The organism is Autumnicola edwardsiae, assembly GCF_031846505.1.
In the GTDB taxonomy this organism is placed as follows: Bacteria; Bacteroidota; Bacteroidia; order Flavobacteriales; family Flavobacteriaceae; genus Autumnicola; species Autumnicola edwardsiae.
In genome coordinates, this window is record NZ_JAVRHP010000001.1 from 57672 (window position 1) to 115342 (window position 57671).

The 57671-nt window shown below is 39.2% G+C and carries 47 protein-coding genes and 1 tRNA gene (2 of these 48 cut by a window edge); 17 read left to right on the forward strand and 31 right to left on the reverse strand.

Features of this window, described 5'->3' with window-relative positions:
* From RM529_RS00285 to RM529_RS00325, 9 genes are all read right to left on the reverse strand, one after another.
* Positions 1-174 carry the 5' end (the start) of a porin family protein gene (locus RM529_RS00285; protein ID WP_311482739.1) on the reverse strand. It extends 549 nt beyond the left edge of the window, so the window shows 174 of its 723 coding nt (coding positions 1-174); the start codon lies at positions 172-174; the stop codon falls past the left edge of the window.
* A 95-nt stretch (positions 175-269) separates the two neighbouring features.
* Positions 270-749, reverse strand: coding sequence for an ExbD/TolR family protein (locus RM529_RS00290; RefSeq protein WP_311482740.1), 480 nt, complete (start codon positions 747-749; stop codon positions 270-272).
* A 35-nt stretch (positions 750-784) separates the two neighbouring features.
* Positions 785-1396 carry an ExbD/TolR family protein gene (locus RM529_RS00295; protein WP_311482741.1) on the reverse strand — a complete coding sequence of 204 codons (612 nt, stop codon included), beginning with the start codon at positions 1394-1396 and terminating at the stop codon, positions 785-787.
* Positions 1397-1399: 3 nt separating this feature from the next.
* Positions 1400-1837: a hypothetical protein gene (locus RM529_RS00300; RefSeq protein WP_311482742.1), complete on the reverse strand. Its 438-nt coding sequence runs from the start codon at positions 1835-1837 to the stop codon at positions 1400-1402.
* A 14-nt stretch (positions 1838-1851) separates the two neighbouring features.
* Entirely contained in the window at positions 1852-2652 is an 801-nt protein-coding gene (locus tag RM529_RS00305) for a MotA/TolQ/ExbB proton channel family protein (protein WP_311482743.1), read from the reverse strand.
* Between the two features lie 67 nt (positions 2653-2719).
* Positions 2720-2807: transfer RNA gene (locus tag RM529_RS00310), tRNA-Ser, on the reverse strand.
* A 70-nt stretch (positions 2808-2877) separates the two neighbouring features.
* Positions 2878-3906, reverse strand: coding sequence for an asparaginase (locus RM529_RS00315; RefSeq protein WP_311482744.1), 1029 nt, complete (start codon positions 3904-3906; stop codon positions 2878-2880).
* Positions 3890-5032: a 1-acyl-sn-glycerol-3-phosphate acyltransferase gene (locus RM529_RS00320; protein WP_311482745.1), complete on the reverse strand. Its 1143-nt coding sequence runs from the start codon at positions 5030-5032 to the stop codon at positions 3890-3892. Before RM529_RS00320 ends, RM529_RS00315 begins: the two co-directional genes overlap by 17 nt.
* A 123-nt stretch (positions 5033-5155) precedes the next feature.
* Positions 5156-5923 (reverse strand): TatD family hydrolase, encoded by a 768-nt coding sequence (locus RM529_RS00325; protein WP_311482746.1) that lies wholly within the window; start codon positions 5921-5923, stop codon positions 5156-5158.
* Between the two features lie 51 nt (positions 5924-5974).
* Between RM529_RS00325 and RM529_RS00330 the strand changes: the two genes are divergently transcribed.
* Entirely contained in the window at positions 5975-6412 is a 438-nt protein-coding gene (locus RM529_RS00330; RefSeq protein WP_311482747.1) for a retropepsin-like aspartic protease, read from the forward strand.
* Between the two features lie 275 nt (positions 6413-6687).
* Here RM529_RS00330 and odhB read toward each other — a convergent pair whose 3' ends face one another.
* From odhB to RM529_RS00345, 3 genes are all read right to left on the reverse strand, one after another.
* Positions 6688-7974, reverse strand: a complete 1287-nt coding sequence (gene odhB, locus RM529_RS00335) for a 2-oxoglutarate dehydrogenase complex dihydrolipoyllysine-residue succinyltransferase (RefSeq protein ID WP_311482748.1) — start codon at positions 7972-7974, stop codon at positions 6688-6690.
* Positions 7975-8026: 52 nt separating this feature from the next.
* Positions 8027-10801 (reverse strand): 2-oxoglutarate dehydrogenase E1 component, encoded by a 2775-nt coding sequence (locus tag RM529_RS00340; RefSeq protein ID WP_311482749.1) that lies wholly within the window; start codon positions 10799-10801, stop codon positions 8027-8029.
* Between the two features lie 173 nt (positions 10802-10974).
* Positions 10975-11949: a polyprenyl synthetase family protein gene (locus RM529_RS00345; RefSeq protein WP_311482750.1), complete on the reverse strand. Its 975-nt coding sequence runs from the start codon at positions 11947-11949 to the stop codon at positions 10975-10977.
* 140 nt (positions 11950-12089) lie between these two features.
* Between RM529_RS00345 and RM529_RS00350 the strand changes: the two genes are divergently transcribed.
* The 4 genes from RM529_RS00350 to RM529_RS00365 are packed head-to-tail and all read left to right on the forward strand — an operon-like array spanning position 12090 to position 18734.
* Complete coding sequence (locus tag RM529_RS00350; protein WP_311482751.1) at positions 12090-12689, forward strand: TetR/AcrR family transcriptional regulator; 600 nt, start codon at positions 12090-12092, stop codon at positions 12687-12689.
* Positions 12682-14061, forward strand: coding sequence for a TolC family protein (locus RM529_RS00355; protein WP_311482752.1), 1380 nt, complete (start codon positions 12682-12684; stop codon positions 14059-14061). The genes RM529_RS00350 and RM529_RS00355 overlap by 8 nt, the downstream gene beginning before the upstream one ends.
* A gap of 21 nt (positions 14062-14082) precedes the next feature.
* Positions 14083-15249 carry an efflux RND transporter periplasmic adaptor subunit gene (locus tag RM529_RS00360; RefSeq protein ID WP_311482753.1) on the forward strand — a complete coding sequence of 389 codons (1167 nt, stop codon included), beginning with the start codon at positions 14083-14085 and terminating at the stop codon, positions 15247-15249.
* Between the two features lie 11 nt (positions 15250-15260).
* Entirely contained in the window at positions 15261-18734 is a 3474-nt protein-coding gene (locus RM529_RS00365; protein WP_311482754.1) for an efflux RND transporter permease subunit, read from the forward strand.
* Positions 18735-18906: 172 nt separating this feature from the next.
* On the opposite strand, the gene RM529_RS00370 is transcribed toward RM529_RS00365, so the two are convergent.
* Positions 18907-19266 carry a toxin-antitoxin system YwqK family antitoxin gene (locus RM529_RS00370; protein ID WP_311482755.1) on the reverse strand — a complete coding sequence of 120 codons (360 nt, stop codon included), beginning with the start codon at positions 19264-19266 and terminating at the stop codon, positions 18907-18909.
* Positions 19267-19496: 230 nt separating this feature from the next.
* On the opposite strand from RM529_RS00370, the gene aspS reads away from it, so the two are divergent.
* The 4 genes from aspS (at position 19497) to RM529_RS00390 (ending at position 23630) form a co-directional block, all read left to right on the forward strand.
* Positions 19497-21245 carry an aspartate--tRNA ligase gene (aspS, locus tag RM529_RS00375; protein ID WP_311482756.1) on the forward strand — a complete coding sequence of 583 codons (1749 nt, stop codon included), beginning with the start codon at positions 19497-19499 and terminating at the stop codon, positions 21243-21245.
* Positions 21246-21303: 58 nt separating this feature from the next.
* A complete protein-coding gene (locus tag RM529_RS00380) occupies positions 21304-23091 on the forward strand; it encodes a chloride channel protein (RefSeq protein WP_311482757.1) in 1788 nt (595 codons plus the stop codon).
* A gap of 3 nt (positions 23092-23094) precedes the next feature.
* Positions 23095-23334, forward strand: coding sequence for a hypothetical protein (locus RM529_RS00385; RefSeq protein ID WP_311482758.1), 240 nt, complete (start codon positions 23095-23097; stop codon positions 23332-23334).
* A 101-nt stretch (positions 23335-23435) separates the two neighbouring features.
* Entirely contained in the window at positions 23436-23630 is a 195-nt protein-coding gene (locus tag RM529_RS00390) for a cold-shock protein (protein ID WP_311482759.1), read from the forward strand.
* A 59-nt stretch (positions 23631-23689) separates the two neighbouring features.
* Here the strand turns inward: RM529_RS00390 and RM529_RS00395 are convergent, their stop codons facing one another.
* Positions 23690-24664 carry a helix-turn-helix transcriptional regulator gene (locus RM529_RS00395; RefSeq protein ID WP_311482760.1) on the reverse strand — a complete coding sequence of 325 codons (975 nt, stop codon included), beginning with the start codon at positions 24662-24664 and terminating at the stop codon, positions 23690-23692.
* 165 nt (positions 24665-24829) lie between these two features.
* On the opposite strand from RM529_RS00395, the gene RM529_RS00400 reads away from it, so the two are divergent.
* Together RM529_RS00400 and RM529_RS00405 are read left to right on the forward strand one after the other, a co-directional pair.
* The gene (locus RM529_RS00400; protein ID WP_311482761.1) at positions 24830-27217 is read left to right on the forward strand and encodes a TonB-dependent receptor; all 2388 of its coding nucleotides are present in this window, start codon (positions 24830-24832) and stop codon (positions 27215-27217) included.
* Positions 27218-27241: 24 nt separating this feature from the next.
* The gene (locus RM529_RS00405; RefSeq protein WP_311482762.1) at positions 27242-28609 is read left to right on the forward strand and encodes a DUF4374 domain-containing protein; all 1368 of its coding nucleotides are present in this window, start codon (positions 27242-27244) and stop codon (positions 28607-28609) included.
* Positions 28610-28899: 290 nt separating this feature from the next.
* Here RM529_RS00405 and RM529_RS00410 read toward each other — a convergent pair whose 3' ends face one another.
* Positions 28900-29844 carry an NAD-dependent epimerase/dehydratase family protein gene (locus RM529_RS00410; RefSeq protein ID WP_311482763.1) on the reverse strand — a complete coding sequence of 315 codons (945 nt, stop codon included), beginning with the start codon at positions 29842-29844 and terminating at the stop codon, positions 28900-28902.
* A 269-nt stretch (positions 29845-30113) separates the two neighbouring features.
* Between RM529_RS00410 and RM529_RS00415 the strand changes: the two genes are divergently transcribed.
* From RM529_RS00415 to RM529_RS00425, 3 genes are all read left to right on the forward strand, one after another.
* The gene (locus tag RM529_RS00415) at positions 30114-30698 is read left to right on the forward strand and encodes a hypothetical protein (RefSeq protein ID WP_311482764.1); all 585 of its coding nucleotides are present in this window, start codon (positions 30114-30116) and stop codon (positions 30696-30698) included.
* Between the two features lie 17 nt (positions 30699-30715).
* The gene (locus RM529_RS00420; RefSeq protein ID WP_311482765.1) at positions 30716-31231 is read left to right on the forward strand and encodes a nuclear transport factor 2 family protein; all 516 of its coding nucleotides are present in this window, start codon (positions 30716-30718) and stop codon (positions 31229-31231) included.
* A 94-nt stretch (positions 31232-31325) separates the two neighbouring features.
* Complete coding sequence (locus tag RM529_RS00425; protein WP_311482766.1) at positions 31326-33395, forward strand: M13 family metallopeptidase; 2070 nt, start codon at positions 31326-31328, stop codon at positions 33393-33395.
* Between the two features lie 184 nt (positions 33396-33579).
* Here the strand turns inward: RM529_RS00425 and RM529_RS00430 are convergent, their stop codons facing one another.
* The 5 genes from RM529_RS00430 to RM529_RS00450 all read right to left on the reverse strand — a co-directional run bounded on the left by RM529_RS00430 (position 33580) and on the right by RM529_RS00450 (position 36923).
* The gene (locus RM529_RS00430; RefSeq protein ID WP_311482767.1) at positions 33580-34083 is read right to left on the reverse strand and encodes a DUF6265 family protein; all 504 of its coding nucleotides are present in this window, start codon (positions 34081-34083) and stop codon (positions 33580-33582) included.
* Positions 34080-35291 (reverse strand): DUF6596 domain-containing protein, encoded by a 1212-nt coding sequence (locus RM529_RS00435; RefSeq protein WP_349254637.1) that lies wholly within the window; start codon positions 35289-35291, stop codon positions 34080-34082. The genes RM529_RS00430 and RM529_RS00435 overlap by 4 nt, the downstream gene beginning before the upstream one ends.
* On the reverse strand, positions 35281-35637 hold the full coding sequence (locus tag RM529_RS00440; RefSeq protein WP_311482769.1) for a YciI family protein: 357 nt from the start codon (positions 35635-35637) through the stop codon (positions 35281-35283). Before RM529_RS00440 ends, RM529_RS00435 begins: the two co-directional genes overlap by 11 nt.
* A gap of 167 nt (positions 35638-35804) precedes the next feature.
* Positions 35805-36164, reverse strand: a complete 360-nt coding sequence (locus RM529_RS00445; protein ID WP_311482770.1) for a YraN family protein — start codon at positions 36162-36164, stop codon at positions 35805-35807.
* Positions 36165-36350: 186 nt separating this feature from the next.
* Positions 36351-36923 carry a hypothetical protein gene (locus tag RM529_RS00450; RefSeq protein ID WP_311482771.1) on the reverse strand — a complete coding sequence of 191 codons (573 nt, stop codon included), beginning with the start codon at positions 36921-36923 and terminating at the stop codon, positions 36351-36353.
* A gap of 165 nt (positions 36924-37088) precedes the next feature.
* On the opposite strand from RM529_RS00450, the gene metG reads away from it, so the two are divergent.
* Both metG and RM529_RS00460 read left to right on the forward strand, forming a co-directional pair.
* On the forward strand, positions 37089-39173 hold the full coding sequence (metG, locus tag RM529_RS00455; protein ID WP_311482772.1) for a methionine--tRNA ligase: 2085 nt from the start codon (positions 37089-37091) through the stop codon (positions 39171-39173).
* Between the two features lie 131 nt (positions 39174-39304).
* Positions 39305-40564: a DUF389 domain-containing protein gene (locus RM529_RS00460; RefSeq protein ID WP_311482773.1), complete on the forward strand. Its 1260-nt coding sequence runs from the start codon at positions 39305-39307 to the stop codon at positions 40562-40564.
* 62 nt (positions 40565-40626) lie between these two features.
* Here the strand turns inward: RM529_RS00460 and RM529_RS00465 are convergent, their stop codons facing one another.
* The 4 genes from RM529_RS00465 to RM529_RS00480 form a co-directional block, all read right to left on the reverse strand.
* Entirely contained in the window at positions 40627-41040 is a 414-nt protein-coding gene (locus RM529_RS00465; protein ID WP_311482774.1) for a type II toxin-antitoxin system HicB family antitoxin, read from the reverse strand.
* A 47-nt stretch (positions 41041-41087) separates the two neighbouring features.
* A complete protein-coding gene (locus RM529_RS00470) occupies positions 41088-41258 on the reverse strand; it encodes a type II toxin-antitoxin system HicA family toxin (RefSeq protein WP_311482775.1) in 171 nt (56 codons plus the stop codon).
* A gap of 331 nt (positions 41259-41589) precedes the next feature.
* Positions 41590-42990 carry a DUF5689 domain-containing protein gene (locus tag RM529_RS00475; protein ID WP_311482776.1) on the reverse strand — a complete coding sequence of 467 codons (1401 nt, stop codon included), beginning with the start codon at positions 42988-42990 and terminating at the stop codon, positions 41590-41592.
* A 142-nt stretch (positions 42991-43132) separates the two neighbouring features.
* Positions 43133-45961, reverse strand: a complete 2829-nt coding sequence (locus RM529_RS00480) for a TonB-dependent receptor (RefSeq protein WP_311482777.1) — start codon at positions 45959-45961, stop codon at positions 43133-43135.
* An 88-nt stretch (positions 45962-46049) separates the two neighbouring features.
* Between RM529_RS00480 and RM529_RS00485 the strand changes: the two genes are divergently transcribed.
* Positions 46050-47147, forward strand: a complete 1098-nt coding sequence (locus tag RM529_RS00485; protein ID WP_311482778.1) for an endonuclease/exonuclease/phosphatase family protein — start codon at positions 46050-46052, stop codon at positions 47145-47147.
* 82 nt (positions 47148-47229) lie between these two features.
* Here RM529_RS00485 and RM529_RS00490 read toward each other — a convergent pair whose 3' ends face one another.
* The 7 genes from RM529_RS00490 to RM529_RS00520 all read right to left on the reverse strand — a co-directional run.
* The gene (locus RM529_RS00490; RefSeq protein ID WP_311482779.1) at positions 47230-47664 is read right to left on the reverse strand and encodes a hypothetical protein; all 435 of its coding nucleotides are present in this window, start codon (positions 47662-47664) and stop codon (positions 47230-47232) included.
* 153 nt (positions 47665-47817) lie between these two features.
* A complete protein-coding gene (locus tag RM529_RS00495; protein WP_311482780.1) occupies positions 47818-49461 on the reverse strand; it encodes an Ig-like domain-containing protein in 1644 nt (547 codons plus the stop codon).
* Between the two features lie 107 nt (positions 49462-49568).
* Entirely contained in the window at positions 49569-51266 is a 1698-nt protein-coding gene (locus RM529_RS00500; protein ID WP_311482781.1) for a hypothetical protein, read from the reverse strand.
* Between the two features lie 10 nt (positions 51267-51276).
* Positions 51277-53826: a TonB-dependent receptor gene (locus tag RM529_RS00505; RefSeq protein ID WP_311482782.1), complete on the reverse strand. Its 2550-nt coding sequence runs from the start codon at positions 53824-53826 to the stop codon at positions 51277-51279.
* A gap of 190 nt (positions 53827-54016) precedes the next feature.
* Positions 54017-55648: a glucose-6-phosphate isomerase gene (pgi, locus tag RM529_RS00510; protein ID WP_311482783.1), complete on the reverse strand. Its 1632-nt coding sequence runs from the start codon at positions 55646-55648 to the stop codon at positions 54017-54019.
* 26 nt (positions 55649-55674) lie between these two features.
* Positions 55675-56910 carry a peptidoglycan DD-metalloendopeptidase family protein gene (locus RM529_RS00515; RefSeq protein ID WP_311482784.1) on the reverse strand — a complete coding sequence of 412 codons (1236 nt, stop codon included), beginning with the start codon at positions 56908-56910 and terminating at the stop codon, positions 55675-55677.
* Position 56911: 1 nt separating this feature from the next.
* On the reverse strand, positions 56912-57671 hold the 3' portion of the coding sequence (locus tag RM529_RS00520; protein WP_311482785.1) for a tryptophan 2,3-dioxygenase family protein. 209 nt of this gene lie beyond the right edge of the window; only the last 760 of its 969 coding nucleotides appear in the window; its start codon lies off the right edge, out of view — the gene reads right to left on this strand; its stop codon occupies positions 56912-56914.

Below are 57671 nucleotides of genomic sequence, written 5' to 3' on the forward strand. Positions count from 1 at the left end.
GTTGGTAAGGAGATTAAAGCTAAGGCCCACATAAAATTGATCTTCCCGGTACAGACTATCAATTACAGTGGGAATGGTATCCCCGATATTCATAAAGCGATCCCTCTCTTCCTGTGAAAAAGAGATCTCCGATATGCTAAGAAAAAATAAGAGGACTGCTAATTTAATTTTCATTTCAACGAAAAAGATGGTTTCAGAATAAATATAAAAAAACATCCTGTCCAAAAATCTGAACAGGATGTTTTTAAAAGATTATTTTAAAAGCTTAACTACAAATTCTGAGTTGCATCTCCAGGAATTACCGTGTAGTTAATTTTAAGGGCTTCTGCCTTTCTCAATTCTTGTTTAATATCTGATACAAGACCCATGTTTGTTTCTTCATCAACTTTAAGAGCTGTCGTTAGGTAAGGAACAAGCTCCTCCCTTTTTGACTCTCTCTCCTGAAAAATAAATTGCTGAACTTCAGATACATCTGCAAATTTATCATTCAACTGAATACGAGCCTCACTTCCAAATTGTTGCTGATATCGCTGGCTTGGTTTCCCTGCATATATATACATGATCAAATCCTTCTTATCCAACTTTTCCACTTGATCTGCAAATGGTAATTTGTTTTGTACCATTAAGGTATTTTGACGCATTACCGTAGCAACCATGAAGAAGAAAAGTAACATAAAGACAATATCCGGTAAAGAAGCGGTATTTACCGCTGGCAACTCTCCACCCTTTTTCTTCTTAAATTTAGACATAATAGTAAATTTAAATTTTTAGTTCAAAAAACTCTCTAGCTCTTCTTCGGTTCGGCCTCAGATAATTTCTGTGGAATCATATTTTTAATAACCTCAATTCTTTCCTCCAGTTGTTCTTTATCTCCATTATACCTGGGATCGGAATAAGCCGCTTCCATTTCATTAAAGCTAACGTTATAGATACGTTGCGCTTCTCTATTTCTCAAGAAGTTATAAGCTGCAACAAGCTCATTTTGAACAGCAATATACGTTCCATACTCAGTACCACGGTTATTCTGCAAAGAAATAACTGCTTTCTGAGGATTTACAGACAACTCCGGATCTGCCGGACCCTGACAAAAAGCACAAGCCTCATCTCCGGTTCCTCCACCATTGTCCAGGAAGTCTACAGCCGCCTGGCGCAATTCACCGATTTCCATGTTTTCATCCTCTACAAGCAATTCATTATTACTGTTAACAATTACTTCAAAGACGTTACGCATCTTCAATACCGGTGGTTCCACATCTTCATCCTGCCATGGCGGTAGCTTCCTGCTAATACCCTTATCTGTCTCAATGGTTGTAGTAACCAGGAAAAAGATTAAGAGCAGGAAGGCAATATCTGCCATGGAACCTGCATTAACTTCTGGTGATGCTCTTCTAGCCATAATTTATTTTATTAATTTTCTCACTCCGGAGACTATCATTGCTCCCACTGCGACAGCTGCAAGAATATAGAAAGTCACAAGACCTGCTCCCACCCAGTGTGAACCACTAGCAGACAAGGCCTCACCATCTTTCATTATTACCTCGTTCCCATCAGTTAGCATATAGGCAATAATTACAATGACTGCAAAAGTTCCTATAGAAATGAGTGTGTTTTTAATGTTTCCTCTAAATAGCCCGACAATTACAAAGATAGCGACCAAAATAATAATAGCTGCAAGTACCAGATACGCAACATACATATAAGGATCAAGCATGCTGCTTTGTACATCTGCAGAGGCTTCTATAGCATCCCCGCCAGAAATCAATATTCTAGCTAGTAGTATAAGAGCCAGAACTCCAATAACGAGCGCGAGATATTTTAATATTTTATGTAAAGTCATAATCTAGTATGGTCTTAAATTCTTTTTTTGTTTTTGTATTCTACCAACATATCAATTAATAAAATTGAAGCATCTTCCATATCGTTAACGATACTGTCAATTTTAGCGATAATGTAGTTGTAGAAAATCTGAAGTATAATAGCAACTATCAGACCAAATACGGTGGTTAAAAGTGCTACTTTAATACCTCCGGCAACTAAAGAAGGCTGCATATCCCCGGCAGCTTCAATTCTATCAAATGCCTGGATCATACCAATTACTGTACCCATGAAACCAAGCATCGGCGCCAAAGCGATAAATAAAGATACCCATGACACGTTTTTCTCAAGTTGTCCCATTTGCACTCCACCATAAGCCACAACCGCCTTTTCAGCAGCCTCCACGCTCTCATCTGCTCGATCAAGACCCTGGTAATAAATAGACGCAACAGGACCTCTTGTGTTTCTGCATACTTCTTTAGCAGCTTCAACACCACCGCTCTTTAAAGCATCTTCAACATCCCTTGCTAATTTCTTTGTATTTGTTGTGGAAAGGTTCAAAAAGATAATCCTCTCAATCGCAATGGCCAGACCAAGAATTAAACATAGAAGCACAATGCCCATAAATTCAGGACCACCTTCTATAAAACGTCTTTTTAATTCCTGATGAAAACCGGCAGTTTCTTCTTCGCCCACATCACCAGCAGCATCATCATCCTGTTGTACAAAGGTCACGGTATTACCCGGCAATGTATTACCACTGTTTGCCGCATTAAGATTTACGGCTCCAAGCACCATAATCGCAGCGATTACCAAAATAGAAAATAATCTTTTCATTACTGTTTGTCTTAATTTAATTAGTTAAAGGGTAAATATAAAAATAATTTTTCAATAAAACACTTAGCAGAGAGGAAGGGATTCGAACCCTCGATACGCTTTTGGCGTATACACACTTTCCAGGCGTGCGCCTTCGACCACTCGGCCACCTCTCTATTCAAAATGTTAAACGGTGCGGCAAATAACAAAAAAAATAATACATCTTCAAGCATGCCGCGTTAATTTTTAAGCCATTTCGCCTCTTAAAGATGTTTCAAATATAGTTTTAAATACTTTGTTGGATAAATCTTTTGCCAATAAATACATCATTTTCCCAACGGCGGCCTCTGTTGTTATGTCTTTTCCCGATATGACTCCTATCTTTTTAAGCTCCATACTGGTCTCATATTGTCCCATAGCCACACTCCCCGCAATGCATTGGGTAACATTTACAACTCTAAGTCCCAAAGCAATTTTTTCTGCCAGAATATCTAAAAACCATTTATCATTAGGTGCGTTCCCGCTACCAAAAGTTTCAAGGATAACCCCCTTCAGATTCTTTTTGGAAAGTATATACTCCACCGTGCTTTCGCTTATACCTGGAAATATCTTAAGGATCAGGATATTATCATCAAGCTTTCTATGAAGTTTAGTTTCCTGCTTTCGGTTTGGCCTCCATAGAACATCTTCATTTACTGAAAGATAAACGCCAGATTCGGCTAATGGCGTATAATTTGGGGAAGCAAAAGCCTGAAAATGCTCAGCATTTATCTTGGTTGTACGATTGGCCCGATACAACTTGTATTCAAAATAAAGACCTACTTCCGAAATTACCGGCTCTCCGTTTTTCTGAAGTCCTGCAATTTGTATACTTGTTATTAAATTCTCCTTTGCATCTGTCCTTAAATCACCAATTGGTAATTGTGAGCCCGTAAAGATAATTGGTTTATGGAGGTTTTCAAACATAAAACTAAGGGCAGAAGCTGTGTAAGACATCGTATCGCTACCGTGAAGAATAACAAAGCCATCATGTTTTTCATAGTTCTCCTCTACAGTTTCTGCTATCTGAAGCCAGCCATCCGGATTCATATTGGAAGAATCTACAGGGTCTCTAAAGCTAAGGGTCTCAATTTCATGCTCCAGAAGCTTTAATTCCGGAATATTTTGCAATAATTCATTAAAATTGAAGGCTTTAAGGGCGCCAGTATCATAATCTTTTATCATGCCAATGGTCCCCCCGGTATAAACCAGCAGAATTTTAGCTCTTGCTTTCATACAGGCCTTCTTTGTTTACTACAGGATTGGCATACATAAGAAGATAGCTGTTTACTTCCAGGGCATTTTTTAAATCTACCCTGCGCATAAGCCTTCTTTCAAATTGCCTTTTTTGTTTATCTGAATATTTCGAGGCGTATTTCTCATGATTGTTCAGCAAATCGTAAGCGATATAATTTGCAGGCCACAACATATAATTCTCATAGATTTTCTGGTCAATTTTCTCTGCCACCACTTTTAACTGGTCATTTACAGAAATTTGCTGAGCTTCAATATCTGAGAAAATTTTGTCTTCCATTAATCCGCAGGCACTAATATGTATCCTCCCCTTCTGGCCCAACGCACCCTGCATTATTGAATTAAAATCTTCGTTGGCGCTCTTTACATAGGTTTCCTTCATCCTTTTTGCCATAATTTCAGGCATTTTCAAAATATCTGTGGGATCAAATTCATAGGAAATAGCAACCGGAACGATTTTTAGTTTTGAAAAATATTCGCAAAGGCTCAAATCTTTCTTTCCCATAGCAATCATTTTCAAAACCCCCTGCTGTGTATGGTCACTGCCATCTTTTGTCCTGCCTTCCCGCTGTGCCATCCAAACCGAGCGTTTATCCTGAAATAGCAGCTTTCTTATATATTCTGAAAGCTTCAGGGAACTTTTGAGCATTTCCCGGGGACCAAGCCCCCTAAGAACAAGAAAATTCCGGTTAAGCTTCGACAGCGCCAGAAGAAAAGGTTTTTTCACCAGATTATCACCAATAGCAGAAGCCGTCATGACCAGGTTATGATCGTAAAGGGTATAATTAAGCAACGAAGTATCCAGGATTATATCCCTGTGATTAGAGATAAAAAAATAAGATTGATCTTCCTCGAGACTATCAAAACCGCTGTAAGTAAGCCCTTCGGTGCTCTTTTCCAGAACCATATCTACCGAATGGTAAATGACCCTGGTCTGAAAATCCCGGATGGACCGGCACTGTATGACCAATTCCTCAATTTCAGAAAACTCCTTTTCCGGGAAAGTGAACTGAAGCAAAGCCTTTACCATTGGATGCTTTACATATTGTCGCAAGGCCTCCTCCACTTCCTCATCTTTATAAAACCTTATATCTTCAAAATCTTGCACGAATTTTCATCTTAGCATGCCCTTTGGGCATTTTATTAAACCAAATGCCTTTACACGGCAATATAAGCAAACAATGTTAATGGCTTATAAAGGCAAATAAACAAAATATAAAACAGGAAAATATTACCGCCCAAAAATTACTTTAGAATTAGCAGTGGTTATTTCCGCAACTTCTTTGTATTCAAGGTTATAAATTTCAGCAATTTTTGTAGCAATTTTCGTAATAAAGACCGGTTCATTTCTTTTCCCGCGGAAGGGAGCCGGAGCAAGGTACGGAGCATCTGTTTCCAGCACAATTTCCTGAAGGGGAATCTGATTTAAAAATTTATCGATCTTTCCGTTTTTAAAGGTCACCACACCTCCAATTCCCAGCTTCATATTATAAGACAGCGCCTTTTGCGCCTGCTCTAAACTTCCTGTAAAGCAATGGAAAATTCCGAAGAGATCTTCTCCTTTTTCACTCTCCAGAACCTCAAAAACCTCATCGAATGCATCCCGGCAGTGAATAACGATTGGCAACTTGTATTTTTTTGCCAACTGAATTTGCTTTTTGAAAGCCTCCTGCTGAATTTCCAAAGTACCTTTATCCCAGTGCAGATCTATGCCAATTTCTCCTACCGCATAAAATTTTCTCCTTTTAAACTGCGCTTCAACATGAGCGAGTTCCTGCTTGAAATTTTCCTTTACATGCGTAGGATGCAGCCCCATCATTAAAAAAATATTTTCAGGATAAGCTGCCTCAAGATCATACATCGCTCTGGTGTACTCAGAATCTATAGCCGGAATAAAAAATCTTTTAATACCTGAATCTATTGCTGCGGAAATTATCTTTTCCCTGTCCTCATCAAAAGCTTCGCTGTATAAATGTGTATGGGTGTCGGTTAAAATCATAAATGCAAAAATAATTTATTTTGAAGACCTATCTTTGCTAAAAAAGAAAGAATGTCAACTTTAAAGAAATTGCTTGAAAAGAAAGGGTACCATCGTATAAAGTTCAAATACACCAAAACCAATCATATAGAAATAGTTGCTAAAATAAATAACATTGAAGGCAATTTTATTCTCGATACAGGAGCCTCAAGCACCTGCGTGGGAATGGAAGCAGTAAAACATTTTAAATTAATTGCTGAAGATAGCGATGTAAAAGCGGCCGGAGCAGGAGCTACAAATATGCTCACGCAAATTGCCCAGAAAAACAGGATAGAAATTAAGGGATGGAAAAAAAAGAAGGTGGACCTGGTGCTTTTTGATCTAAGACATGTTAACGAAGCTCTTTTAAATCATGACGCAGAAAAAGTACATGGTATTATAGGGGCAGATCTTTTGAAAAAGGGAAAAGCTGTTATAGACTACGGTAAAAAAGTTCTTTATCTCAAATAGACGTTTCTTTGAAAAAGGGGGATTTTCCCCTTTTTAGCGAAGCAATAAAAATCTTACCTTACATAATAATTAAGTTCAGATATAATTCTTGTATTATCAAAAGCAGAATTCTCACATCGACTTTATTTACAATCTTATTGATTGCCATAGTCGCTGTGCTTTTTTTAAACTTAGTTAATTTATTCTTCTTATTTTAATACGGCCTTAACGCAATAAAAAAAGAGGCCGCATTTTTTACAAATACGGCCTCTTTACCTTTCTGAACTTTTATAAATCTATAGTTCCAAAGCCCGTTTTACATCATTATCCATTAACAATTCCTCCGGGTTCTCCAATGCCTCTTTAACAGCAACGAGAAAACTTACAGATTCTTTCCCATCAATAATTCTGTGATCATAAGACAGAGCAACATACATAATTGGACGTATTTCTACATGGCCATCTATAGCTACAGGGCGCTCCACGATATTGTGCATTCCCAATATTGCGCTTTGCGGAGGATTAATAATTGGAGTAGAAAGCATAGATCCAAAGACTCCACCATTGGTAATAGTAAAGGTGCCCCCGGTCATTTCATCTACAGTAATATTACCATCCCTGGCTTTTAATGCCAGCCTTTTCACTTCAGCCTCCACACCTCTAAAACTCAAGTTTTCGGCATTGCGCATTACAGGCACCATCAAACCTTTAGGTCCCGAAACCGCTATACTGATATCTTTATAATCATATTTTACCTGGAAATCTCCATCTATCATAGAATTCACATCAGGAAATAAATCCAGAGCACGTGTAACGGCAAGCGTGAAGAAAGACATAAATCCTAAACTCACTCCGTGCTTATCTTTAAATTCTTCTTTATACTTTTTACGAAGCGCAAAAATCGGAGACATATCCACTTCATTAAAAGTAGTGAGCATAGCTGTTTCCGTTTTAGCACTAACCAGTCTTTGCGCTACTTTTCGCCGTAACATAGACATCTTCTTGCGTGATTCACCCCTATTCCCAGTTCCCGGGGTTCCCATAGAAGCTTTAGCCTCTACAGCATCTTCTTTTGTTATTCTTCCGTCTCTGCCAGAACCTTTCACAGACTTCGAATCAATCCCCTTTTCGTCCAGGATCTTTTTGGCCGCAGGAGAAGGGCTTCCGCTTGCATAACTATCCTGCTTTTGAGAAGGCGTACTGGATTTTGAAGGTTGTTCTGTTTTAGCCGCAGCCTTATCAGAATCTGATTCCTGAGAATTTAATTCCTTTTCACTTCCGGAGCTGGCATCCTGGCTTTCTTCTTCCTGTTCTTTCGCTTCTTTTTCTTCCCCGCCAGGTTTTTCTGCTTCTGTATCAATTATACAAACAACTTCACCTACAGCAACAGCATCACCTTCTTCGGCTTTTAGAGTAATGATTCCGCTGGCTTCTGCAGGAAGCTCAAGAGTAGCTTTATCACTATCTACTTCAGCAATTGCCTGATCTTTTTCTACATAATCTCCGTCTTCCACTAACCATTGAGCTATTTCAACTTCGGTGATGGATTCCCCCGGAGAAGGAACTTTCATTTCTAAGGCCATGATCTTAATTTTTATTTTTGGTTTCTGCCGAAACAGAAAATTTTCTTATTTATTAAATAGATTCTCCTAATGATTTATCAAAAACGCCGGCGATCACCCTTTCATGACGCTTTTTAAAGCGCACAGAACTTCCTGCTGCAGGTGATCCATAGAATTTCCGGCTGCAAATCCTCATGTTCCTGGCTTCATCAAAATGCAGTAATAAATGTCCATAAGCCCCCATATTCCTTGGTTCTTCCTGAGCCCATACAAGATCATCTGCATTACTGTATTTTTTGATCGTCTCCTTCATTTTTTGAACAGGTAACGGGAACAATTGCTCTACCCGCACCAGGGCAACATCGTCCCTCTCATTTTCTTCCCGATGCTCGAGAAGGTCATAATAAAATTTACCGGTACAGAATACCAGTGATTTTACCTTTTTCGCATCAGCATTATCTTCATCTATAAGAGGCTGAAAACTTCCGTTTGCAAATTCCTCTTTAGTGGAAATCACTTTTGGATGCCTAAGAAGGCTTTTGGGTGTAAAAACAATAAGAGGTTTTCTAAATCCAGCCTTCATCTGCCTTCTTAACAGGTGGAACATATTTGCCGGTGTGGTAATATCTGCCACGTACATATTATCTTTTGCACAAAGCTGAAGGAAACGCTCCATTCTACCGGAAGAGTGTTCTGCACCCTGCCCTTCATATCCATGAGGCAGGAACATTACCAAACCATTCTGAAGCTTCCATTTATCCTCGGCTGCAGAAATGTACTGGTCAATCAAGATCTGTGCTCCATTTACAAAATCACCAAATTGTGCTTCCCAGATGGTAAGTGTTTGCGGACTTGCCATTGCATATCCATAATCAAAACCTACCACTCCATATTCAGATAACGGAGAGTTATAAATAAAAAATTCCCCTTCCCTTCCTTCAATATTGTTATGCAGGATTATTTCTTCCTCACTGTCTTCCACCTTTACAACCGCGTGACGGTGCGAGAAAGTCCCCCGCTCGCTATCCTGGCCGCTAATACGTATATGATAACCTTCAGTCATTAGGGCACCGTAAGCAAGATGCTCTGCCATAGACCAATCCAGTTTATTGGTTTCGAAGTACATCTTATGACGCAGTTTTACAAGCTTATCAATTTTACGAAGGAATTTTTTCCCTTCCGGTAATTTAGAAACTGCTTCTGCAACCTTGTCCAGTTTTCCCAATTCAAAGGTGGTATCCACCTCCTCCATCATCTTATCTTCCTGTGCATTTTCAAATCCTTCCCATTCGTCCTGCATGAATGGAGTTATTTTAGTCTTATCTTCTTTTCTTGAATCTTCCAGGTTCTCTTCCAGCTTAGCCTTGTACTCTTCTTCAAGTTTCTTTAAGAAACCATCATCTATCACACCTTCTTTCTTAAGTTTTTTCGCATAGAGATCTCTGGTATTCTCCTGTTTTGCTATGGCTTTATAAAGTTTTGGCTGGGTAAACCTTGGTTCATCCCCCTCGTTATGGCCGTACTTCCGATATCCTAAAAGATCAATAAACACATCCCTGTGGAATTTCATCCTGAATTCCAGCGCAAATAATATAGCGTGAACAACAGCCTCGGCATCATCTGCGTTAACGTGTAAAACCGGAGATAAAGTCACTTTTGCAACATCTGTACAATAAGTAGAAGATCTGGCATCAAGATAATTGGTTGTAAAACCAATCTGGTTATTCACCACGATATGAATGGTCCCTCCATTCTCGTAGCCTTCCAACTGTGCCATTTGCACAACTTCGTATACAACACCCTGCCCTGCTATTGCAGCATCACCATGTACCAGAATAGGTAAGACCTTAGAACTATCCCCATTGTAACGACGATCTTTTTTTGCCCTGGCAATACCTTCTACCACAGGTCCTACAGTTTCCAGGTGGGAAGGATTGGGTGCGATATTAATATTTATATCATTGCCATTATCTGTTGTACGGCATGAGGTCCACCCCAGGTGATATTTTACATCCCCATCAAAAATGTCCTGCTCATAATCTTTTCCATCAAATTCGCTAAAGATGTCCTTGGCACTTTTTCCAAAGATATTTGTAAGCGTATTAAGACGTCCACGATGGGCCATCCCCATTACAAAGTCCTTAATTCCAAGCTCGGCTGCTTTTTCTATTAAAGCATCCAGTGCCGGAATTAAACTCTCTCCTCCTTCGAGAGAAAAACGTTTTTGTCCTACATATTTTGTATGCAAAAAACTTTCGAAAGAGACAGCCTCATTTAACTTCCTGAGGATTTGTTTCTTTTGACCGGCATTGAACTGCGGGTGATTCTCGTTGACATTTAGTTTATTCTGGATCCATTGGATTTCCTCCGGTTTCCTAATAAACATATACTCAACCCCAATAGATTCACAATAAATCTTTTCAAGGTGTGCAATTATCTCCTTAAGTGTCTTAGGCCCAATACCCAAGACTTCACCTGCGCTAAAGGTGATATTCATATCTTCCTTAGAAAGACCGAAATTTTCAATATCTAAAGTTGGGCGGTACTTCCTTCTTTCCCTTACCGGGTTTGTTTTCGTAAACAAATGTCCTCTCGTCCTGTACCCGTCAATTAACCGAATTACCTGAAATTCCTTTACTACATGCTCCGGTATCTCTCCTTCTTCAAAATTTGCAGGAGCAGATTCCAGAACCTCTCCGGAAACACCATCCTGTTGCATCCCAAAATCAAAACCCTGAAAAAAAGCCCTCCAACTGGGCTCTACTCTATCAGGATATTGTAAATACTGGTCATAAAGTTCTGCGAAATATGCGGTATGCGCGGCATTTAGAAATGAAAATCTATCCATAATTTGAAACCAATGTTTCTTTTTAAGTGTAACAACAAAAATACAATTTTTAAAAAAAACACCTTAGCGTATCCTATTTTTTTATCCTACGTATTCCAATAATTTAACATAGAGACCGCCAAACCCCTATAAAAAAAGTTGTAATTACAATATTTAAATCAAGAAAAGTAAGATCACACCTGTCTTTCCATTAAAGACTCACCAAATTTTCTTAAAGGCTCTTTTTTTTCTTCGGAAATATTTATCTCTTCAAGAATAGTGAATGCCTGTTGTGTGTATTTTTCAATTTCCTGCCTCGTCTGTTCAGCAGCACCGCTTGACTGAAAAATATTTTTTACCGCCTCTATTTTTTCCGAATTTTCTCCGGGATTGATGGAGTAGAGATGCACCAACTGTTGCGCTTCACTTCTACCTGAAGATTCCAAAGCCTTTAAATAGAGGAAGGTTTTCTTATTTTCTATAATATCTCCTCCAGGTTGTTTGCCAAAGGTTTCAGGATCCCCAAAGGCATCAAGGTAATCATCCTGCAATTGAAAAGCAATCCCAAGATAGCGCCCGTACTGGTAAATAGCCTCTTTACATTCCGGACTCTCTTCAGCAACTATGGCACCCATCTGCAAAGAAGCTCCTATAAGGACAGCCGTTTTGTATTCTATCATTTTAATGTACTCTTCTATACTTACATCCTCCCTGGTTTCAAAATCGATATCGTATTGCTGACCTTCACAAACCTGGGTCGCTGTTTTTGAAAAAAGTTGCGCAAGCTCCTTAAAGATGTTACCCTCGTAAGTTTCAAAAAGTTGATATGCATTTATGAGCATGGCATCACCAGAAAGTATACCGGTGTTAATCCCCCATTTTTCATGCACCGTTAATTTTCCCCGCCTAATGGGCGCATCATCCATTATATCGTCATGAACCAAAGAAAAATTATGAAAAATTTCAATAGCAAGAGCTGCATCCAGTGCTTTACGGTAATCTGTATTAAAAATCTCTGTCGCCATGAGAAGGAGAACCGGCCTGAGACGCTTGCCTCCCTGGGAAAGAATATACACCATAGGTTCGTATAAATTCCTTGGCTCCCTCACTTTAATTTGGGACTCGAGATATTCTGAAAATACCTCCCGGTATTGAGCAATAGATAGCATAAAATTTAATTTTCAGCTAAAATACCATAATTGAAGATAAATCAAATTTAGCACCAATGTTAAATAAAAGTAAACCACGGAAACTTAATTTGTTTTTAAAGTTTCCCGGTGTTACTTTTGCGCCCGAAAATACTTAGGCTTTGAGAGAGAAGATTTTAAGAACGGCGGCAGATATGTTTCTGAATTATGGCTTTAAAAGTGTTACTATGGATGATATTGCTGAAAAAATTGGCATCTCCAAAAAAACCATTTATGCCAATTTCACCACGAAAAATAAACTTATTCATGCCACCAGCAACTATATTTTTGATAAGATTTATGGTGGTATAGAGAAAATAAGAGATAAGGAACAGAATCCCATAGTAGAGAATTTCGAGATCAAACGATTTGTTATGTCCCATCTAAAAGATGAAAAAACAACACCACATTATCAGCTTCAAAAGTATTATCCAAACATTTTTAATTCTTTGAAGAACCGTCAATTTGAATTGTTACAAGATTGTGTGGTCTCTAACCTGAACCGCGGAATGGAAACCGGGTATTATCGCAAAGATCTGCCACTGGCATTTATAAGCAGAATTCATTTTATAGGCATGATGGGGATTAAAGACAAAGAACTATTCCCCGTGAAAGAATATAGCCAAACCCAACTCATGGAATACTTTCTTGAATATCATCTACGCGCTATTTGCACCAATAAAGGTTTGAAAACTCTTGAAGAAATAATTAAAAATGAATAAAAAGATAATCCAAATTTTCCTGTTGCTTTTCTGCAGCAATTCGTTCCTGAATGCCCAGGAACAGGATAGTTTAACCGAATATAATTTCACTTTACAGGAGGCTGTGGAATACGGCCTGGAAAATGCCTACCGCTCTATAATCGCGCAGAAGGAAATAGAGAAAACCCTAAAGCAAAAATGGGAAATTATCTCTGAAGGTCTTCCACAAATTAGCGGGGAAGCGAACTACACCTATAACCTGGTGCAACCAGTTACCCTGATTCCTGCAGAGCTCTCGGGAGGGGCACCAGGCACTTTTGTACCCGTAACCTTTGGAACCGAACAAAACATGGCGGCCAATGCGACCTGGAACCAGTTGCTATTTGACGGCTCTTATATTGTGGGGATACAGTCTGCCAAAACCCTGCTTCAAATTTCAGAGAACCAGAAGGTAAAAACAGACCTGGAGGTAAAAAAAGCAATTACCGATGCTTATGGTAATGTTTTACTGGCACGCCAAAGCACCACCATTGCAAGAAAAAATGTAGAGACCATAGAACAGAATTTAAGTGAAACCAGGATCATTTATGAAAATGGCCTTAGCGAACTGGAAGATGTGGAACAGCTGGAGATTACCCTGCTAAACCAACGCTCTAATCTAAACAACTCCATAAGGATGCTGGAAATTGCTTACGACATGTTAAAGCTTAGTATGGGAATTCCTATAGAAGACAAAATTTATGCCTCAGATAACCTGGAAAAAGTTAGCGAGGATAATTTTCCTCTACTGGTAATCTCTGAAAATTATAATATAGAAAACAATATTGATTATAGAATCGCTGAAGACCAGACCAATCTGGCCGAAGTTGAAGTGAAGTTAGAGAAAAGCAAAGCCCTGCCTACGTTAACAGCCTTTGTTAATTATGGGGTACAGGGTTATAGTGATGCCTTTACTTTCTTTAATGACAACCAGACCTATTTTGACCAGTCGATTCTAGGAGTAAATTTAAGCGTCCCTATCTTTAGCAGTGGTAAACGAAGTGCTCGCACCGCTCAAAAAGAGATCGCCCTGGAACAAGCCCAATTAGAAAAAGAGCAGACAAGAAATGAGGTGAAAATGGAAATAGAGAGGGCCAGGAATGAATACATCTATGCTATTGAAGATCATCAGAATAAAGAACAGGCATTGGAGCTGGCAGAACGTATTGAAAACAAGAACGAAATTAAATTTTTTGAAGGCCTTGCCACCAGTTTTGAACTTAGCGAGGCAAGGCAGCAATTATTCCAGTCCCAACAGCAGTATTTGCAATCTATGCTGGATCTTTTAACCGCAAAGACCGACCTGGAAACATTACTTGACACCACACGATACGAAGAAATTCAAAATAATTAAGAAAAAGCAATTCACAACTCCATGAAAAAGATTTCAGTAATATTGAGCCTTATCCTTCTGCTAACCTCTTGTGGTGGCGAAGAGAAATCTGTAGATGAACTTATAGAGAATGGCAATCTTGCAGCCATAAAACAAAAACGTCAGGAATTAAACGAAGAGCAAAAAGAACTTCGGGAAAAATTGGACAAATTAAATAAGTACGTAGATAATCAAGCAGAAAAAACCCTACCACAGCTAGTTACGGTTCAAAAGTTGAATGATACGCTTTTCAAACATTATATCCAAGTTCAGGGGGATATCGAAACCGATCAAAACATCATTATTTTTCCAGAATACTCCGGTGTTTTAACTGATGTGTATGTTAAAGAAGGCGACCGAGTTCAAAAAGGACAATTATTGGCAAAGATTGAAGATGCAGGACTTTCAAATCAATTAGCGCAACAACAAACCCAGGCAAGACTTGCGGAAACCACTTTTGAGCGCCGCAAAAACCTTTGGGAGCAGAAAATAGGTTCAGAAATTCAATTTTTGGAAGCTCAAGCAAATTACGAGGCAGCAGTTGAAGCGGCTAATCAAACCCAAAAACAGCTGGCAAAAACCGAGCTAAGAGCTCCTTTTGCCGGAGAAATTGATAATATCATTGCCGAAGAAGGTCAGGTGGTAAACCAGGGACAGACCGAGGTGATGCGCCTGGTGGATCTTAGTGACATGTATGTAAGGGCCGCCATACCCGAGAATTATCTTTCCAGTATAGAAAAAGGCTCGAAAGTAATTGTAAATATTTCTGCAATTGGGGAGCAGTACAAAGGCGTCATCAGGCAGGTGGGGAATTATATAAATCCAGATAATCGCAAATACGATGTGGAGATTGCCATCCCAAATAAGGACCGCAAGATAAAACCAAACCTTATTGCAGATGTACAGATAAACAATTACACCAATCAGGACGCCATATTGATCCCGGAAACCATACTTCAGGAAAATGCAGAAGGAGAGGCCATTGCTTTTATTTACGAACCGGAATCTGATTCCACAGGAGTTGCAAAAAAGGTTAAACTTGAATTAGGCCTTAATTATCAAAATCATATAGAAGTAAAAAGTGGGCTTAAAGATGGTGATGTAATCGTTATTGAAGGTTCAAAAAACATTCGTGATGGGCAGCGTATTGCCAAAACTAATCTAGAATAAGATATCTCAAGATGAGCAAAAATCCATATAAAGAATTTAAACTTTCCTCATTTGCCATAGACAATAGGATGATTGTCTACGTGATTATTACAATTATTATGGCGCTTGGGGTCTATGCTTACTATACGATGCCCAGGGAAGCTTTCCCCGAAATTGTAGAAACCAAAATCTATGTCAGCTCTGTAAATCCCGGAAACTCGGCAGAAGATGTGGAGAAATTTATTACCGAGCCTCTTGAAGAAGAATTCAATAATGTGGGCGGGGTAAGGGAAATTACCTCTACTACGCTCCAGGATTATTCGATGGTTATTGTTGAATTTGAGGAAACTGTAGAAATTCCCACGGCCAAACAGCGTATTAAAGATAAGGTGGATCAGGTTAAAGCAGAAACTACCTGGCCTACACTGGATAATGGTGCAAAGGTAGAACCTAATGTGTTTGATCTAAACCTTTCTGAAGAACAACCTATTTTGAATATTAATCTAACTGGAGATTATCCCACACAACAATTAAAGGATTATGCAGAGCATCTTCAGGATAAGATAGAACTATTAGCCCCCATTAAAGAAGCTCCCATTCGTGGCGCCGAAGAGATGGAGGTTGAAATTGCTGTGGATATTTACAAAATGTCAGCCTCAAAAGTCAGTTTTCAGGATATTATAAACGCCGTAAGTACAGAAAACAATACGATCTCTGCCGGAAATGTGATTAGTGGTGGTTCCCAGAAGAATATCAGGATTCTTGGTGAACTTGAAAATCCGCAGGAACTCGGAACGGTAGTGGTAAAGACCGATGGTGGAGATGTCTATCTCGAGGATATAGCAACAATTAGGTTTAAAGAAGTAGATCCTACCTCGTACGCACGGGAATATGGGAAACCTGTTGTGATGCTGGACATAAAAAAACGTGCGGGAAGAAACATGATCGAAGCGGTTCAACAAATCAAGGAACTGGTGAGAGAGGAAGAAAAAGTTTTACCCGATGGTCTAAATATTACCTTCACTAACGACCAATCTATAAAAACCGAGAACCAGGTTAACGACCTGGTGAATAACATCATCTTCGGAGTAATTCTGGTTGTGGTGGTGCTTATGTTCTTTCTAGGCTTTAGAAACTCACTTTTTGTAGGTTTTGCGATCCCCCTTTCCATGTTAATGTCATTATTTATTCTATCATCCCTGGGTTACACCTTGAATACGATGGTGCTTTTTGGACTTGTGATGGGATTGGGAATGCTGGTAGATAATGGTATTGTGGTAGTAGAAAACGTCTATTCCCTCATGGACCAGGGAATGCCTAGAATTAAAGCTGCAAAACAAGGTATGGGAGAGATCGCCTGGCCCATTATTGCCTCAACAGCAACTACCCTTGCCGCCTTTTTCCCATTGGGACTCTGGCCGGGTTTAATAGGGAAATTCATGATTATTTTCCCAATCACACTTTCCATCGTATTAGGTTCTTCCCTGTTTGTAGCGCTTATCATTAACTCAATGCTTACTTCGAGATATATGAAGACAGAAGAAGAGTCTTTAACCAAAAAGAAACTCATTCGTTGGAGCTTAATCCTTGGCGGAGTGGGGGTCTTACTTCTTACAGCAGGATTCATTCTGGATATAGGTGCATTACGTGGTTTTGGTAACTTAAGTATCCTTACAGCACTCCTTTTATGGCTTTATAAATATGTACTTTCTGGGGCTGTAAAATATTTTCAGTACAAATCATTGAAAAAACTGGACAACTTCTATGAACGGTTTCTAAAGTATGCACTTGGAGGTAAGAAAGCTTATGTGTTCTTCTTTGGAACCATCGTAATGTTAATCCTTTCATTCATTCTGGTAGGTATCGCACAGCCAAAAGTGCTGTTCTTTCCCGAAAATGAGCCAAACCAGATCATGACCTATATCGAATACCCGGAAGGCACCGCTATTCAGAAAACTAATGAACTTACCAAGAAAATTGAAGAGCGCATATTTGGGGTTATCGAAAAGTACGAAGATGAAGACGGCTTTAACTACATGGTAAAGTCTGCGATCTCTATTGTTGGTGAGGGTGCTGGAAACCCACAGACAGATATGGGACAAAGTAACGAAATGCCTCATAAAGGAAAGGTCACTTTATCTATGCGGGAATTCCAGTACCGCCGAGGGGTGGAAAGCAGTAAAGTACTATCAGAAATTCGTGACACCGTACAGGGATTTCCGGGAGCAACCGTTATTGTGGAAAAGGATGCCGCAGGTCCTCCTACAGGCTACCCTATAAATATAGAATTGCGGGGGGACGATTATGAGGAGATGCTAAGAGAAGCAGAACAAATGAGAATTTATATAGAAGATTTGGGTATAGCGGGAATCGAGGAACTAAAGATAGATGTAAACAAATCCAAAACTGAGCTCGCCATAGATGTAGATCGTAAGAAGGCAGGACAATTGGGAGTTTCCAGTGCAAGCGTGGGACAAACACTTAGACGGGCAATATATGGAGAAGAAATCACCACTTACAAGGAAGACGACGAAGATTATCCTGTTAATGTGAGGCTGAGCGATGAGTACAGATACGATGAGAATGTGCTTTTTAACATGCCCATGACCTTCAGAAATAATCAGGGACAAATTATACAGGTGCCTATTTCCACAGTTATTGATAAGAAAAACACCTCCTCCTTCAGCTCTATAAAAAGAAAAGATCTTAAGCGGGTCATAACCCTGTATTCCAATGTGTTGAGCGGATACAATGCTACCGAAATTGTAAATACTCTGAAGAGTGAACTAGAAAACTATAATCTTCCGCAGAATATTGAGTATTCTTTTACCGGAGAACAGGAAGAGCAGTCAGAAAATATGAATTTCCTGCTGATGGCCTTATTCTATGCCATGGGAGGAATTCTTCTTATTTTGGTAGGCCAGTTTAATTCCCTGTCCAAACCTATAATTATTTTAATGGCTATTATCCTATCATTAGTAGGAGTATTTCTTGGCCTGGTTATATTTAGTATGGATTTTGTGGTGATCATGACCATGATGGGAATTATATCATTGGCAGGAATTGTGGTTAACAATGCGATTGTACTTATAGATTACACACAAATACTCATAGACCGGAAGAAGCACGAGCTGGAAATGGATGATGAAGATCTGCTTACCAGGCAGCAATATTTTGAGCTTATTGTAGCGAGTGGTAAATCCAGGTTAAGGCCGGTGGTCCTTACTGCGATTACAACCGTACTAGGACTTATCCCCTTGGCAGTTGGGTTAAACATAGACTTTTTTGGACTGTTTGTAGATTACGATGCCGGTATCTATATTGGTGGGGACAACGTGATTTTTTGGGGACCCCTGGCATGGACGGTGATCTTTGGTCTTGTTTTCGCAACCTTCCTTACCTTGGTAGTGGTACCGGTAATGTTCTATTTAGTGAACAGAGCAAAGATCAGGTTTAGGGATAAAAAAGCAGCCAGAGAACAAAAAAAACAAATGGCAAATGCCTAAAAATAAATTTCTCCGGTGTAAGCCCAATGAGTTTCTAGTAGAATACGTTTTCAACCTTTAAAACATTTACTAGCGAGGCAAGTCTTCGGGGCATTCACCCCCCGATACAATAAAAAAGAAAACCCCGAAGCAATTAGCTCCGGGGTTTTTTATATTCTGTAATTTAGAAAAACTAATCGCTGCTCACCAGGCCGCTTTCATTTTTCCAGCTATTTACTGAAGCGATTTTGCTATCTTCATAATCTACTTCCGTTAAATTGTCATCAGTCCAAAAAAACCATTTACCAGCTTTTTGACCCGTTTCGTACTGGCCGATCGCTGTCTTTTCACCTTCTTTATTGTAAGAAACCCACTCCCCGTGGAGTTTTCCGTCCTTGTACGTACCTTCCTGTCTAATATTTCCATCTTCATAGTAAAACGTCCCTTTAATTAATTCTCCCTGTTTTTCAAAAACAGGCTCCTTCTCTTGTGCCATAACAGCACCGCTAATGGCTAAAGCGCCTATTAGCATCATTTGTTTTATCTTCTTCATCACAGTTCTTTTTTAATGATTGCTTTACAAATATACAAGAAAGTTTACAATAAATCAATAACTACGTAACATTAAATTAACATTGCAGCTTTATATATTTGTTAACCAACTAGTTATATATTAAGAATAGAAGGATTATCACGTAAATACCTGGACTTTTATCTATTATTATTTACCTAAAAACGCGAATAACTTATTACTTTTGCCCCACTTTTAAATTTGAGGATATTATGTATAGAAGTCATACCTGCGGGGAAATAAGCTTAAAAGACAAAGGCCAGGAAGTTCAACTCTCTGGGTGGGTCCAGAAGATAAGGAACAAAGGCTTTATGGTTTGGGTTGATCTTCGCGATCGCTACGGTATTACCCAATTGATCTTTGATGAGGAACGTTCTTCTACAGATTTAATGGAAAGAGCAGGAAAACTGGGCCGTGAATTTGTGATCCAGGTAACGGGAGAAGTGATTGAAAGAGAATCGAAAAACCCGAATATCCCGACCGGAGAAATAGAAATTCTCGTATCACAATTAGAAATCCTCAATACTTCCCGTACCCCTCCTTTTACTATTGAAGAAGAAACAGACGGAGGTGAGGATTTAAGAATGAAATACCGTTATTTGGACATTCGCCGGAATCCGGTAAAGAATAAACTTGTTTTCCGCCACAAAGTGGGTATGCAGGTAAGAAATTATCTATCACAGGCAAGTTTTATTGAAGTCGAAACCCCTTACCTGATAAAATCCACTCCAGAAGGTGCACGTGATTTTGTGGTGCCCAGCAGAATGAATGAAGGTCAGTTCTACGCACTTCCCCAATCTCCGCAGACTTTTAAACAGCTGCTGATGGTAGGCGGAATGGATAAATACTTCCAGATCGTAAAATGTTTCCGCGATGAAGATTTGAGGGCAGACAGGCAACCGGAATTCACGCAGATAGATTGTGAAATGGCTTTTGTAGAGCAGGAAGACATTCTGAATATTTTTGAAGGACTAACACGGCATCTGCTCAAGGAAATAAATGGAGTCGATATTAGTGATTTTCCGAGGATGACTTATGCAGAAGCTATGGAAAAATATGGAAACGACAAACCCGACATCCGTTTTGGAATGGAATTCGCAAACCTTAACGAACAGGCAAAAAACAAAGGTTTCAACGTTTTCGACCAGCAGGAACTTGTAGTGGGAATTGCTGTTCCCGGCGCAGCCTCTTACACCCGCAAGGAAATTGACAAACTTATTGAATGGGTAAAGCGCCCACAAATAGGTGCAAACGGTCTTGTTTGGGTAAAATTTAACCAAGACGGCAGCTTAAAATCTTCTGTAGACAAATTTTATTCTTCTGAAGATCTTCAAGGCTGGGCAAAAGAGACCGGTGCAAAAGCAGGGGACCTTATCCTCGTGATGGCCGGTGACAAAGATAAAACAAGAACTCAGCTAAGTGCTCTAAGAATGCACCTGGGAAATGAACTGGGACTACGAAATCCTGAAGAATTTGCTCCGCTATGGGTGCTGGATTTTCCACTTTTGGAGTGGGACGAAGAAACCCAAAGGTATCACGCGATGCACCATCCTTTTACTTCGCCTAAAAAGGAAGATATTCCGTTGCTGGAAACAAATCCCGGGGAAGTGCGGGCAAATGCCTACGACCTGGTCTTAAACGGAAATGAAATTGGTGGCGGTTCAATCAGGATCCACGATAAAAAGACTCAGTCCAAAATGTTTGACTACCTTGGCTTTACAGAGGAAGAAGCAAAAGAGCAATTTGGATTTTTAATGGAAGCCTTTCAATATGGCGCACCTCCCCACGGCGGGATAGCCTTTGGCTTCGACAGGCTGGTGGCTATTTTAGGTGGTCAGGAAACCATCCGGGATTTTATCGCCTTTCCAAAAAACAATGCAGGTCGTGATGTGATGATAGATGCTCCTGCAAAACTGGACGAAGATCAACTAAACGAATTGCATCTTCAGGTGAAGTTATAAATTCTTCTGGTTTCTGCAGTAAGCGTAATTTTTGGTTCTAATTTAAAACAGAGTTTGCGTGGCAAATTTCAGCAAATCAGTTTTGCTCCGGTTTTTAAACTGGAAAAGCCGGCATCTTACTCATCAGCAATTCCTGATGTTTTTAAGTGCGATAATCGGTTTTATTGCGGGCCTTGGAGCGGTAGCTATTAAAAACCTGACGCATTTTATTCAGACGCTGCTCCAAGGCAAATTTATTGCAAATTATCATGATGCCTTTTACTTCATTTTTCCCATTATAGGCCTCTTCCTCACCTGGCTTATTATAAAATTTATTTTCCGAAGAAAAGTGGGACACGGGATCCCAACAACGCTTCACGCTATTTCACAGCGTAAAGGGATTATGCGAAGGTACCAGATGTACGCCTCTCTTATCACAGCTCCAATCACCGTTGGTTTTGGAGGTTCTGTTGGTCTGGAAGGTCCTACTGTAGCTACCGGCGCTTCTCTTGGCTCCAACATTTCCCGAATTTTCCTGCTCAACCAGGCTTCTCGTACGTTGCTAATTGGTTGTGCAGCGGCAGGAGCCATGTCTTCTATTTTTAAAGCACCAATTGCTGCTATAATTTTTGCTATTGAAGTTTTTAGCCTGGACCTCACGCTTGTGTCATTACTGCCTTTGCTCCTGGCCTCGGTTTCTGCAATATTAACTTCTTATTTCTTCTTCGGAAGCGAAATTATTCTTCCGTTCCAGTTGAAGGACAGTTTTATTATTTCAGAAGTCCCCTATTACATCCTGCTTGGAGTACTCGCTTCTCTATGCTCTATCTACTTTACAAAAACATATTTCAGTATTAACAAATTATTCGGCAGGATCCAGTCTCCTTTTTACCGCCTTACGTTAGCAGGTTTGGGCCTGGGGCTCCTTATTTATTTTATTCCTCCGCTGTATGGCGAAGGCTACAATGTAATAAACAATTTGCTGCAGGAGAATTATCTGGAGGCTCTGGGAACCAATTTTTTCAATGCTTATCTGGAAAATTTCTGGGTGGTAATCGTTTTACTGGCCGGGTTGGTAATCTTTAAGATTGTGGCATCTTCCCTCACCTTTAGCGCAGGAGGCGTTGGCGGAATTTTTGCGCCGGTGCTTTTTATGGGAAGTGCTATGGGACATTGTTTTGCACTGCTCATTAATCATTTAAAGATCAACAATCCAATTTCAGTGAGTAATTTCACCCTGGTAGGAATGGCCGGTTTAATGGCCGGTGTACTTCACGCTCCTTTAACGGCAATTTTTCTTATTGCAGAATTAACCCACGGTTACGAGTTATTTATACCGTTAATGATTACCGCTGCTATTTCTTTTATGATTACTTCGCAATTTCAGCCCCATTCTGTTTACACGCTGGAACTTGCTGCCCGGGGAGAACTTTTAACGCATAATAAAGATCAGACGGTTCTAACGCTTATGAACATCAACAGTGTAATTGAGAAAAATTTTATTCCCATTAAAATTAACCTGACTTTGGGCGATTTAATAAAAGAAGGAGTTATAAAATCAAACAGGAATATTTTTCCGGTCGTGGACAAAAAGGGTATATTCCTTGGTATTATCCTTCTGGACGATATAAGGCCTATAATGTTCGATCAAAAATTGTATGATGAAGTTAAGGTAAGCGATATCATGCAGCGGCCTCCGGAAATAATAGATTTGAGAACAGACAGGACTAAGGACATTATGAAGAAATTCCAGGATAGTGATGCGTGGAACCTTCCTGTCGTTAAAGATAAAAAGTACATAGGGTTTATATCGAAATCTAAACTACTTACTGCCTACCGCAAGAAATTGATTGAAGTAACAGTATAAATTATGAATACGATATTAAAGATTTTAGGCATTGCAATTCTCGTTGCCATTGGCGTTGGTTTCTATTTTAAAATGGAAGGCGACGACCCATTGGGTGATACTGTAATTGGAGTTGCCGTACTCACAAGCGCTTTTATTTTAATGCCTATCTTCCTCTATGTGAGATGGAAAGGAAAAAAGCTGGAAGACTATACGCTCTCTGATAAGAACATGAAAAAGATGCGGGAAAATAATCGTAAATAGAAAGTTAAATCTTAATTTTTTTCAAATTTATCAGAAAATCTTGAGGCCATGTCAAATATATTATACTAAGTTTGCACTTTAATAATATTTATTTTTTTATAATGGAAGGTACAGTAAAATTTTTCAATGAGTCCAAAGGTTATGGATTCATCACTAACGACGAAACCGGAAGAGACATCTTTGTTCACATTACAGGACTTGACGGCGAAACTCTTCAAGAGGGTGACAAAGTAGAGTACGAAGAAGTTGAAGGAAGAAAAGGAGTAAACGCAAGCAACGTACGCGTTATAGAATAACAGAATTTCTATTTTAAGACTTCAAAAAGCCGCTGTAGCGGCTTTTTTATGTTTACCGGTCACTGGTTTAAACCTTGTTTTGGAGTATAACCATAACATTTTTTAAACGTATTTATAAAATGTGGAATGCTTTTATAACCCAAAATTCCCGCCATTTCACTAACCGTATATTTTCCCAACAGACTTTTAGCTTTCTCCATACGCAACTCAATAACGAAACTTCTTATCGTTTTTCCATACATTTTTTTAAAGTCTTTTTTTAACTGAAGTTCATTTAAAAGTACTTTCCTCGCCAGGACCTTGATAGTAGGAGGACTTTTAAAATGTTCAATTAAATAGGCATGCGCTTTTTTAATTTTCTCCCGGTTTTCTTCACTTATATCTTTTGGGAATCCTTTTAGCGACTCCTGTTGACATAGATGTAAGGAAAGAAATAGTTCCTTAAGCCTTAGCTCGATAAAAAAAAATTTGAAATCTTCATCCCAGTTAGCCTGGGCAATTTCATTAAGAATATGATATAAATTATAATTTATAGGAAACTGACAGGCCCCCCAACTTTGTAAATCTCCTTGCAGTACTTTTTTATAGAAGGTGTTGTTTTCGATCCAGGCTTCATTTTTTAATAATTCCAGATAATAATCTTTAGATAAATAAATCGCCTGACAATGGATGGGCTGGTTTGCAGGTAACTTAATGATGCTCCTGGTGTCCAAATCATAGCAACATTGAATTCTGCCTAAGCCTACAGCCTGTTTGACTCCGGATAAAATTAAATCAGCCCCCCTTTTTTTTAAGTAAGAAACCTGAATATATTCACCCTTAATTTCAAGTATATTGGTAAGGCTTTTTTTATTATTAAATTCAGTATCTATAATAAGTAATCCATTTGTAAATTGAATTTTACCCGCAGCCTTTAGCCCGGAATCCGAATAATTTGAAACTTCTTTAGATAAAATACTTTTTCGGTCTAACCCGGAAAAATCCATCTCAAATAAGGCTTTATCAACTTCTTTTAATTTAGACTCAATATACATAATACGTTTTCCGTAATTTTTATTACCAAAACAGAAATGGCTTTATTAGTTCAAAAGATATATTTGCCGCAAGTTATTTAAATTTAGTTTAAATAAGAACAATTAATTGCAATTGTGGCTATACATTCCAAAATAAGCTTTGTTTTACTGATACTGTCAGCAGTTGTGTCTACTATACACGCACAGCAAACCGAACCTAAAGGTTTCAATATTTCAGGAATAATCGAAGATCAAAATGGTGAGGCAGTAAGTGGGGCCAGTATTACAGCTTCCAATCTTAACCAAAGTAAAAATACCCGATCAGATTCAGAAGGAAATTACCAGATAAAGAACTTACAGGCAGGAATTTATTTAATTGAGATTAATAACGGCGATTTTATAGCTCACCAACAGATAGCTATAAATCAAGAAAATTTAAAGTACAATATAGTTATCAACACCTCAGAAAATGAATTAGATGAAGTACTCCTTCAGGCAGAATCATTTAAATCTCAAATGGAAAAAAAAGGTTTTGCACTTAGCGTTGTAGAAACCGAAGAAGCAAGTATTAGAAATATTCAGACTAACGAATTACTTAATACTACAGTTGGGGTGAAAATTCGCCAGAATGGCGGTTTAGGCTCTCGTGCAGAATACAGTTTGAATGGATTATCGGGAAGTGCCGTACGTATTTTTATAGACGGTATTCCAATTTCCACATTTGGTTCTTCCTACAACTTAAACAGTATTCCGCCTTCGATGATCGAGCGGATTGAAGTCTACAAAGGCGTTGTTCCCGGCCATTTGGCCGATGATGCGCTTGGTGGAGCAATTAACATTGTACTTAATAAACAATCCAGTGAGAATATTAACGCTTCTGTCTCCTACGGATCATTTAATACTTTCCAGGCCAATGTAAACGGGTTATATCGGTTTGATAAGTCTGGCTTTACCGTAAAAGCCTCTGCCTTTCATAATTATTCTGACAACGATTATGAAGTTTCGGGCCGAAGTGTGGTAGTAAAAGGGTTAGGCGGCCTACAAACTCCTATTACTGCAAGAAGATTTAACGACGCCTACAGATCTACCGGGGGAACGGCGCAAATTGGTTATACCGATGTAAAATGGGCAGATCGGTTTTTTGTAGGCTTTACAGGTTCTGATGATTATAAGGAGGTTCAACATGGGGCTTTTATGACCGACACCCCATATAAAGGAAGATTTCTTGAATCAGACGCATCGCTGGCCAACATAACTTACCAAAAAAATGATTTATTTACTCCAGGATTAGATATAAATGTAAACGGATACTACGGTACGCGCAACCGCCAGGTAAACGACACGGTTCCTTGGGCTTATAGCTGGAACGGGAAACGAGCGATTAATTATGAAGGTGAGGAATTTAAATATACCCGGCGTTCACAACAAGAAGGTGGCCCCACGCTTGCTAAAATAAACCGAAATGTAGCCTCTATCAGAACAGGGTTGGCTTACGCTATTAACAATAACCACAAAATTCTGGCAAACCATGTGTATAGCGGAATTGACAGGGAAGATAGTGATGAACTACAATCTGTATTAGAAAACACATTTGTAGGAACAAGGGATTTACACAAAAACATTCTTTCTTTAACCTATGAGTTAAATGCTTTTAATGACAGGTTAAGAGTAAATTTATTTGGAAAATACTACCAGCAAAAAACAATAAATGTAGATCCTGAAATTCAACAAAATCCAGACGGAAACAGGCAAATTGTGGATGAAGTTGTAAGCAGCAACAAAAAATATGATGGCTATGGTTTTGCGGCTTCTTACGAGCTTACCCCTACTATTACTTTATTAGCTTCAGCAGAAAAAGCCGTACGATTACCAAATGAAACCGAAATTTTTGGTAACGATGGCGATAATGTCGTAGCAAACTCAAGTATTAATCCAGAGCAAAGCAATAATTATAATCTGGGGTTTAAGCTAGGCACCTTTAACCTAAAAGAACATCAAATTAGCGCTTCAACCAATCTTTTCACGCGAAATATTAAAGATAGAATTGGCTTGCCTATCCAAACTTCCTTAAATGTAGATGAAGAATTAATTCTTTATGTAAACCAGGGAAGCGGAACTTCTAAGGGTATAGACGCACAATTAAATTATACCTATAACAACAATTTCGGTCTTAATTTCAACATATCCCGATTCGATTTAAAAGTTGAAAACAGGGGTGTGGAAATAGATGTTCCCAATACCCCTTTTTTTACAATGAATGGCAGCTTACGGTATTCATTTAAGGATTTAATCCAGAAAAACTCCCATATAAATCTGTTCTACACCATGTACTTTACTGATGAGTTCTCCTACCTGGTTCCCCAGGGATCCAATACCGTAGGAGATGATTTTTTTAAAGTACCTCAGCAATTTGCACAAGATCTTGGGCTTAGTTATATATTCCCGAACCAAAATTTTGTAATGAGTTTTGATGTTAAAAACATCTTTGACAAGCCTGTTTACGACAACTTATCTGTACAAAAACCAGGAAGAGCTTTTTACCTGAAATTAAATTATTCAATCAATAACTTTTAACCACTTATTAAAGATATATAATATATGAAACGTAAAATTTTTAGTATTAACACGTTAGCAACGGTTGCAATAGCAACAGGTTTACTAGCTTCTTGTAGCAACGATGACAGTTCTATAGATCCCGGACAGGAACCAATCGAAAATGAAGACGGCAGATGGATTACTGTTGCCGCTGCCAGGATGGGGGAAAATCCCGGAGATGGTAACGGAGGTACCTTAATTTATTCAATAAGCAGTGAAGACGCTAAAGACCCAACGGTGTCTATAGAGCCTTTTGACAACGGATTTATTGCTCCTTCAAACAGAACTGCCAGGTTACAATCTTCTGAGGACGGAAACACTATATTTAATATTAGCTATGCCGGGGACACCGGTGGTAGATATACGAAATATAATGTAGAAGGTGGGCAGAACTTCTCAGAAGCTGGTTCTCCAATAAGTATTAGTGAATATGTAGGTTCTGCCCCAAGATGGATTAAATTATTTGACGGGGACAAAACAGGAGCTGCTGTTTATGTAAATACTCAAAACCAGTTTAATAATAATGGCACTCCAGAAGATGAGAGCGACGATTTTTATGAGCGTACCGAAGCTACTATGGGTATTGTCACCTTAGATTTAGAAAATTCGTTAATAAAAGAATTTAAAGAATCTAGCATCCCGCTAAGCGAAGAACTGGAAGCACAAGGGTATTACTTTGGTAGAATTGACATGCCTGTTTTAAATGCTGCAGGCGATAAATTATACATTGGTGCACGCCTTAGCAAAGTAGACCCGGAAACCGGAGAAACAGATAGGGACGGCGAAATTTTAGGAGCTAAAACCATTGTATTAGATTACCCATCTTTAGAAAACCCAACTGTTATTACTTCTGAAGTAGGGAAAGGAAATACCAACGGTTACCGTAGTATCAATGCGTTCTTAGTTGACGGAAGTGTTTACCAGGCAAACCAGGGCGATCCAAACGGTTCTCATATCTTAAAAATCGATGCCAACAACCAGTATGATGATTCTTACGTATTTAACTTAGATGAAGCATTAGGGGTAGAAGATGCTTATATTCTTGCCTGGAGACCTACTGCTAGCGGGAAAGCGGTTGTGGCTTATCGCCATGCAGGTTCTGCTGAAGGTGTAGCAGGAGCACAGGGATATTTCGCACTGGTAGATTTAGAAGCAAGAACAGCACAAAAAATAGAGGAAATCCCATATTCCCAGAATTTCTACTTATTCCAGTACCAGGGCTTTGTGGTTGATGGAAATGAGGTATACGTAACAGAAGCTCCCGTAGGAGAAAACGGAAATATTTACGTTATAGATACAGAAACAGGCGAGGTAACTAAAGGAGCTGAACTGGTAAATGATGAAGGAAGCCACTTTATAGGAGTATTTTAAAAATTGATTTAGCCAAAAATCTGGGGCTGCTTTCCGGCAGCCCCATTTTTCATTTTAATCGTAAAAACCCATAATGGGGCATTTAACAGGATAGTCATTACTAACTGTCACAATCAATATATTATTGATAGCTTATAACCTGTTTTATAGTAAAAAACAAGAACCAAAGAAAAAATACACCTTCAGAAAATTCCTGAACAATCTTCATCTTTGTCTGGAGCTTGTCAGCGGTATTATTTTATTTTTAATTTGCCTGAGCGGCACCCCCTACTGCAGATATTCTGGTACTTTCAACTGTTGCCTACCCCTTCAAGCATTTCCTTAACCAGGCTTTGCAAATCGCAATTATGTTTCCATCCCCAATCTTCGCGCGCACGGGAATCGTCAATACTGGATGGCCAGGAATCTGCTATTCGTTGCCTGAAATCTGGCTCGTATAGAATACTGAATTCCGGTAATTGCTTTTTAATTTCTTCAGCAAGTTCTTTGGGGGTAAAACTCATAGCCGAAAGATTATAGGCAGACCTTATTTTAATCTTTTCTGAAGGAGCCTCCATAATGTCAATTGTCGCTTTTATAGCATCTTCCATATACATCATGGGCAGCGAAGTGTTTTCTGAAAGGAAGGAAGTGTAAGCACCATTTTTCACCGCTTCATGAAAAATTTCTATCGCATAATCTGTAGTGCCGCCTCCGGGCAGCGTCCTGTAACTAATAATTCCGGGATAACGTATGCTCCTTACGTCTACACCATAAATCCTGTGAAAATATTCGCACCAGCGCTCGCCGGTTTGTTTACTAATCCCATAGACCGTTGAAGGTTCCATAATTGTATTTTGCGGCGTCGCATCTTTTGGTGTCGTTGGTCCAAAAACGGCAATACTGGATGGCCAGAATACTTTTTCAATCTTTTTATCTTTCGCAAGGTTCAGCACGTTAAAAAGGGAATCCATATTTAGGTTCCAGGCTTTCATTGGTGCTTTTTCGGCAGTGGCACTAAGCATGGCCGCCATAAGATAAACTTCAGAAATATTGTATTTCTCCACAATCCTACCAATCTGTTCAGTATTGGTGGCATCGGCAACCTCAAAAGGGCCCGAATTCATCAATTCTGCCTTGCCTTCTCTTATATCACTGGCAATTACGTGCTCATTTCCGTGAATTTCACGTAATTTCAGGCTTAACTCGGTGCCTATTTGTCCGCTGGCTCCTATAATTAAGATTTTTCCGGCCATAGATTTCAATTTTTTGCAAATATATCCATTATCACAGAGATTTATGCAATAAAAAACCTTAAACCTATCTTATTTTTGAAGTTCTTCTAATCCTATAAAGGCTAGCCCTTCAGCATAAATCTGGTATTTTTGTTTTCTTCCGAAGAAAATAGTGATCCCCTGAAAATGGCAATTTTCGACCTTCTGTTTTGTTTCCCGCCGAATTAGCCTAAATTTATATCCGCAATTATAACGAAAGGATTTTTCCTGAAAAGCATTCACTATTTTACATGAAAAAAGTACCCTTTATTTTAGGTTTGTTGTGCCTGGTATCCTGCAAAGACAGGCAGGTAGAGGATCCTGCCACAACCGAGGTAGATACCACCGAATTTGGAAAACAAATAGAGGTCACTAATGAGCGGGTACAGCTTTTGCCCGAAGCCCGGGAATATGCCGCGCAATGGATTGAATATATTACTGCGCAAAACGAGATCGATAAATTTAATGACGCCACGCTTCGCAAAGTGATGACCAATGCTGCTCCCCTGGCAGAAATAATGCAATCTTTAGAAAATTCGGTGCCAGATTCACTACGTTCCACAGCCGTAGAGGCTCGTTTAAATGTACTAACCACAAAATCTATGTTGCTGGACCATGCTGCTTCCAAGCGAAAGCCCAATCCTGAGGAAATAGAGGAGGTCGCAGAAGAAATCCCTTCAGAATTTAACTATCTGAAAATTCAGATGAACGAAATTTTCCTGAAAACACTTCAGGATTTTGAAGCTGAACTGGATTTGCAGGAGGAAGAGAATGAAAATGAAGTCGAAAATGATTCCGTTTCCCAGCGCAGCCTCCGAACTTTAAACGACTCCTAGCCAGTCAATTTTTTATTATGAAGAAATTTATAGCAGTTTGTTTTCTCACAGTAGCCAGCTTTAGTTGCTACGCACAGGATTTTTCTAATGCTGAACTTTCTGCCCGGGAGCAAGTAGCACAAACAATTAAGCTTTGGCACCGGGCAGCTGCAAACGCCAATTTTGAAGCGTATTTTGGATTAATGACAGAAGATGCAGTTTTTATTGGTACAGAGGCGACTGAAAACTGGCAAAACCAAGACTTCAGGGAATATGCAAAACCTCATTTCGACAAAGGAAAAGCCTGGGAATTTAGAGCGATGCAAAGAAATATTTACCTTGGAAAAAACGGAGATTATGTCTGGTTTGATGAACTGCTGGACACACAAATGGGAATTTGCCGCGGCTCGGGAATCCTGGAAAAAAAGGACGAAAATTGGAAAATTAAGCACTACGTTCTTTCTATCACCATCCCGAATGAAAACGTAGATGAAGTTCTCGCGATCAAAAAAGAAGCAGATCAGGAACTGCAATCCAAACTTCAGAAGAATTAGTAATCTCTGGCATTAATTCTGCGTAAACAATTCACGCTGAAGATATTTACCTTTTTATTACTTTAGCTCAGAATTTTTAAATTTCTAAAACCACATGAATACACTTAAAAATGTTTTACTGTTTTCTGTTCTTGGCTCGGCCGTACTTACCGGTTGCAAGGATGATAACAGAACGGCGCAGGCCGAGGAAGAAGTCCGCGGGATTAATCTATCCTATATGGACACTACCACAAATCCAAAAGATGATTTTTTTAGATACGTAAACGGAAGGTGGTTGGATTCCACAGAAATTCCTGAAGACAGGACTTCCTGGGGAAGTTTTTATGAGCTTCGCCAAAGAACCGATGACGATGCGCTTAGCATTCTTGAAGCTGCTTCTTCCAGCGACACTCTAAACCCCGAAGGTGACCAGGCGAAAGCAGTTCATCTTTATAAAAGTATTATGGACACCGTGTCGAGGAACCAAATGGGGATAGAACCTATTAAGCCGTATCTTGCTAAGATCGATTCCATCAACAACAAGGAAGATTTACAGAATTTCCTTGTGGATATGAGTGAGTACGGCAGTGCAGGTTTTTTCTCCTTTGGTGTTAGCGCAGACAGAAAAAACAGTAACATGAATGCTGCCTACCTAAATCCTTCAGGATTGGGACTTCCTGACAGGGATTATTATGTTGCAGACGATTCCGATTCTAAAGAGAAGAGGGAAAAATATAAGGAGTACATTACAGAAATGCTTCAGTATTTAGATTATTCTGAAGAGGAAGCTAGTGCAGAAGCAGAAACTATCCTTGCTTTTGAAACCAGTCTTGCTCAACCCCAGCTTGATAAAGTGGAACGTCGTGATGCAAGGAAAACTTACAATCCAATGACGTTAAATGAACTTCAGAATACAGTTCCTGCAATGCAATGGGAGGCATTTTTTGAAGGAATTGGTGCAAAAGACCTGGACACGATTATCATTACCCAACCGGAGTATATGAAGTCCCTTCAGGATATTATTGCACAAAATTCTGTTGAAGACTGGAAAGCATATTTAAAATGGAACCTTTTTAATGATGCCGCTTCTACCTTAACTACAGAACTTGAGCGTGAGAACTGGGAATTTTATGACAAAACGTTGCAGGGAGCCCAGGAACAACGGCCACGAAACGAAAGAGCCCTAGGTACTGTAAACGGTACAATTGGAGAAGCTCTTGGTAAACTTTACGTAGAGCAAAATTTCCCACCAGAAGCTAAAGAAAAAGCTCAGGAAATGATTGGAAATATTATTAAAGCCTACGAAAACAGGATTAATGAACTTCCATGGATGAGTGAGGATACCAAGAAAAAAGCCCTGGAAAAACTGGATAATTTCACTGTGAAAGTGGGTTATCCCGATGAGTGGAAAGATTACAGCGGACTTGAAATTAAAAGTCCCGAAGAAGGAGGATCTTATTTCCAGAACCTTATGAACGCTCAGAAATGGAGAGTTGAAGAAAACCTTTCAGAACTTGGACAGCCTGTTGACAAAAGCGAGTGGTATATGCCACCTCAAACGGTGAACGCTTATTACAACCCAAGCTACAACGAGATCGTATTCCCGGCTGCTATTTTACAGCCACCGTTCTACGATTATAAAGCTGATGCTGCAGTAAATTACGGCGGAATTGGTGCAGTGATAGGCCACGAAATTTCCCACGGTTTCGATGACAGCGGATCCCGCTTTGATGCTGAAGGAAACCTGAACAACTGGTGGACAGACGAAGATCTTGAACAATTTGAAGAGTTGGGGAGCGATCTTGCAGATCAATACAGCGCGATTGAAGTGCTTGACAGTGTTTACATTAATGGTAAATTTACTTTAGGTGAAAATATCGGAGATTTAGGCGGAGTAAATGCTGCTTACGACGGACTCCAGATTCATCTTGAAGAGCATGGAAATCCGGGAGAAATCGATGGATTTACACCAGAGCAGCGATTCTTTATGTCCTGGGGAACCGTTTGGCGCACAAAAATGCGTGAGGAAGCTTTAAGAAACAGGATCAAGACAGACCCTCACTCTCCGGGAATGTACCGCGCGTATGTTCCGTTGCAAAATATTGATGCTTTTTATGAAGCCTTTGATATTGCCGAAGGAGATAAAATGTACATAAAACCTGAAAACCGGGTAAAAATCTGGTAATCTTCAGTAAACTTATAAGAAAGAGAGCCGGAGTTTTTCCGGCTCTCTTTTTTAGGTGTTATTGTCCGAAAAAGATATAAGACCGCTTACGTCCCTTATAAAAACAGTGCGAGCTGGCGAGCGTGATTATGCGCAGGACGATCAGGCGCAGCAAGCTAGCAGGAAGTTTCGATTCAAGACAAATTTAAACATTGTTGTTGTGTGTAGGCTTTTTTCCCTTAATTTTCTCAAATTCAAACGGTATGTTTAAGTCAGCTCCCGATACCGTTGCCTTTAATTTGTTGTTTTCTGTCCAATATTTTATTTGGTTTGGGAAGTTGATAGAATCATTGATGCAGGTGAAGGAATTGTGGGTAAAGTCAGTCAGTCCAAAAGTTATGTCTTTTGTTTCTTCAGGGATTTTCACTATCAAATCCCAAGTGTCATTTTGTTTTATTAGCCTTATTTTTTCCTGTTTTATAGTATCTCCATCCTGCATTGTAAACCCAATTCCCGAATAACTAAAGTCAGATATTTTATCCCAATTTTCAAATGTCGTTTTTCCCTGTTCTTCGTTTGTTCGTTCCCACTGTCCTATAAGCCAATCAAAATTTTCAGGTTTTTCTTGGCTCTTAATTTTGGTGTTGCACGAAAAAGTAAAAAGGGAAATAACAATTGTCAATATCGTTAATAATGTTTGTGCTTTCATAACGTAATGAGTCCGTTTTCTAATAAATATTCTTTTCTAATAGTCTGCTCCATTGTATCCATTACCGAAGCCATTATTGTTTCCGACTGTTTTGGGGTTGACACTTTTAGAAGTTCTGCTTTAACTAATGAATAATAGAAATGTCCATTTGGTAATTCTTTTTCGATGTCCGCCAATAAAATCAAGGCTTCTTCCCTTCGGTTGGCTTGATGTAATCCGTAGCAAAGGTTTAATTTTACGATGGGGGAATGATGGAATTTCGTAAGTAATTCGTAGAGTTTAATAATTTCGTTCCAATGTTCGGTATCATATGAATTTGCCGTCATATACTTACTTGCAATCAATGACTCGATGTAAAATCGGTTCAATTTTTCGGGTTTGTGCAAGTAACTGAACCCTAAGCTCATTAGCTTCTTATCCCATTTGGCTTGGTCTTGTTTAAAAAGCGAAACGAGTTTGCCTTTGTCAATCTTTGCAGGTATTCTCCCAATATGAAAACAAAAAAGGGCTAGTAGGTTTTTAGTTGAATCCTGTTGATATTTTTTAAACAATTCTTTAGCAATAGCAAAGGCTTCCAAACATAAATCTTCGTTGACAATGGACTGTATTTTGTTATTGAAAGAATCAAAACCAATGTTGAACACCGCATACAAAATTTCCTCAACGGTCACGATTTCGTGTTTGCCAGTTTTTTTGGTGATTACACTTATAGGTTTGTTCTCAAATTCAAGACGGAAGCTTGCTTTTGCCCTGTTGATACTTTTGTAGATGGCTTCTTGACTTAACAGCGTACTCTCACTTATTTCGCGGACATTAAGACCGAAAATATTTTTGAGGATGAACATTACCTTTGCTCTATCAGAATTTTTTTTTGAGGATGACAGGAACAAAATGGTTTCAAGTCGTAAGTCATTTTCTGCCGTTCCGTTTTCTTCGGTTTCGGTCAAATTGGATGCCGGACTTGCCTTGCCCTTTTTTCTGATTTGGTTCAAAACATCGTTTCGGGCAACAATGAAAAGCCAATTTTCTTTGTTATCGGGAATTTTATCAGCGTTCCAGGTTTTTAAGGATTTCAGAAAAGTATTCTGAATAGCGTCCTCAATTTCATTAACGTGATTCGTGCCAAACTGATTGATAAGTGCAGAAAACAACTTTCCGTATAATGCCCGGTAATAGAATTCAATTGCCGAATGCCTATTATTGCTCATATTGATCCATTTCCATAATGGCGCGAATTTCGGTAGTTCCTCCCCAAAGATGGCACGGGCATTCTTTGGCAAACTGTACGATGGTGTCCAAGTCGTTCGCTTGTAACAGGTAGTATCCACCAATCAATTCCTTGGATTCCAAGTAAGGGCCATCTTTTATCACGCATTCTTTCCCCGTGATGAGTACCCCTTTCTCGTGCAAACCTTCCCCAGAAATCAAATGTCCCGATTCAGCCAACTTGGTCGCCCAAGCCATATGAGCGTTCGCCAATTCTCCCATTTCTTTTGGCGATAGTTCATTCATTTTTTCAATATCTTCGTGTAGCAGTAATAAGAATTTTTTCATTTTATTCTGTTTTTGATTTACTTTAAAGACATTTCAGGTCATTGGTTTTGGACACTTTTTTAATTTTTTTTGTGATTTTTTTGCTTACACACAACATCCAGCTAAAACGATCAGTTTATTTATGATCTCATCAGCAAATTTTCACAGCTTCAAATTATTTGTCTGCTTCAGAAGTAATAAAAGGCGTCCTTTAGATGTTCAATCTTTGTACCTGACTGGTTTTTGATAATCGCAATAACATCGAAACGGACTTCCATTTCCAGTTCCTGCTCTTCAGCAAAATAATTTACGGCTTTTAATAACTGCTGAATTTGTTTCTTTTTCACAAAATCCTGCGGATCACCAAAGTCTGGTGTGCTCCTGGTTTTTACCTCTACGGCGATAAGTACATCTTTCTTCCTGGCGATAATATCCACCTCTGCCTGTTGGTAAACAAAATTCCTGGCAACAATGGCATAACCGTTCTTTTGCAAAAATTCGGCAGCCAGCTCCTCTCCTTTTTTCCCAAGCAAATTGTGTTTTGCCATATTTAATTGAATAAAAATCCAACTAATTTACACAAATAACTGATCTTAAGCACTATGAATTTTTATTGAAGAATAACACTTAAGTAAACGGTTACAAGACCAGTCAGGTTATGAAAACCTGACTGGTCGCCGCAAATTATTCGTGTATTAGTGGTTGCATTTTACCCGGTCCACTATCAAAAAATATCAGGATTTTCTTAGTACAATAGCCTGCACCTTTAAATTCATATTTTCGATCTCCTGCGGCGAAGCTTTTACTACTTGATCGCCATAGAATTTATCTGAAGGTTCATTTTCGGCACCCAGAAAGACCCTTAAATCGGTATCTTCCAATTTGCCACCATTCCACACTACAGCTCCGCTGTAATCCCATCCAAAACCATAGAAAGAAACCAAAATTCCGTTAATCCCGTTCAATTCTTTATAGGTTGTACCAACCTTCACCCCCGAGGCAGAACGCCATTTCCCTTCTTCGGCAAAGCGAATATCAAATATTTCATTATTCGCATTCCAGGTGATGTGCATTTCATCTTTAGTTCCGGGATAGAGTATCGCGTAAGAGCGCTCTACTGTTCCCTCATCATACAAATTGGTTCCTTCTTCTATATTAGCATCAGAAAACCGCTCTTTCACCTCCTTTAGGTCATAATCCAGAAGTTTTTCTGCAACAAATTTGTCTGAAGCATCTGTAGTCGCTTGTTTTGTGCTATTACAGGAATAAAGACCAATAAAAGCTATTACAAAAAATATTTTCTTCATGTTCTCTGATTTACTTCCGCAGTATAAAGTACCAAAATTGCCATTTTTAAAGGGTAGCATAAATGTAGAAACAAATCCTTCATAAGAATGGTCTTTTACAAGAATTTAACTCGTAATATATAGCAGTTGCTTACCTTTACAAGCTCAAAAAAAGATTAGGAATAAATGAACAACTCTCCACAGAGATATACGATCACTGCCGCTTTGCCATACACCAACGGTCCAATCCATATTGGCCATCTTGCAGGTGTTTATGTTCCCGCCGATATTTACGCACGTTACCTTAGAATGCACGGCCAGGACGTGGCCTTTGTATGCGGAAGTGATGAGCACGGGGTGCCAATTACTATAAAAGCAAAGAAAGAAGGCGTTAGTCCGCAGGATATTGTGGATAAATATGATGCCATCATCAAAAAATCCTTCAAAGATTTTGGTGTCTCTTTCGATAATTATTCGCGGACTTCTGCTGAAGTTCACCACGATACGGCATCAGATTTTTTTAAGTCGATGTACGAAAATGGCAAATTTATCGAGGAGACCACAAAGCAGCTTTACGATGAAAAGGCCGGTCAGTTTCTTGCCGATCGTTTTGTAACCGGAACCTGCCCGAAATGTGGAAATGAAGAAGCTTATGGTGACCAGTGTGAGAGCTGCGGAACTTCGCTTAACGCGACAGATTTAATTAATCCGAAATCAGCAATTACCGGAGCAACACCTACTTTAAAAGAGACCAGGCACTGGTTTTTGCCTTTGGATCAATATGAAGACTGGCTGAAAGAATGGATTCTTGAAGGCCATAAAGCTGACTGGAAAACGAATGTTTACGGACAGGTGAAATCCTGGATCGACGATGGCTTAAGGGCCCGCGCCGTAACCCGCGATCTTGATTGGGGAATTCCTGTGCCCGTGGAAGGGGCTGAAGGGAAAGTGCTCTATGTATGGTTTGATGCCCCAATTGGTTATATTTCTTCTACCAAAGAATGGGCAGCGCACGAAGGCAAAGACTGGGAACCTTACTGGAAAGATGAAAACACCAAGCTTGTTCATTTTATAGGAAAAGACAATATCGTTTTTCACTGCATTATTTTCCCCACGATGCTGAAGGCACACGGAGACTATATCTTACCAGATAATGTTCCTGCAAACGAATTCCTGAACCTGGAAGGCAAAAAACTTTCCACTTCTAAAAACTGGGCAGTTTGGCTGCACGAGTACCTGGAAGATTTTCCAAATCAGCAGGATGTATTGCGCTACGCGTTAACCGCAAACGCACCCGAAACTAAGGATAACGATTTTACCTGGAAAGATTTTCAGGCAAGGAACAACAACGAACTAGTGGCGATATTTGGCAATTTCATTAACCGTGTTGTTGTTCTTACCAATAAATATTACGACGGAATTGTTCCGGAACCCAATGTATATTCTGAAGTTGATGAAGCTACGATTGCTGAATTAAAAGCATATCCGGCGGTGATTGCAAGTTCAATTGAAAAATACCGTTTCCGGGAAGCACAGGCTGAATTGATGAACCTGGCGCGCTTAGGAAACAAATATCTTGCCGATGAAGAGCCGTGGAAATTGATAAAAACCGATGAAGAACGGGTGAAAACGGTGATGTATGTGGCTTTGCAAATAGCTTCTGCCCTTGCAACTTTAAGCGAACCATTTTTACCTTTTACTTCAGTTAAACTTAAAGGCATCCTTAAAATTACAGATGCCGTGGAAAACCAGGGAGAAAAAGAACCACAGTGGGACAAGATTGCCACGAAAAGATCTTTACTTCCGGCAGGACACCAAATTGGAAAAGCAGAGCTGCTCTTCAGTAAAATAGAAGATTCAGAAATCGAAAAACAACTGGAAAAACTAGAAGCTACAAAAACTGCAAACGCAGCCGAAAATCAGAAAGTGGAGCCTCAGAAGGAAATTGCGAATTTCGACGATTTTACAAAAATGGACTTGAGGGTCGGAACTATCATTGAAGCTCATAAAATGCCAAAAACCAAAAAATTACTGGTTTTAAAAGTCGACACAGGTCTTGACAAAAGAACCGTAGTTTCGGGTATTGCAGAGCATTTTAGTCCTGAAGATATTATTGGCAAGAAAGTTACCGTCCTCGCCAACCTTGCTCCCAGAAAATTACGCGGAGTAGAAAGCGAAGGCATGATCTTAATGACCGAAAATGCTGGAGGTAAGCTGGTTTTTGTAAATCCTGATGAAGATGGTGTTGAAAATGGAACTACGATAAATTAATTACGACTGCGCACTGATAGAAAATGATTTTCGAAAAGTCCCGTATTAAAACCTAAAATTCCCTTAATCCCGCTGCCACTCTTTTCTGTATTTTTTATCTTAAAGAAGATTTTGCTTTAATCAGGAAAAGTATGCGCCAGCTCATTATAAAAATTCCGAAGGGACATAAAGATAAGGTTTTAGACACTGTTTCGGAATTTGAGGGGAAAAACACTATTGATCTCTCTTCAGAAAAAGAAGATGTTTTCCTGGTTTTTCTTTCAAATAATAAGGTAAACGATTTTCTAAAAAAGCTTGATGCTTTTGAACAACCGGAAATCAGTTTAATTCCCAGAGGTGTAATTACGCTTTACCCTCCCGCAAATGAAGCCCCGGAACAGGTCGCCGATGTAAAACCAAAGAGTTCTATGGAAATCTACCTGGGCGGCATCCAAAGCGTAGGTTCTATTTTTGGGTTAGTTGGTTATTCCATAGCTGCAGGAATCATTGTGTGGATTGGACTATACACCACAACTGTATATCTGCTGGTGGCCGCCATGCTGGTGGCACCTTTCGCCGGACCGGCGATGAATGCGGCTCTGGCCACTGCCTCGGGAAAAATGCCACTTCTAAAGAGCAGCCTGATGCGTTACGGACTCGCGATTACAAGCGGGATTGCTACCAGTTTCATTTTATCCGCAATTTTCCCGTTAGAAACCCTGACTCCTCTTATGGTGGAAGTGAGCCACGTTTCTCGGGTAGCTTTGTTTTTGCCTATTATTTCGGGTTTTGCGGGAGCTATTAATATCTGCCAGTCTGAAAGAGATAGCCTTGTCTCTGGTGCCGCCGTCGGAATTTTGGTAGCTGCTTCCCTTGCACCGCCTGTTGGACTGGTTGGTGCCGGGATTTATATAATGGATTGGGAAGTTGTTTTTAGCAGTATTTTCAGGATCGTACTACAGCTGCTGGGAATTCATCTTGCCGCTACTCTGGTGTTTTATTTCTACGGAAAAGTTACCCCCACGGGCGTCCGCTTTCTTAAAGGCAGCAAAAAAGTAGCAATCACCACCAGCAGCATTGTGATACTGGGCATAGGCGCAATGATCTTCTGGCAGTTCAGTAAGCCGCCATTTTTGCGCAAGGCCAGCATGAATACCGAATTAACCGAAAGAATGGACAACGAACTAAAGAATCTGAATTATATCAGGATAATTAATAAGAACGTAACTTTTACCAACACCAAAATCAACGACAAACCTACGGTAAACTTTCAGGCTACCGTTTTACCGAAAGACACACTCATTTCAGATGAAGCTTTAAAAAATGCAATTATCAATCACCTTAAAGAAAATGTCAATTACCAGAATGAAAATATTCATAAGGTATATCAGATTAATGTGGTAAGGGAGTAATTTCGATAGGATTTTAAAAGCAGCCTAAAAACTTTTGAAGATAATATCACTAAAATTATAATTTAAGTGAAATGAACGCTCATTAATTCCTTACCTAATTTATGTAAACCCTTCTCTATTTTTAAAGATTTTTCATCGCTCAGTTTTACAAATCCTCTTGATATTTTCCTGATGTAGTTAGGGCTTTCCCCGATTGCCTCGGCAAATGCTGATTTATTTATAAATTTAAATTCTTCAAAGAATTGTTGAATATCAAGATAAAATTCAATTTCTGAATTCTTTAAAACTTCTGCTTCTTTAATTTTTTTCTGCTCTTCTAAATATTCAATCTGGTACTCGATAACCTCCTGAATATTTTCCTTCACTTCCTGGATATTTTCGCCGGCAGTGTAAATAGCCGGATATTCTTTTGCATATGCACTATAACCAGTACCAGATTTTTCCAGAAGTATTGGTAATTTAGTTTTATGTTCCATTGTTGACGTTGATCGTTATTGATGTTATTGCTAAGTTTAAAATGGCATTAACTGAGCCCCGCATCTTTTAAAATACTCCTTTCTGTTCCCTTCTTCAACTCCTGACTTCGATGCCGGGGGAGTGGAATTTGTCCTTTTTTAGTCGGATGCCTGTACAAGTCGTGCTTTTTTCCGTTCCTGTGGAGGTACCACCCATCCCTCATAAGAATTTTTAGCATTTCGCTTACTTTCACTAATAAGAACTTTAAATTACAAATATAAGGAACAGAAATGTTCTTTACAGTACTAAGAAAATTTGAATTATTTTTTTCTATTAAAAATTACGAGTATCTATAAAATCAACCTCTAATCTTTCTCTTTTATTCTTTGGGTGCAAACGGGAATAAGAACTACAAGATTAATTAGAAAAATCAGCAAAAAAGCCAGCGAAAGTCCTGTAATTACATAGTAGGTATCGTATGTATTAAGGCTGAAAAATTCTTTCCTAAGTAAAATTCCACAGATCAAAATTAGAACAGATAAAAACAAGGTATACTTCACGCTGCCAATTTAGTTAGAAAATCCTGTCACCCTCACATTATCGACATCATAAGTAGTGGTTTTGTCGGGAATTCCTCCAAGATAGTGAAATCCAAAGTGCACTGTGCCTTCCAAACAGGAAATATCAATTTTTGTATGGGTGTAGGCGGTACCGTTTTGGCTGGTGGGTCCCATGGGGATATTCGCCTCCAGAAGCTGCCATTCAGTAGTTTTAGGATTTCCGGTAAAATTTGTGGTCACGTAGATATCTAATATCGTGGCATTATCAAAGGAGGCCATAACATCTGCGGAAAACACTTCTCCTGTGCTCCCGCTAAGGTCTATGCCCGGAGTTACGAGCCATGCCTCCAGAAGATTCTCGGTAGTATTGTAAGCTGAAATCCTGAAATATCGGTTACCGTTCCTGGTTCCCGGTTTAAATTTTTCACTGCCGCCACTAACATTCACGTTCCTCCAGTCCCGGTTTCTTAAAGCGGTTAAGGTAGTGACATCAGTAAAGTCTTCATTAAAAATCACCTCAGGCCCTTCAGTAAGATTTTCACCACATTTAAAGAATACCGGGTCACATCTTTCTCCTGAAAATTCCAAATCGCGGGGAGTATTCAACACCAGCGCGTAAAAATCATCATAAAAATCCCGACTTAAAACTGCCTTTACACTTCCCGATTGCTGCGGAAGCAGCAAAGATCGAAAATCGGCAAAAGTACTTGTACTCAACATTGCAGTCGCGCCAGATGCACAACTTTCCAGTTGTCGCACCCCATCGTACTCATCTACATTTTCTGAAGCAAAAGAAAAAATATGCTCATTTCTTACCAGGTTTCGGTTAAATTGGACATTCTCCACCTGCACAAAAAGGTTCTTATAACGATCACTGAAATCTGTTATCTTTAACTTGAGCGGAACGATTCCCGCTGTGACTTCAGAGCGGATAAGATGTTCGTCGATTAAAGAATTAGGAATGGCCACCACGTCTCCCCTGTTTTGGATCCCCAATTGAAGAACTCCATTGTTATACCACAAACTAAGGGCATCGGGTTTTACAAACACCTTTCTTCCAAAGTTAAAGCTGTCGTGAAGGGAATTATCATCTACTAAAATCACAATTCCCGAAGTGGGATTTTCCGGTTTGTCCTGCAGCACCAGTTCTTTATAAAAATTGCCACCTTCATCACTGGAAACCACATAAGCTTCAAAATAAATCCCGGTGTCCTGAAACGTATAAATTTCACCGGTTTCTATATTAAAATTTCCTTTCACCGCAGAAATACTGGTTAAGTTTCCCTCTACCACTACCTCTTTTTCTTCAATTTCCGGCAGGTCAAAATCATCGGTCTGCACACAGGAAGTTAGGAACAGGAGTATTGCTGCAGTGCCTGCAAAAAGATTTTTTCTAATATTTTCTTTCATAATAAAGCTAATAAACGTTTAAAATTAACACCTATGTTATTACAAGGCTCCAGTTGTTTCTTTAAATAAATTTTTTAAACCTCTTTTTAAACCTACAAGGTTTTAAAAACCTTGCAGGATAATCTCGCACTTCGCAGGATTTCTAAAATCTTATATAAACATTAATGTAGTACGTGCTGCCGTTTCCGTACCAGTATCTGGAGCCAAAAAGCGGCTGGTCCCTTTCAAAATCTTCTTTTAGACTCAGGAAATTTGCATTCCGCGATTGCTCATAGCCTCCCGTTTTGTACAACACATCAAAAATATTGTTTAGGCTGCAGAAGAATCCCAGGTAATAATCTTTGATTCGCCAGGACTTACCGCCAATGGCGTTTACAAGGATATAATCGTCAAACTGCTCCTGCTTTAGCATCTCGAGTGCCAGCTGTTCATCATAATCCAAAATCGGCAGACCATCGGAATCTATCCTGAAATTTGCTGTTCTGCTAAGCGGACTCACATCTGCAAAGCCATGTGAAAAGAAATTAACCGTAGTCCCAAACCACCAGTAATCGGGATCGCGGTATTCAAATCCAATTTGTGCCGCACGTTGCGGGCCGCCGGAAATACGGTAATTCTTCAAATATGATTCCCCATAATCAACAGCATCTTCAAAACTGCTGGAAGTGAGGTAAAGCTTGGGATTATTGGCATACATATATTGCCCTACTGCCGCTGCTGCTTTTAACTTGATGGTGGAGGTCAGCTGACTTTCAGCTCCAAATTCCACTCCCAGATGTTGTTTGTCTATTCCTGTTAAGACTTCCTGCACAAAAGCTGTGGTTCCGGTTCTTCCCAGGCCGGAAAGACCGTCGGCATAGTAGAAAGAGATTTCGGTGGCGTCAAGAATTTCAGTGTAATAACCGGTGAGGCGCAGGTTTAATTTTGGAGAACGAAAGCGGTAACTCAAATCACCGAATTGTAACTTTTCACTTTCCAGCCCTTCAACAACTTCATTATTCAGGCGGGAGTTTGAAAATGAATTCCGCAAATTTGGTGCTTTAGTGTAGTAAGCAGCATTAGTTGTAAAAAGATGTTTTCCAGAAAGTTTATACGTAGCACCGGTCTTTAGGCCGATATTTGTAAAATTTAACTTCTCGCTTTTACCCAGTGAATTATCGGGATAAATTCCATTTTGAAAAAGTCCGTTGCGCTCATAGGCGGTTTGGGAAATATTCCCTGCCAAAAAGAAGTCAAATCTGCTAAACTTGTACTGAATTTGAGCAAATGCTTCGGCTATACTTGAAAAAAGTTCATAATTGTACTTAAACCGGTACCCTTCAGTAACAATTCTATTCCTGTTTCGCAAATCACTTTGTGCGGCATCAGCTTCAGTCGTTTCTGTGGTTGCTTCAGCAAAAAAATCAATGTCCAGATATCCGTTTCCGCCCAAAAGATCCTTTATGCTTGCGAAATTTGCACTTTTTAGGCTCGAATAGCTGATTTTTGCATTCAGTTCTACGTTTTCCTTCAGTCTTGCAGTTAAAATAGAATTTGCTGTAACCAGATTATCATCATTACGATCTTCAGCAATTACGTAAATAGAATTCCCGCCTGTGGCAGCTTCATTTAAATTTGCTTTATACAAAGAGGACCAGTCAATTTGGCCATTATCGATAAACTGTTGTTGTGCACGATAAGCAGATTCGTAATTGGCATTATTTTCAAACCTTAAAAAATATCCCGGCAGTTTTTGATAATAGGCAGGATCTGGATTTGCACCGCCACCTATAAAACTTTCCTGGCCGTTGAAGGTAACGCGATTTGTACCACCAAAATCGATCCTGGAATTGCCCACGCTGCCAAATTGATAAGACAGATTGTTGTTTAGCTGAATTTTATCTGAAATTTGCCAAAAATGGTTCAGCATAAAAACCGGCTCCTTGATTTCCCTAAGCCTGGAGTTGCGGATCTTACCATCCTGATCGCCCCAAAAGGAATTGTACCGCCGGCCTTTCAGTTCAAAAACCTCTTTGGTATTTGCTGAAGATTTTCCGCGGATATTTGGAGTGTAGAAAGCAGTAAAATTGAGGGAATGTTTTGAATTAAGCTTCTTTTCAGCCGCAACAAAAACAGAATTGGCATCATAAACGGTTCCATCAATATAACCTTCTTCAGCAAACCTTCTGGAAACCGAAACAGAATACCACCAGTCATGAGGCAATTCCCCGGAATTATAAGTGGCCATGATCCTGCCCGCATAACTGCGGTTTGATGCCGCGTAAGAAATCCTGCCGCCTTCGCCATATTCTGAAGCCCGCATAATGATATTTGTAGTTCCTGCGAGTCCGCCAAAACTCACTTCGGAAGGAGAAATTCCCATAGAAAAAATCTGTGTACGCTGCACATCATTAAGTCCGCCCCAATTGCTCCATTGCGGCCTGCCGTTGAAGATTTTATTCATCTCCATGCCATTAATCAGCAATTTCCCCTGCTCGCTATCAAAGCCCCTGGGACGAAAAAACGTAGCGCTAAAATCGAAAGCTGCCGCGTTTAGAAAAACATCTCTGGAAGCCTGTAAAAGTCCCGAAAGATTATCAAAACTACCTTCTTCTTCATTTAATTCATTATCAGAAAGGCTAATGGTGCCTATCTGCCTTTGTTCTTCAGATAAATCTGGCGTTAGAAGAATCTCGCCTAAATTCCTGATTTCACCTTTTATGATTAACACAGGTATTCGCTGCCGGGCATATCCAAATTTAGATAACACCAGAACCTGATTACCTTCCGGAATCTCTTCGGAAGAAAAAATAAATACGCCACTGGCATCACTTTCCGTTTCCAGGAAAGTACCTTCCATTTGAATTTTCACCGATCTGATTTCCTCCAAAGAATAGCCGTCTACGACACTTCCCGTAATGGAGGTTGACTGTGAAAGTGAAGTGTAGGGAAACCAAATCCACAGCAACATCAGAAGAAATTTGTTCCCCATATTTGCCCCAAAAAGTCGCGAAATATAGCAAATTATTTAATATAACTTTCATACTTTCAATAACTTATAAAAACATGCTTAAATTTTAATGAATATCTTAAAACCTCACTGTTTACGCGCACTTGCTATTTGGCTTACGTTGTTTTGCGCCAATAATTTGATGAGCCAGGAGCAAAATTCCTATAATATTTTGAGCGTTGCGTTCTACAATGCTGAAAATTTATTTGATTTTGAAGATGATCCTCTTACGTTTGACGATGACCGCACACCTACAGGTAAAGATGTTTGGACCGAAGAAAAGTACAGGGACAAAATTGCCAAAATAAGCAGGGTACTTTCGGAAATTGGTACTGAAGTTACCGGCTCTGCACCTGCAATAATAGGTTTGTGCGAATTTGAGAACCTTGTGGTACTAGAGGCGCTGATAGATCATCCTAATCTTTCTGCAGAAAACTACGGAATTATTCATTTTGACTCTCCTGACAGCAGAGGGATAGATGTGGGGCTTCTGTATAGAAAAGAAATCTTTACCCCCGTAAATTCGCAGTCTAGACGATTGGTTATTTTTGAAGCCGAAAATCCTTCTAAGCGTGTTTATACGCGGGACCAATTGGTAGTAAGCGGGATTTTAGATGGTGATGAGATTCACTTTATTGTTAATCACTGGCCGTCCCGAAGCGGCGGGGAAGCAAAAAGCAGTTACCGCAGAGAAAAAGCTGCCGCTTTAAACAGGCAGATTATCGATTCCCTGTACCAGATAAACCCGTATTCCAGAATTATTAGTATGGGAGATTTCAATGACGATCCTACGAACAGATCTTTTAAAAAAGTTCTAAAAACAAAAGGTTCAAAAGAAAATCTGAAATTTCAGGAGCTTTATAACCCTATGGAGAAAATGCTAAAGGAAGGCCATGGCACGCTTGCCTATCGTGACAGTTGGAATTTGTTCGACCAGATTATTGTAAGTCAGGCATTAGCAGGAACAGATTACAGCAGTTATCAGTTTTACCGGGCGGGCATTTTTAATAAGGCTTACCTGGTCACGCCTGGCGGACAATATAAAGGATATCCCTATAGAAGTTATGGTTATGGTGGATATACCGGCGGTTACAGTGACCACTTTCCGGTGTATGTTTACCTCATAAAATCTCAATCCCCCTCTAGCTCCCCCAAAGGGGGAGGATAATTTAATTCTTTCAATTAAAACCTACACACAAAAGTGTTCTGTACCAAAACTCCTTTCTCTTCGGCAAATGCCAGATTTGAAATTAAAACCAGGCATCCCAGGGAATCCTGGTAAGGATCACCAGTAGACCCAGTGTATAAAAAATTGCCAGAACCTTAAATTTTGGCCTGGAAGTCAGTTTCTTTTTGTGCTTGGAATAACCAATGGTAATTAGAGCTAAAGCTATAATCATCATCAAAGGGTGTTCTACCAAATACAACCTCAGGCTGCTGTTACCCATAACTTCACCCATACCGCCATCGAATCTGGCAAGGTTCCCGGGAGTTAGATAAAGCACAATACCAATTAAGAGCTGAATATGGGAAACGATTAAAGTAAATAAGGCAATCCTGAAATTGGTTGCACTGTATTCCTTGTTACTGGCAAAGCCTATTATAGCGTTAAAAGATGCTATAAGCAAAACAATAAGTACCAAATAGGCCCAATAAGAATGGATAAACTGAACAGTAGTGTACATGAGGTTTTAAATTTTGATAAAGATACTCAAACACAAAAAAACGCCCCATATTATGGGACGTTTTTTAGATATCTGAAGGTATTTACTTAAAATCTGGAAGCTATAATTGCATTCCAAATCCTAATCATTTAATAAACTTGTTATTTCTAACGTTTATTCCCATCGGTTTTCAGCAGCGTCTCCGCCCCAAATTAAAGTAGCGAGGTATGGGTTATCTATAAACGGATTCCTGTTTCCCTGTGCCGAAGCTATTACATTGTTGCGTTGAATTTCCAGTTCTGATACCGGATCCATCCTGTTCCATTTCAGTAGAAGGTCCAAACCACCTACCTCATCAAATTCTTCTCCGTAACGAACATTAAGGTACATAACCATTCTTGCTACGTCACCAATCCATTCATCCCCGGGGTACCACGCACTTTCACCAACCAGCCCATATTCTCCGCTTCCTTCGCTATAAGGGTAATTTAGTCTAAGTGAATTTATACTCGCATCTGCAGAACGAAGGTGGTGCAGGTCTGTAACCGCGTTTGCTGCATCTAGCCTGGATTGAGGATAAACATGTTCTGTATTGAAGGTTTGCGGGGTATAAGAATTATTTCCTGAAGTATATTCTTCCCAGTACCTGCTTTCCCCAGAGTACATTAAAATCACATTCTCTGGGTTGTCGGGATCTTCATCTGCATCATATAAATAATTATGACGCTCTCCATAACTTAAAATAGTTGTGTGCTGCCCTACTGTTATTTCAGAAGCTACATGATAGTTTAAGTCCTCATTCTGAGAAAAAACAACTTGCTCATAATAGTCTTCAAGTTGTGAAGGAATATCAAAACCTACTGGCTCTATTACCGTAATATTAACTGTAGCAGTTGCACATGTAGGTTCCTGATCATCATCACAGATAGTATAAGTAAAGCTATCTTCTCCCGTAAAACCGGCCACCGGCTCGTAAGTTATGCTACCATCGTCATTTAAAGTAACATTTCCCTGGCTAGAGGAAGCATCTATTGAAGAAAGTACAGCTCCATCAATAGGATCATCGTTATTTAAAAGGTTGGTTATGGCAAAACCGGAATTTCCCGCATCGACTACAACTGTATCATCATTTGCAACAGGAGATCCTTCGTCTATAACATTTACCGTAATAGTTGCAGTAGCGCATTCGGGTTCTTTATCGTTATCACAAACAGTATAGGTAAAACTATCTTCTCCAGAAAAACCTTCTGCCGGAGTGTATGTAATGCTACCATCCTCTTCCAGCACAGCTGTACCATTTGTATCTTCAGTGTTTATCGCTGTTATATCTGCATTGTCCAGCAGGGTATCGTTAGAAAGATGATTTATAATGCTAAGTTCGTCTCCCTCCTCTGTTTCATAAGTATCATCCTGAGCTACAGGGGCACCGGCATCTCCTACCGTGATGATTACAGTTGCGGTAGCGCAACGGCTACCTTCACTACCCGGCACACATAATTGGTAAGAAAAATTGTCTTCACCCTGAAAATCTTCAGGAGGAAAATAAGATAAGGTTCCATCGCGGTTGTCGACTACTTCCCCACCTTCGGTAGTTTCTGTATCAAAAGAACTTATCCTGGAACTATCCACCAGCTCATCATTTTCCAGCAGAAAATCTTTTTCAATATTTAACTCTTCATTTTCTGAAGCTGTAACCGCATCATCTACGGCAACAGGATCACCTGCTTCAGGTCTTTCGCCCGAATTTACATTATCGTCATCGCTGCTACATCCTGCAAAAAACAGAATGGTACAAGCAAGAAAGAAAAACTTTTTCATTTATAAATTTTAGAAATTAACATTTTGAAATCATCTTGGTCTACTAAACAAAAGCCCCTTACCGGGAAAGACCGATAAGAGGCTTGTACTTTTATTTAGTTTAAAATTTATTCATTAATAACCCAGGCGCCAGACTCATCTTTAATCAGTCTCATTTGTGTCATAATATAACCAGGATAAACTTCATAAGAAAGGATATATTTTTGACCTACTTCAGCAGAAGGGTCGAAGTCATTTAAAAAGACCTTTAATGCTTCCAGGATCATGTCATCATCCCAATTATTTAGGTTGAAATTCCCATACTGTGCCAAATTGCTGGCTGCAGCCTCGTAACCACTAACAGCTGCAAATTCCGCTGCAATGTACTCATAATCTGATGCGACTAAGGTATATCTTATAGTGTTATCTGGTTCCCACTCAGATCCATTATGACTAAACTGAAGGGTTTGTTCCAAAGTTCTAGGTATTGCATTCCACTCACCATCTTCAAATACAAACAACGTATATCTTGTTGAAGTACTACCAGAATAAAAGTCATAAGCAACAGATCTCATCTCCCCTTCTCTTGCATAAGGATATTCAAGGCCAAGAAATACAGAGATCATTTGATAAGCTTCCCCTTCATCATCAAAATTAGGATAGGTTTGCCCCATCGTGGTGTAGTCTTCACTATCTAATGTTAACGGCATACTCCAGGTTCCATTAGTATAAGCAAAAACATCTGTGGTTTCTACTGTGGAAACAGAACCTTCCAGGTCAATTACATATTGTCCATCCTGAAGGACAACAGCCATCACTTGAGAAGAAACAGAACCGTCATAAGCTGCATAAGTTACTGCGAATTGAGCTCCTTCTTCTGCAGAAGGAAATTTATCCATTAAAACTATGTTTATTGCTTCAAGTCGCATTTCCTCAGTCCAGAAATTATCACTAACAGAGTCTATAGTAAAGGTGTTAAACTCCCCGGCATTTCCGGCAGGACCGGGATATTCTTCCGCTAATTCTTCAGCAACCAGTGCATAATCTGCATTTACCAGTTCATAAGCAGAAGCTCCGAACGGTATGTAATTATTACCATTAAAAACAACTGTCATACTTTCGGCTTCGACACCTTCATTATAAACTTCGTAAGAAACATTATATTTTTGCCCTTCTACACCGTCCATATTTTCTAGAAGAACAATATTAATAGCTTCAAGGATCATTTCTTCAGTCCAAAGATTATTACTATTAGGATCTACAGTAAAGCTGTTAAATTGTCCGGCGTTTCCGGCAGGTTCAGGATAATCGGCACCCAATTCATTTTCAATAAAATCAAAATCGTCTGCATCTAGTGTATACGAAATTTCATTTGCAACGGCATCGTAAGTCAACTCAACATGATCACCTGCCTCTGCTCGTGGAAATTGATACTGTAAAAAGCTCTGAATTTGAGAAATATTCCCAAGGTAACCGTCTGACAATCCAGCAGCCTCATAATCTTCCGCGCTTACAGTATAAACCTGCGGATCAATAGGAGCAAAGACGTTATAACTAACATTTACCGAAGAGTTTCCACCTAAAGCGGGAAGACGATTTGACAACAAAACAGGAATTAATGCCCTTGCATCCTCTTCTGTATCAAACTCGTACTGCTCCTCAGGCAGATCTAAAAATCCATAATCTTCCTCTTCTAATGTGTAATCTAATGATCCTTCAACATTGCTGATATTCTCATCAATTTCCTCATTGATGTCATCCATAGGCTCACAACCTGTTATGGCGACACCTATGAAAAGCATTAAAATGTAAAATGTATTTTTCATCTCTATTTTTTTAAAAGTTTATTTTCATTCCTACAGTATATGTACGTCCAAACCCGTACCATACAGATGCAGTTTCTGCATTAGAAGCTGAACCATCAAAACCAAAGCTTACATATTCTGTATCCAGAATATTATTCACGTTACTGTTTAAAATAGCTTCAAATCCTCCAAACTCAAATTTGTGGGTAAGACCAACATCTAGCAAACCATAAGATGGAATTTCCCACGGGCTGTAATCTGCTCCGGAACTAACCCCAAGTATATCAAATTGACTATACAACTTGTCTACATAGGTCCAGTTTGCGCGGATTGTTGTTCCCGGAAGTGGTTCATAATCACCACCAAGGGCAAACGTATTTTGGGCACTACCCCCAATTTGAATATCTTGAAGAAAAAGATCGATACCCTCATCTAATAGTGGTCTTTGCTCTTCATCAAAGATCATTACGTCTTCAACATTACTATCCCATTTCCAGTCTCCAATAGAAGCCATACCATTAATGGTAAGGTTATCGAAAGGCTTATAACTAAAATCAAATTCTATACCCTGGTGCAGCGCATCTACACCAAGAATATTAGCAAAGTAAGATTCTCCTGTCTCGTCATCGAAGAAAGATTGCGTAAAAGGCTTATCCTGCCAATGTGTTCTATAGACGTTCAAATTTGCCCTTAACTTTGAACTTCTAATTCCGTAGCCAACCTCTGCACTAAAAATCTTTTGATTTTCAGCATCTTCATTAATATCATTTTCAAAATTCTGAAAAACCTGGTCAAAGAAAGGCGCCCTTTCAAAATAACCAATATTGGCAAAAACGTTATGGTTATCATTAAGGTTATAGTTTGCCCCCCCTTTTATACTTGAAGCGAAGAAGCTAATCCAATCTGTTTCCTGCTCGGGATCAGAATCAAGATAGTTAAAATAATCTATCCTTTTATAAGAAGTATTAGAGGCCGCAAGAGATATAAATGCAGAAAGATCATTTCTGGAATATTCTGCCTGAAGGAATCCACCTTCCCAGTGCACTAAACCGTCGTTGTGATAATTAATTTTATCGCCAACTCTTGCTACGTTTATCAGGTTATTCTCATTACTACCTTCATCCAGCCAGTAAGTACCACCTAAAAGGTCTCTTACTTCCTGGAAATGTCTCCCTTCGTAATACCGAAGGTCAATTCCGGCAAGCAAATCAATATCTTCATTTATTTCTGTAGTTAAAGTTGATAGTGCACCATACCAGCTATGGTCGTTTCTTGAATCGTACAGAATAGTTTCAGAACCAAGGGCTCCGTTTTCAATATTATCTGCTACTACAAGGTCCAAATTTAGTGGCTGTAAATACCCGTTTCTATAAGGAGAATCTATACTTCTTAAATTGGCTTCACCTTCGTAACCACCACCTCCACCTGTACCAAACGAAGCGTAAAGTGCTGTAGATAATTCCATTTTATCAGAAATATCCCAATAATGGTTTAAAGACATTTGAGGTTTGTGGTAGAAGTTATCCTGTACATGTTTTACTTCACCATTTAAATAACCCCAGTCACCATTGAATTTAATACCCCTTTCGCTTGCACGAAAAGTTTGTATTAAATGCGAAGTTTCTCTTTGACCGTGCCTTTGCGGCGCCCCAAAAGCTGTAAAAGAAAGCTCATGGTCTTCATTAAATTTCTTTGCAAGGTTTACAAAGTAAGAATAACCTTCAAATTCAGTTCCGTCTACAAATCCGTTACCTGTTGTTTTAGATACAGAAACTGTAGCAGCAAAACCATTATCTAACAATCCTGTAGAAATTGTTCCGCCATACTTTTGATATCCGTCATTACCTGTGGTTGCAAAAACACTACCACCTTCTTCAGCATCTGTAGATTTTGTAACAATGTTAATAGTTCCTCCTATAGAAGGCACAGCTACTTTAGAAGCTCCAAGACCCCTTTGCACCTGCATTGTTTGGGTAACATCTGAAAGTCCCGCCCAGTTACTCCAGTAAACGTTTCCATTCTCCATATCGTTTACAGGAACCCCGTTGATCATTACCGCAACGTTCTCATCATCAAAACCTCTTACTCGAACTTCTGCATCTCCATATCCCCCTCCTTGTTTATGTACATAGATACTGGGAGTAGATTGAAGAATTTCAGGAAATTCTTTATTACTTAGTCTCAATTCTATTTCCTCAGATCTAATCGTAGAAACCGCTACAGGCGTTTTCCTGTCTATTGCCAAAGAGAAACTTGTAATCACAATTTCTTCCAAAGCCCCGGCATCAGCATTTAGCACTATCCTTCCAAAATCCTGAGAACCGTTCGAGAGATTAAAATCAATCGTTTTGGAAGTGTAGCCTACAAAGCTAATACTAATTTCTCCTGAGTCAGAATTTACATTCAGGGAGAAGTTACCGTCAAAATCTGTTGTAGTACCATTGTTTGTTCCCTCAACCATTACAGTTGCACCCGGCAAGGGACCATCCATTTCAGAATCTATCACCGTTCCGGTAACAGTTCCTTGAGCAAAAATTGTAGCAGATGTTAAGAACAACGCTAATAGTAATAATTTCCTCATCTTTTCCTTTGTTTGTTTTTTGATTAAAAAATTCACGGCAAAAGAAGCTAAAACCTCAAGACTAAAGTTTACCGAAATGTTAAGGTTCTTAACTTTAACATCAGCCGCGGTGCAAAACTACTGCTATTTTTTAAACACCTGAGTAATTGACATTTAAATTATTTGACAGGTTTTCAACAAACGAAAAGAATTATTTTAAAAAGAATTTTAACATGTTTTTAGTAGAAGAATCATGATTTTCGACAGAATTATTTTCTATTTCCGCAAGGATTTTTGAAGCTAATTGCTTACCTAATTCCACACCCCACTGATCATAACTGAAAATATTCCAGATTACACCCTGAACAAATATCTTATGTTCATACATCGCCACCAGTTTACCCAGACTTTCTGGTGTAAGTTTTTCAATTAGGATAGAGTTTGTTGGCTTATTTCCGTCAAAAACTTTAAATGGAAGTAGCTTTTCAATTTCCTCAGTACTCAAGGATTTTCCTTCCAGTTCTGAACGTACTTCTCCCTCGGTTTTTCCCTGAAGTAACGCTTCTGTCTGCGCAAAATAGTTAGCCATCAATTTGTCATGATGGTCTTTATCCTGGAAAAGGGGATGCTTGAAACCTATAAAATCTGCAGGAATTAATTTGGTTCCCTGATGGATAAGCTGAAAAAACGCATGTTGCGAATTTGTTCCCGGTTCTCCCCAAATGATTGTACCGGTTTGGTAATCTACTTTATCTCCATTTCTATCTACACTCTTACCGTTACTCTCCATTATTGCCTGTTGCAAATAAGCCGGCAGCCTATGCAGGTATTGAGAATAAGGGATTACCGCTTCGCTTTCGGCATTACAAAAGTTATTGTACCAAATGCTGATCAGGGCCAACTGCACAGGAATGTTCTCACTATAGTCACTATTCTTAAAGTGCTCGTCCATCTTCTGAGCGCCTTGCAACATCGCGTCAAAATTGGAATAACCCACAGCAAGGCTAATAGAAAGGCCAACGGCACTCCATAGAGAAAACCTGCCCCCAACCCAGTCCCACATAGGAAAAATATTTTCGGAAGCAATACCAAATTCCTCTACCTTCTCCACATTACTGGAAACAGCAACAAAATGTTTGGAAACTGCTTCCTCCGGAGCTGTTTTCATAAACCAGCTCCTAATAGTAGTTGAATTGGATAAAGTTTCCTGTGTGGTAAAGGATTTAGATACAATTATAAAAAGCGTAGTTTCGGGGTTTAGGTCCTGAATTGCCTGATGTACATGATCACCATCTACGTTAGAAATATAATGTACTTTTAAATGATTTTGATAATATTGTAAGGATTCTGTAACCATTACAGGACCAAGATCTGAGCCACCAATCCCAATATTTACCACATCTGTAAATTTTTTACCCGTGTATCCCTTTCGGCTACCATCAATTACTTCATTGGAAAAAGCTTTAATTTTTGCTTTTACCTCCTGAACCTCTGGTAAAACGTTTTCTCCTTCTACATTAACTGTTTTATTTTCTTTAGCCCTTAGAGCAGTGTGCAGCACAGGACGCCCTTCTGTCTGGTTTATCGCCTCACCACCAAAATAAGATTCAATTGCTTTGTCCAGCTTACACTCCTTAACTAATTCAAGAAGAAGACTTTTTGTCTCTGTCGTTATCCTATTTTTGCTATAATCCAGATAGAAATCCTCCCACTGAATACTAAATTCTGATCCCCGGTTTTCTTCTTTTTTAAAAAGATCTTTCATCTGTAGCTTTTCTACTGCTTTGAAATGATCACTGAGTTTTTTCCAGCTCTTAGTTTGGGTGGGATTTATATTTTCCATCTTCTTCTTTATTAAATCTACTATTCTTAAATATTTTTATAAGGTATATTCTCCAACTGCCTCTTAAGAGGTTCAATATAAGCATAATACTCCTCTTTACGTGCATCTTCTATATGCTTGGCGGTAGGAAGATTTTGGCGATAAGGATCCACCTGCTTCCCATTCACCCAGAAACGATAGCAGACGTGCGGCCCTGTTGCCAGACCGGTACTTCCAACAAAACCAATTACGTCACCTTGTTTTACAGCCTGTCCATTTCTCACATTTCTCTTAGTCATGTGCAGGTACTGTGTAGTATATTTACTGTTGTGCCTTACTTTCACGTAATTACCGTTTCCGGAAGTGTAGCTTGCAGCAATTACAGTACCATCTGCCGTACTAACAATGGGTGTACCATGTGCAGCAGCATAATCTGTACCCAAATGTGCCTTCCAGCGCTTCTGTACCGGGTGATATCTTCTTTTACTATAGCGGGAAGAAATCCTGCTATAATCGAGCGGTGCCTTTAAGAAAAAGCTTTGTAGAGCTTTAGCCTCATCATCGTAGTAACTGGATTTATTAGTGATACTATCTGTTTCATATTGAAAGGCATAAAAAGGTTTGTCCGAATGATTAAAAACCGCTGCTTCCACCCTGTCAATCCCCGCAAAAATAGTATCATCTATATATTTTTCATGATACACCATCTTGAACTGATCTCCTTTCTGAAGCCTGAAAAAATCGATACTCCATTGGTAAATATTGGACAGTTCATAAACAAGAAGATTGCTTAAACCCTGATCTTGCATAGCTTCAGAAAGGGAAGACGTAATAACACCGGAAACTTCTCTTTTCTTTACAGAAACAGGACGTTGTTTTTTATAAGCGGTGATTTCATCACCAATTCCTACAACCGTATAATCAATTTTGTTGTCTTCATAGACAAAAAATTGCGGTGTCTGAGCGGAATCTCTGGCTTTTAGAATCATGTACTTTTTCCCTGCAACTATTCTTGCGGGATTAAAAGTATCCTTTACTTTATCTGAAATTTCATAAACTTTCGCAAGGCTCACCCCCTGCTCACCCATTATATTACCAAAACTATCACCGGGTTGTATGGTATCCTCTACTATCTCGAAATCGTTTAAAACAAAACCATACTTCTTGATTTGAGGCGGAGTTTTTACAACCGCCACTTCCTCATTTTTTTCTTCTACAATATTATCATCATTACAGGCTACAAATGCAATAATGATAAGAATCAGGGTACTTAACTTTTTCAATTTATTTTTTTTGATTTTCGCTGTTAAACATGTGGTTCACCCATTGTTTGCCCCAGTCGTTAAATTCTTCTTTACTCCACAAATTTGGAAAAAAAGAAATTTTTTGAAAGCCCGGTGGTAAAAACTTTTTCCAGTTTGTACCTCCCGTAGCAGCAATCGTTTCTTTCTCACTGTTAAGGTGACGATAAGCAGCACCTATGTGCATAAGCAACCAATTAACATTCACACTTACGTCAAACCTGCGCAATGCACGAATCAGGTTTTTATTCTGCTTTTCGCTAAGCGGCAGCTGTTCATATTTATGGAACATTGTAGTATCTTTAACCTCTTTTGCAATCCTCATAAAGCGGGGCGTATATCTTTTTTCAAATTGCCTAAGGGTTAAAGTCTTTTCACCTGTTTTAAGGTCTATACCTCCTCTTTTCCAATAAACCTGCTCAAATAATTCTTGCAGAGAATTTTCTTCGGAAAAATTTTTTCTGGTATCATGGTGTACAAGGTGTTCAAGAGGAGTCGCATAAATTTCTATCATCCTGAATTGAGCAGATTGGAATCCGCTTGCCGGTAATAAAGCCATACGAAACTTCAAAAACTGTTCTCTGTCCATCCCTTTAATCATTACATCAAACGAATCTATAAGGATCCTGAAATAGCGATTTAATCTGTCCAGCTTTTCAATAAAAAAAGAAGCAGTTAAGTCCTCATTTTCTATAATCTGCTTTTGCTCATGGATAATGAGCTTAAAATATAATTCGGTAATT

What these genes read in the sequence shown, in the direction of transcription:
- metG (WP_311482772.1), top strand. Translation starts at nt 37,089, where the DNA reads ATGAACAACTCTCCACAGAGATATACGATCACTGCCGCTTTGCCATAC.
- RM529_RS00290 (WP_311482740.1), bottom strand. Translation starts at nt 749, where the DNA reads ATGTCTAAATTTAAGAAGAAAAAGGGTGGAGAGTTGCCAGCGGTAAAT.
- RM529_RS00445 (WP_311482770.1), bottom strand. Translation starts at nt 36,164, where the DNA reads ATGGCAAAACACAATTTGCTTGGGAAAAAAGGAGAGGAGCTGGCTGCC.
- RM529_RS00470 (WP_311482775.1), bottom strand. Translation starts at nt 41,258, where the DNA reads ATGCTAAAAATTCTTATGAGGGATGGGTGGTACCTCCACAGGAACGGA.
- RM529_RS00330 (WP_311482747.1), top strand. Translation starts at nt 5,975, where the DNA reads ATGTCAACTTTAAAGAAATTGCTTGAAAAGAAAGGGTACCATCGTATA.
- RM529_RS00430 (WP_311482767.1), bottom strand. Translation starts at nt 34,083, where the DNA reads ATGAAAGCACAAACATTATTAACGATATTGACAATTGTTATTTCCCTT.
- RM529_RS00300 (WP_311482742.1), bottom strand. Translation starts at nt 1,837, where the DNA reads ATGACTTTACATAAAATATTAAAATATCTCGCGCTCGTTATTGGAGTT.
- pgi (WP_311482783.1), bottom strand. Translation starts at nt 55,648, where the DNA reads ATGGAAAATATAAATCCCACCCAAACTAAGAGCTGGAAAAAACTCAGT.
- RM529_RS00340 (WP_311482749.1), bottom strand. Translation starts at nt 10,801, where the DNA reads ATGGATAGATTTTCATTTCTAAATGCCGCGCATACCGCATATTTCGCA.
- RM529_RS00410 (WP_311482763.1), bottom strand. Translation starts at nt 29,844, where the DNA reads ATGGCCGGAAAAATCTTAATTATAGGAGCCAGCGGACAAATAGGCACC.
- RM529_RS00475 (WP_311482776.1), bottom strand. Translation starts at nt 42,990, where the DNA reads ATGAAAGAAAATATTAGAAAAAATCTTTTTGCAGGCACTGCAGCAATA.
- RM529_RS00315 (WP_311482744.1), bottom strand. Translation starts at nt 3,906, where the DNA reads ATGAAAGCAAGAGCTAAAATTCTGCTGGTTTATACCGGGGGGACCATT.
- RM529_RS00500 (WP_311482781.1), bottom strand. Translation starts at nt 51,266, where the DNA reads ATGAAAAATACATTTTACATTTTAATGCTTTTCATAGGTGTCGCCATA.
- RM529_RS00460 (WP_311482773.1), top strand. Translation starts at nt 39,305, where the DNA reads ATGCGCCAGCTCATTATAAAAATTCCGAAGGGACATAAAGATAAGGTT.
- RM529_RS00490 (WP_311482779.1), bottom strand. Translation starts at nt 47,664, where the DNA reads ATGTACACTACTGTTCAGTTTATCCATTCTTATTGGGCCTATTTGGTA.
- RM529_RS00435 (WP_349254637.1), bottom strand. Translation starts at nt 35,291, where the DNA reads ATGAGCAATAATAGGCATTCGGCAATTGAATTCTATTACCGGGCATTA.
- RM529_RS00355 (WP_311482752.1), top strand. Translation starts at nt 12,682, where the DNA reads ATGAATAAAAAGATAATCCAAATTTTCCTGTTGCTTTTCTGCAGCAAT.
- RM529_RS00505 (WP_311482782.1), bottom strand. Translation starts at nt 53,826, where the DNA reads ATGAGGAAATTATTACTATTAGCGTTGTTCTTAACATCTGCTACAATT.
- RM529_RS00420 (WP_311482765.1), top strand. Translation starts at nt 30,716, where the DNA reads ATGAAGAAATTTATAGCAGTTTGTTTTCTCACAGTAGCCAGCTTTAGT.
- RM529_RS00465 (WP_311482774.1), bottom strand. Translation starts at nt 41,040, where the DNA reads ATGGAACATAAAACTAAATTACCAATACTTCTGGAAAAATCTGGTACT.
- RM529_RS00495 (WP_311482780.1), bottom strand. Translation starts at nt 49,461, where the DNA reads ATGAAAAAGTTTTTCTTTCTTGCTTGTACCATTCTGTTTTTTGCAGGA.
- RM529_RS00450 (WP_311482771.1), bottom strand. Translation starts at nt 36,923, where the DNA reads ATGAAGAAAATATTTTTTGTAATAGCTTTTATTGGTCTTTATTCCTGT.
- RM529_RS00365 (WP_311482754.1), top strand. Translation starts at nt 15,261, where the DNA reads ATGAGCAAAAATCCATATAAAGAATTTAAACTTTCCTCATTTGCCATA.
- odhB (WP_311482748.1), bottom strand. Translation starts at nt 7,974, where the DNA reads ATGGCCTTAGAAATGAAAGTTCCTTCTCCGGGGGAATCCATCACCGAA.
- RM529_RS00395 (WP_311482760.1), bottom strand. Translation starts at nt 24,664, where the DNA reads ATGTATATTGAGTCTAAATTAAAAGAAGTTGATAAAGCCTTATTTGAG.
- RM529_RS00390 (WP_311482759.1), top strand. Translation starts at nt 23,436, where the DNA reads ATGGAAGGTACAGTAAAATTTTTCAATGAGTCCAAAGGTTATGGATTC.
- aspS (WP_311482756.1), top strand. Translation starts at nt 19,497, where the DNA reads ATGTATAGAAGTCATACCTGCGGGGAAATAAGCTTAAAAGACAAAGGC.
- RM529_RS00425 (WP_311482766.1), top strand. Translation starts at nt 31,326, where the DNA reads ATGAATACACTTAAAAATGTTTTACTGTTTTCTGTTCTTGGCTCGGCC.
- RM529_RS00440 (WP_311482769.1), bottom strand. Translation starts at nt 35,637, where the DNA reads ATGAAAAAATTCTTATTACTGCTACACGAAGATATTGAAAAAATGAAT.
- RM529_RS00415 (WP_311482764.1), top strand. Translation starts at nt 30,114, where the DNA reads ATGAAAAAAGTACCCTTTATTTTAGGTTTGTTGTGCCTGGTATCCTGC.
- RM529_RS00485 (WP_311482778.1), top strand. Translation starts at nt 46,050, where the DNA reads ATGAATATCTTAAAACCTCACTGTTTACGCGCACTTGCTATTTGGCTT.
- RM529_RS00370 (WP_311482755.1), bottom strand. Translation starts at nt 19,266, where the DNA reads ATGAAGAAGATAAAACAAATGATGCTAATAGGCGCTTTAGCCATTAGC.
- RM529_RS00325 (WP_311482746.1), bottom strand. Translation starts at nt 5,923, where the DNA reads ATGATTTTAACCGACACCCATACACATTTATACAGCGAAGCTTTTGAT.
- RM529_RS00385 (WP_311482758.1), top strand. Translation starts at nt 23,095, where the DNA reads ATGAATACGATATTAAAGATTTTAGGCATTGCAATTCTCGTTGCCATT.
- RM529_RS00360 (WP_311482753.1), top strand. Translation starts at nt 14,083, where the DNA reads ATGAAAAAGATTTCAGTAATATTGAGCCTTATCCTTCTGCTAACCTCT.
- RM529_RS00305 (WP_311482743.1), bottom strand. Translation starts at nt 2,652, where the DNA reads ATGAAAAGATTATTTTCTATTTTGGTAATCGCTGCGATTATGGTGCTT.
- RM529_RS00480 (WP_311482777.1), bottom strand. Translation starts at nt 45,961, where the DNA reads ATGGGGAACAAATTTCTTCTGATGTTGCTGTGGATTTGGTTTCCCTAC.
- RM529_RS00345 (WP_311482750.1), bottom strand. Translation starts at nt 11,949, where the DNA reads ATGCTATCTATTGCTCAATACCGGGAGGTATTTTCAGAATATCTCGAG.
- RM529_RS00295 (WP_311482741.1), bottom strand. Translation starts at nt 1,396, where the DNA reads ATGGCTAGAAGAGCATCACCAGAAGTTAATGCAGGTTCCATGGCAGAT.
- RM529_RS00405 (WP_311482762.1), top strand. Translation starts at nt 27,242, where the DNA reads ATGAAACGTAAAATTTTTAGTATTAACACGTTAGCAACGGTTGCAATA.